This window comes from Bacillus sp. GW821-FHT11D08 (assembly GCF_058808515.1).
The window spans coordinates 250,635-305,986 of the sequence record NZ_JBXARS010000002.1 but is presented as its reverse complement, the minus strand read 5'-3'; the positions used below and the strand labels follow the sequence as shown (position 1 = coordinate 305,986).

Genomic DNA, 55,352 nt, shown 5'->3' with positions numbered 1-55,352 from the left:
GGAGTTTATTTCTGCTTTTGTCGTCATATTCAAGAAACAGCGCATCATCCTGCAGAATTTCCGCAAGTGATTTAATTTCCACAGACACGGGCGTAATGTCTTCGCCTCCGTGAAGGTCTTTTTCCTTCGCAATGCCTTCCGCCTCAATCAGCAGAAACTTGTGGGCGTTTTCCACCCCTTCCAGGTCATTCATATAATCCTGGAGCTCTTTGTACGATGCTTCTGACAGCATGCCGTTTTCAACCGTAATGGCGGCCGGCACGTGACGGCCCTGCTTGAAATACATAAAATTCAGTTCTTCCGCTTTCCGGGCGCCGTACAGATTGACGATATTGCCGACCCAGCGCGGAATTCCGTAAGTGCCGCTGCCGATTTTTAAGTGAATGGCTTCATTTGCCCGGTATTCTTCAGACAGGGTCTTTACGTATTCGCCGGTTCTCATGTCCATCATGCGGGGGTCGCCGTATTCCTTAAAAAACACTTTCCTACCGTTCAGCATCTGAACATATTTACGAAACCGTTTTTGCCTTTTAATCGTTTTGGATGCGCCGTTTTCTTCATAAGAAAATATAACTTCAACGGGATCAGTCACACCGCACACGCGCATATGTTTCACATCCAGATATTCAATCCCCGCTGGTTTTCCCGCCCCGTCCCGAAGCACTTCGAGAAAACCGTTGCCCGTTTTTTCACGGTCTTCTATCGCATATCCGAGGATCGTCTCGGCCGATTCATCAAAATGAAGACATTTGTAAAAGCTCTCCAGCTTCATCCAGTTTTTTTCGGCCCGGGCCTTTTTTGACGGGGAGCAATCCGGGCTATTTACATCAAAGGTATATTCCACATCAAACCCAAAACCCGTAATATTGACCCGATACGCGTCAATGCACTGCTGAAGAATCGTCGAGTATTCGGCGATTGTTTTCAGTTCAATGAGATTATAGGGCGGTGAAATGATGTCTTCGCCGTACAGATCGGCAAATTGATCTTCGTTCATCTGCCTTGCCTGCGGCGCGGCCATTTTTGATTTAAAGACGGTGGCTCTAACGTTTTGATAGTTCGGCAACACCTACCTCCTCCTTTCCCGATTCGGACGTCTCCGTTTTTGTGATGCATCTTTCAGATCCGCCGCGTCATAGTCATCCAGCGCATACCAAATGGCTGAAAGTGTGTGGGGATCAATTGAAAACTCATCTTCCGACAGAACGCCGTTTTTGTTTTTTGCGTACGTTAAGTTCTGCAATTCGCGGATCGTATGTTGACAGCTGTCTGAGCAATAGATGTGTTTGAACCGTTTCAGTTTTTTTGTATACTGAAGTCTTGAGCCCGGAAACTTTTTGGCCGCAACCATGCAAAAGCCCTGCCTGCGAAAATATTGGATGCTTTTCGGCTCAGCCGAATCCGCTTTGATCAGCTCTTTTTGATCCGCCAATTCCTGAAGCTCCTCAGCTGTCTGATCATCGGTCATTTTGTTTTTGTAATACTCCCAGAAAATATAAAGCTCTTTTTGATCCGGATCGACGGCAAGCCGGATGACCGCATTGTATGACTCTTCAAAACCGAAATCCATGCCGGTCCGAAACAGGGGGCGCCTGATGGAAGCAATCCGCTCCGTTACTTCGTTGTGCTCCATGACCTGAAACTGCGGAAACACGCGGATGCCATTGACGCCGAACTGTCCTTTGCGGGCGATCCGGTACAAATCAGGATCGTAATGCCGTAAGCTGTCCAGCTGCTTAATATAGCTTTTCGGCAAAAACAGATTATCGCACGCTGTGGAATGGTGGTAATACGTATCTCCCTTAACGACGGTGCCTTTTTCATACAGCGTCTGATCATCCAATACAAGCCGTTTTTTTTGGTCATCACGAAAAAAATGCCGATACGTCCAATTGGAGGTGCCCACTGGATTTGTGGTGCATATCATATGAAGCGAAAGCTCAGGATGGCGCAGACGCCCGATCAGCTCCTTAAAGCCTTCATACTTCACTTCAGAGCATTCTTCAATCCATATCAGTGAAATATGATGAATGGATTTCAATTTGGCCGGGTTGTCCATCCCTTTAAACATAATCCGGCTTCCGTTTGAAAATCTCAGCTGCATCGGTGAAGACACGGCCTTTACGGCATGTCCCAGCTCAAGCTCCCCGATAATGTCTTCAAACAAGGCGAAAGTAGAATCTCTGTGCGTATCGAAAACCTCCCGCACGACAAGCGCCGTCCGCTTTTCACGAAGCAGCTTGAGGATGATTTTCAGCGCGGTATGATAGCTTTTTGACGAGCCGTAGCCTCCGACGAGAAGTTGGTACGTTTCATTCCAATTGAACAAATAATCTTCAAAGCGCGGGTTGACCGCTTTTTCAATCATGACCGTTCCTCTTTCCGCGTAATGACAATGTCAATCGGCTTTTGGCTGTCTTCTGTTTTTTCCATCTTCTGCTGTGCCAGCTTTAATTTTTCATTTTCGATTTTTTGTTTAAATTGATCGGGGAAAAGGTCAAAGTACAAGGAAAGCTTTTCAAGAGCCTTCATCTTGTCGGCAAGCTTTATTGCAATGCCCTCTTTTCCGAGTTTTGCTTCTGTGACGATGGTTCCGTCCAGAAGGTGCGAATCTTTAACGTCAACGTAGCTGATTTCCTGCATAATCGGCTTATCATTTTCGTCAAAGAGCGGCCCTGATTTTCCGAAGGCCTGAACCTCTTTTTTTCCGAAGGTTACATAATCGGTAATGTCGGCGAAAGCGATTTTCACATAGACTTGAAGAACGTCCATCGCTTCGACAAACACTTTATTGACCATTTCCTTTTTCATGCGGCTGATTTCTTTGGCGACTTTTTCGTTTTTTAACAGCCTGCTTCCCGTCACATGCGCGCTTTCCGGTGAATAGCCGGCTTTTATCGCAGATTGAGTGGCGTTAAAGCTTTTCACATAATAAAGACAAAACAGCCGCTGGCGTTCGTTTAACTCATCACCTTCGCCCGGGTTGTTTTTTCCGCCGCTTTCCGCGTTCTTATGAAGCGCCTCGTCCCAGCGCCCTTCTTTTTTCCATCTGCCGATCGTTCTTGCGGATACGCCTGATTTGCCGGCAAGGGCGCGATTTGTGATGCGGCCTTTATGAGACTGATAGATTGTAAATGCCTGTTTTCTTTTTGCGTTTTTCATGCTACGGCATCACCGCCACCTCCGACATGATTGTCTATAATAAAAAGCGGCTTCTAATCGGGCCGCTTTTTGTGATCGTCTGTTCACTTCTAGGTGGCAAACGTATGACAACTTATGAAGCAGGCGATTGATTTCTTTGTTCCTGCTGTTTTTGAATTTTCAGAAGCGCCCGTTTGACCGTCGTCTGTACGGTTGATTTCTTTACATTCAGCAAGGCGGCGATCCGTTCATATGAAAAGCATTCCGCTTTGTGGAGCAGCAGCATTTCTTTTTCTCTATCCGTTAAAACGGCTAATGCGTCCTGCAGTCTGATTCTGTCTTCTTCAGTCACATTTGCGGAAGGTTCAAACATCAGCGCCTGCGAATAGGTTTCTATGATTCTCGGATCTTTAATCAGCATTCTCTGATAAGCGTCTCTGCGGTCTATCGCTCTTCTTATGCCGGGCTGCCGGCCTTTTTCAAGCCATTCGATGACATACTCCACATCTGTAATGATCGTTCTGATGATTTTTTTATCTTTCAGTTCTTCTGAAGTAAGCACCGTTTCATCGGCTTCCTCCAGCTGCTTGTACCACTTTTTCGTCTCTTTCAGCGTGCGTTTATATTCAAATAGTAAGTCTTCCATGCAGATCCTCCTCTTTTTCGGAACAAAAAAGGACACCAACCAATGCGCAGCATGTACGCGATTGATCAGTGTCCGCAGGCTTTCCGTCTTGGACGTATTCTGTTTTTTTCGATTAATTCAATTTAAAGCCGATTTCATATTCGACCCGGGCCAGATCCCCTTTTCGCGTTTCGACAAGCGTTTTGCCGTGCTCCGGCGCTTCGGCGAGCCATGCTTCCTTCTTCAGTCCGTCTACAATAATCACCCGAACCTTGCCTTCTTCCAGCTGGCTTTGTAATGTTGTATGTTCAATGTCAGTCAGTTTTTTAGGATTCATGTTTTACGTCCTCCGTTTTTTTCAGGATGTTTACTTCATGTATGAGGCTTCCGAGCTCATTTATGAACGCTTCTTTTTCTTCAGAACTTTCTCCCCGGAGCAGGCGGAGAGCCGTTTCGGCCGCCTCAAAAAGTTCCGGAGCCTTTGCCATCAATGCCGCGTTGATCTGCTGAGAGTATGAACTTAAGTTGAAAACGGCCGCGATGAGCCTTCCGTTTGAATAAGGGAACTTCTCTTTATCCGCTTCGCTGTAAGCGGAATAAATGTAAATGGGTTTTTCTTTTCCGCTGTGTACGGCCCGCCATGGAGCGGGGCTGTGTTTTTCTTGCAATGGTTATCCTCACTTTCCATCAGCCTCATGCCATGCTTCAATTTGCTTTTCTATCCGTTTCGCCCTGAACAGCAGGCAAAAAAGCCATTTAATATATTTATACACGTGCATCAAGCCTCGCTTTTGCGTCTTGAACCATTCGCTCAAGACGTTTAATGACCGGCGTTAAATCAGTGCCTGTTTTGCAGTTCGGGCAAGGGTGAAAGACAGCGCCGAAACCCGTTTCCGTCACAATGACCTTCTTCGGCCCGCACAGCTTACACATTATCTCGCCCCCTCTAATCTGTGGTTTACGTCAAATGAATTGCCATTAATGATGACTAAATAATCGCTGCACATCTCATAAATTCTTGTGCCCAAGGCTTCATCAACCTGCACCAGTCTGTCACAGGCCAGCTCGCTCGAGATAAGAACCGGCTTATGATTTAAATAGCGGTAATTCACGACGGCGTACATTTGTTCAATCTGCCAATCGGTCGCCCGGGGTTTTCCGTTCAGCGGTTTGAACAGATCGTCAATAAAAAGCACATCCGCCTGTTTCATACGGCCAAGCTTTGCATCAAGCAGATCAAAATCATTTTTTAAATCCGTAAAGCCCTCCACAAAAGGAAAATACAGCACGGGTGTCTGCATCTGTCTCATGACATAATTGCTGAGAGCGGTCAAAAGATGGGTTTTTCCCGACCCCGGACGCCCTAAAAGGGCAATGCTGTTTTTCCGGCAGTTTTTAATCTTGTCGAAGTTTTCAACATATTCAAGGGCGCACTCATATGCGTCGACGACTGCCTGAGGCTTGCCCCGCGTGATAAATCCTTTGAAGTCCAGCTTCCGAAAGGCGCCTGTAATCTCACTTGCGCTGAGGATGCGCTCTGCTTTTCGTTCGGCGGCGCAGCGGCACTTAACCCACACATCCATTCCCAGCTGGTTTTTGAGATAACCGCCCTGATCTTTACAGAGCGGACAGTCAAAGCGGCTTTCGTCTGATTCTTCCGGTCTGTCCGCCAGTAATGGACGTTTTCCGTTTTTCAGGTCGGCCAGTATCTGCTCGATCGTTCGTTTTGTCATGTATCGTATTCCTCTCTTTTTTTGTTGTGATTGTCCTTCCCGCAATTCGTGCATTCAAGCGGTCTTCCATATACTTGGCGCAATAGCTGAAAGCCTTGATCGTTTCAGCTGAAGAGGTGCGCCGCTGTTCAAAAGCGGTAAAGCATTCGCCGAGCCATTTGATTGCTTCTTGTGCTGACGCACCGAGGGAAACAATACGGGCGATGGCCTGATAATCCCGGGGCGACGGGTATACGCTCCGCCCCTCCTGTGCAGACCTTAATCTGATAAAATGGGCGGCAATGTCGTTAATCGCTTCTTCAGCAGTATGATTTTTTGTTATATCTATTTCTCTCCGGACATTTTTGTCCCGGTGATCCGCCGATATTGTCCGGTCAGTTGCTTCCGGGCGGGTCAATGTCTTTTTCGGCGTGAATCTTTTCGAGTGCTTTACGGAGACGATGAGTCCGTAAGGGGCGCGGACGGTTTTGATATATTCATGCTGTTCCAAAACCTCAAGCCACCGTCTGACGGTTTTTTCGCTGACGGCAAATACATCGGCCATCTCTCTTGCTTTTACGGGCTTATGACCAAGGACGATCCCCCACTTTACACCGTCTTTTACGTGTTCCTTTGTCGTTGAGCTGATGAACCATAAAAACAGCCAAATGGCGGACCCTATTTTGTCATAATGTTCTGAATTCAATAATCCGGAATAGATGAAAAACGGGTAGCTTTTACGACTCATAAGGAACGTCTCCGTTTGTCTTCAGACCTATATAGCGTTCATACTGCAATCGGTTATCAAATCGGAATACCGGTAGTCCGCAAGCGGTAAAAGATATCGAACCGCCTGCTTTTCCTAAACATCTCTGGTCAGCCGGATTGCTGCTGAAACGGATGATTATCGGCTTCATCTCTCACCCTCCTGATCAATTTCTTATCGTATTTTGATACATTTCGTATCCCTATGATGTTGATTATATACGATACCTTTCGTATCATCAAGACCTTTTTGATACTTTTTTTATCATCTCTTTATTTTGATACATTTTGTATCTATAATCATAAGTAACTTAGGGTGTTGAAAAAAGAGAGGTCATTCGGATGATAGGCGGAAGATTAAAGAATCTCAGAGGAAAGAAAACACAGGAAGAAGTCGCAAATCATATCGGTGTCTCGCGCGCCAGATATTCTCATTATGAAAACGGCCGATCTGAACCCGATTACGACACGCTGCAAAAGCTTGCGGATTATTTCAAAGTGTCGACTGATTATTTGTTAACCGGAAAAGAACCTTCAGATGAAGACATGTTTGCCGATCCCGACCTGCAGATCGCATATCGGGACATGCAGGACTTTTCTCCGGAAAGCAAGCAGCAGGCCATTGAATTCATTAATTATTTAAAAGAAAAAGAGAAAAACCGCAGGCCGAAACATAAATAATCCGCTCTTTTCCTTTAAACTGCTTAACGTTCAGCCGATATAAAAGCTGAATGTTTATTTTTAAAAGAAAAGGGAATTGATTCAAAGTCCGATCAGGGCTTTTCTTTCTCGCTTAAAAAAGAACATATGTTCGAAAGGGTGTATTCAATTGGGCGATTTTTTAACACATCTTGAGGAATACGTCAAAAACTTATATTGCCGCATGGGAATGACCGCCCCTCTCCATATTGATATGCAGATGATTGCCAAGGAGCTTGACATTTGGATTCATTTTGAAGATACGCACAGTATGATGCTGAAGCGGGACGGCATGTACAGCATCGTCCTGAATCAAAGAAAGTCACCCGAAGAGCAATGGCAGGATTTTGCGCACGAACTGTGCCATGTGCTGAAGCATACCGGCAACCATTTTCATATGAACAAGCTGTTCAGAGAACTGCAGGAATTTCAGGCCAACCATTTTATGTACCACTTCTGTGTGCCGACCTTTATGCTGTTAAACATGGAGCTTCCCCAGCGAAGGAGCCACGCCGTTATTTTAATCGCAGCCGCTTTCCGGGTGACGGCATCATTTGCGGAAAAAAGGCTGGAGCTGTTTGAACGGCGTAAAGCAGGTATTCAATTTCAGAAGCGGCTCGCTTGTCTGTTATCCGACAAGCGGCCGAATGTGTATTATGAAAGCGGACAGACACACTTACATGCCGCTGAAGAAAAAACGCCGTATTTTATTGAAAATTAGCGATACTCCGCTGGCAGAATGTCATCATTTTCACATCGGAGGAAAGGTTTTTGCATCATGACGCTGTTCTCACCGTGCTGCCCGCCAAGCACTTCTTGCGCCGCATAGCAGCTCCAGTAAATGTAAGAACGGGCCCCCTGTTCATTTATCATAAAAACCGGCCTTCACGGCTTCTACATACCGAAAAAACAGATCGGTTGGCGTATATTTTTCTCCCCGGCAGCCAAAATTGCTGAACAGCGCGTGTCTCTGCGCCGTGCTCACTTCCAATTGCAGCCCCATTTTCCTTTTTGTCCGATTGACAATGTTGCCGGGATTTACACCTGCCAGCCGATCATTCTTCTCTGTCAGCTCGGCATCAAATCCCGCTTCACACAGCAGATCACAAATCAGTCTTGCTTTTTCCAGATCCGCGCCCCCGACGAGTGTATTTGCCTTTTTCAGATCATGATACCCATGAAAAGCCAATCCGTAATGATGGGCGGTCACTTTTTCTAAAGCCAGGGGTTCGTCAAAGCGTGTGCTTGTCAAATGGAGAGAACGGTTATCGCACCGCTTCGTTCCTTCAAATAAATAAATTGAGCTTTGGTCAGAAAATGCCCGCACCAGCTCACTGACACCCGGCTCAATCCTGCCGCCGTGGGGAGCGAGGACGATACATTTACTTCCCTCTTTTTCTTCATAAATAATTCTGTATTCCGATTCAGCAGCAGAAAGGGCTGCGAAATTATCATATCTATCTTTCATGTGTAACATGCTCTCCTTTTCCAGTCAGCACCAGTTTACTCTACTCATCTGGGAATTGGAAACCTTTTTATAGTATGATTTGATAGAATACGTATCAGGGGGGATATATCATGGGGTTCATCAATGGATTGCTGGGCAATGCGTCGACAATATCGACGGCTGAAGCAAAAGCAGAACTGGCTCGTATTCTGCTGGAAGGTGAGAATGTCAACGCCGCATTTAAGCTTGTCCGAGATATCATTGTCTTTACGGATAAGCGTCTTATTCTTGTTGATAAACAGGGACTCACAGGGAAGAAAACGGAGATTCAATCCATTCCGTACAAGAGCATTTCCAGATTCAGCGTAGAAACCGCCGGCCGCTTTGACCTTGATTCAGAGCTGAAAATTTGGATTTCAGGCGCGGAACTTCCCGCTGTCTCAAAGCAGTTTAAAAAAGATGAAAGCATTTATGATATTCAAAAGGCCCTTGCCGCAGTTTGTATGTAAGAAGAAACGGAAGCCCGGAGAGCTTCCGTTTTATTGATTACAGTTTTTCTTCAATTTTCGCCTTCGTTTTCGGGCCGTAAATTCCGTCTGCCGTTAACCCGCTGACGGATTGAAAACGTTTTACGGCATTTGCCGTTTTCGGACCGTAAACGCCGTCCGCCCCATGATTTTTTGCTCCTTTATCAGGATAAAAATAAAGAGCGGATAAAGCGTTTTGCACTTGTTTTACGTTTGTCCCTTTCGTCAGCGGTTTCGTCACTTTGATCACACCTGATGGAAGCGGATAGGAAGACACAGCCTGACTTTTTGAAGAAGAACCCGTCTGAGCGAGCTTGATCACTTGTCCGACTGTAATGTGATTCGGATCTGTGATATGGTTGATGCTTTGCAGCGATTTTACGCTGACACCGTGCGATGCTGCGATTTCCGATAAGGTGTCGCCTTTTTTCACATGGTATTCAGACGCGGAAGAAGCAATAGAGGCTTTTTTCGCCGGCATACTCCCGCTTAATTTCTTTTCAATCTTCGCCTTCACTTCATCCCAGCGGCCTTCAGACAAAATGCGGTGCGGGCAGTACTTTCCGTTCCAGTCCTGATGCTTTCTGATTCTGTCAATCCCCCAGCCCCGTTCTTTCAAAAGCTGCGCCGCGAACGCAATCGCCAGTTCTTCTGCGGCTCTGTACCGTTCGCCGCCTGACTTGCTGTAACAGATTTCTATAGCAATCGACTTTCGGTTTCCGGTACCATTCGTGCCGTCTCCCGAATGCCAGGCATTCCGGTCCAACGGAATTCCCTGGATCACTTCTTTGTCATCAACCGCAAAATGATAGCTCGTTGATTCGCTGTTTCCCGTCATATAGCTGATTTCATTAGCGGCGGATGCGTCGTTTGCCGTGTTATGAATGGTAATATACTCCGGCGTCATCGGATTCGGACATTTTAACGCATATTTATCAGCCGATACGAGCCGTTTTTTCACTTCAATCCCCACTCTTCATCTCTCCTTATGCCTTTTTCATCAATAGGTGGCATTCGTAGGACAGATAACTTGAGCATATAGACCCTGCATTCGGATAAAAATGGAATGGATACGCATGCAAAAAATAAGACCCTTCCACAGAAGGGTCTTTATGTTATGTTTGGTTGCGCGCGGCAATATGGAATGTGCCGTCCGCTTGGTTTTCCAAATGGCTTTCATGGCCGATTACCTGTGTAAAGCTGAACCCGACAGCAACAAGCAGCAATCCTGACAACAGTTTAGATTTCATATAGACAATCTCCTCTCTGGATTTGTTTTTGGGCGTGCACCATTTTTTCATAAAACGTGAGCGCTTTTTCAGGCTGTCCGTGTTTCATGTAAAATTTGGCAGCGTCATGCGCCAATTCTTCCACATACGGATACAGCATGTGTTCTTCCAGAAAATCAAACGTGTGCCTGACGGATGCGTTATCCATTTCCTTGCCGTATAACGCATGTAAAAATTGGAACAGATTCACAAACAATTCATCATTGTATTCGCGGGCGATACTGAGCCCGAGACGGTACTGCTTCTCTGCTTCGGCTGTAGTGTTCTGTTTATAAAGAACCTGTGTTAATGAGTAAATAGAATGCGGAAGATTATCGAACTTTTCTGACCTGCAAATGGAAACGGATGTCTCAAAATATTCGGCTGCTTTAGAGAGGTCTCCCATTTTTTCGTAACAGTTTCCGAGATTATATAAGGCTGAACTGATAAGACGGGGATTGCCTTCTTGTTTTGCAAGATCTAAAGCAAGTTCTAAGTGGGGCAATGCTCTTTCTGGATACTGCATGTCATCATAATTCCCTGCAATAACGAATTCACATTGGATTCTGCGGACGTTGTACGTCTCATACGATTGGTACGTTTCAAGGGCTTGAACGGCATAACTCATGGAGACGTAGGTTTGTTTCAGGTTGTAAAAAATCTCGGCCATTTTAAAAGCAAACTCAGCTTTCTCGATGTCATCAGAAACGAGTGCAAGGTTTTTTTCAGCCCGTTTGTAATACATCATGGCGTTTAGGAACATTTTCTGTTTAAATTCGTACATTCCTCGAAAAAAATTAAAGTAGTAATCAAGCAGTCCTGTCAGTTTATACTGGTTGCCTTCAATGTCTTCCAATAATTCTGAAAACTCAGGCTGAGAAGGGTCCTCTTTTAAGGGCTTGATGTAATCCAGCATGACACGGTGTCTGAATTCCATTAATGAATAATACAGCAGCAGATCCTGATCTTCTTCCATATCCTCGATCTCTCTCTCTACTTCACGTTTGACGCGCTCCGCCTCAAGGACGTGAAACTGCCGGATATGGGTATACCATTCATTAATTTTGAGCCCGACAAAAGAGGACGGAATAGTCTGCTTCATCCTCAATAAATCCCCCCTTTTGGAATGACCGAGATATGTCATATTTTATCATATTTGCTAGAAAAAGAAGAACGCAAAAAGACCGCAATTGTCGAATTTCGGATATCCGCAACGATTTATCTCCGTCACAAGCTTATTGCTTGTTTCTTCCGTGCCGTTGATATAGCATATCCTTGCAGCTTTTTATTCTGTATTAAATGGGGGTTTTCACATGACAGCACAAAATCAATTGGTCAGCCACTTTCTGTCACATCGAAACGTGACGATTGAGCTGGCGGAAAAAATCAGCCGCGAACATTACGATTACAAGCCGGCAGAGACATCAATGTCCGCTCAGGAACTTGTAAAACACATGGTTTATTCTTTTCTTATGTTTGCAAACGTCATTAACGACGGAAACGGATCAGCCATCCAGAACAAACCGAAAGAAGAAGCAGAAACAGACCTCGTCAAACTGGCTGAAACGTGTACTGAAAAAACGACAAACATCCTGTCACAGCTGACAGAAGATCAGCTGAACCGCGAAATTGACCTGACCGCCTCTTTCGGCAGAAAAGTGACCGGCGCGGCTCTCCTTCAGCTTGCCATGGAGCATGAAATTCATCATAAAGGCAATCTTTTCGTGTATGTCAGAGAAATGGGCCACACGGAACTTCCGTTTTATCAGCAAAAATCATAATCCGGCCATCCGCCGGTCTGCGACATAACAGCAGGCTGGCGGATTTTTTGTTCTGTATAAAATTTTCCGAAAATTTAATTGATTACCGCCTCTTAATCATATATAATCTGATAAAAATAGTAGGATTATTCAGGAGGCACACAGATGACTGTAAGCATTGTGTTTATGGGTTTCTTTGTCGGAACGCTTGTCGGATTGACGGGTGTGGGAGGAGCAGCGCTTTTGACTCCTTTACTAATCGTTTTGGGGATCAACCCCTCAATCGCCGTCGGCACTGACCTTTTATATAACTCCATCACCAAACTGTTCGGTGTCGTTTCTCATTGGAAGCAGCGCACCGTTCAATTTAAACTTGTCGGCTACTTGGCGCTCGGAAGCATTCCCAGCGCAACAGCCGCCATCGGTGTTCTTCACTTGTTTCCCGCTTTTCACCAGCATCAGGAGCAGATTATCAAACAGGCGCTCGGCTACGTGCTGACCCTTGTAGCCATTTCCATTATCGCCCGCCTTTTTTTCGATAAAAAACTGCGGCCGAACCGCTGGCAGCAAAAAACGCTTGAAGAAAAGCGGACACTCATGATATTGATCGGCGTCATTTTCGGTTTCATCGTCGGCCTGACATCTATTGGATCCGGCTCATTATTTGCGATCGCCATGCTATACCTGTTCAGAATGAAAACGGCAGAAGTGGTGGGAACGGATATCGCACATGCCTTTCTGCTCGTAACTGTTGCCGGTCTGTTAAACGCAAGCTTCGGAAGCGTCGATTACCTGCTTGTATTGAATCTGTTGATCGGCTCTGTGCCGGGTGTGCTTCTCGGCAGCTTCTTTTCGCCGAAATTCTCACCGCGCCCGCTGCAGTTTGTGATGGCGGCGATTATTTTAATCAGCGGAATAAAATTAATATAAAAAAGGCGGTCTGTTGTCAGATCGCCTTTTCCCTTATAACGTCACACCGGACTTAAAGATTGCAAGCTCCCGAAAATCGTTTTTTTCGTTATTGACGAATTCTCCGCTTGCAACTTTAATAATGTATTGAATAAAATCTCTTACAATGTGATCTTCTGTTGTTTGGTCTTCCGCCAATCTGCCCGCGTTGTAATCAATCCAATGAGGCTTTGATTGAAATAAATCGGTATTTGTTGATACTTTCACAGTCGGGACAAATGTGCCGAACGGCGTGCCTCTTCCGGTTGTAAACAAAACGATGTGACAGCCCGCCGCGGCGAGCGCTGAAGAAGCGATTAAATCATTGCCGGGCGCACTGAGCAGTGTCAATCCCTTTGTTTTCAGTGTTTCACCGTATGTCAGCACATCAGAAACCGGTGCAAGACCGGCTTTTTGGGTGCAGCCGAGCGACTTGTCTTCGAGCGTTGAAATGCCGCCTTCCTTATTCCCAGGTGACGGGTTTTCATAAATCGGCTGCTCGTGCTTCATAAAATATTGCTTGAAATCATTGATCAATCGGACTGTTTTATGAAACACTTCTTCACTCGCCGCACGCTGCATGAGAATCGTCTCAGCGCCGAACATCTCAGGCACCTCCGTTAAGACCGTGCTCCCTCCCTGTGCAATCAAGTAATCTGAAAATCTCCCTAATAAAGGGTTTGCGGTGATGCCGGAAAAACCGTCCGACCCGCCGCATTTCAATCCGATGCTCAATTCTGACAGCGGAATCTCCTCACGTTTATCTCCCTTTGCCGCAAGGTGTATCTCTTTAAGAAGCGCAGTACCCGCTTCAATTTCATCTGTGACAGCTTGTGATTCGAGAAATTTCACCCGATCTCCATTCACTTCAGAAAGCGTTTCCCTAATCGCCGCCAGCTCATTATTTTCACAGCCGAGCCCTAAAACCAGCACACCGCCCGCATTTGGATGACGGATGGCGTTCATCAGCATTTGTTTCGTATTCTCATGATCATCGCCAAGCTGGGAGCAGCCGTATTGGTGCTTTAAAACCAGCACATTGTCAAAGGGCGCAATGTCTTTCGCCTCTTTTACGAAGCGCTGCAGGATTTTCTCAGCGACGCCGTTAACGCAGCCGACTGTAGGCACGATCCACAGTTCATTCCGGACGCCGGATGTACCGTTTTCTCTTCTGTAGCCTTTAAATGTCCGGTTCTCATTTGTAAAAGGATTGTCCTCGAAGCGCGGTGAATACGTGTATTCTTGCACATCGGATAAATTCGTTTGCAGATTATGGGTATGAATATGCTCGCCGGCCGAAATCCGCCTTGTCGCACGCCCGATTGAAAAACCGTATTTAATGATGCTGCCGTTTTCTTCAATGGTTTGCAGCGCGATTTTATGCCCCCGCTTTACAGGGTCCTTCACTTCAATCGTCAGTCCGTCTGTATGCAGCCGCTCCCCTTTGTTAAAATGGCGCATGGCGAGAAGCACGTTATCGTTTTTATGGATTTTTATGACCTCTTTCATTTCACTTCCCCCTTTTTGCCGCAGCATTCATGTATCGCCTGCTTCATACCCAGCTCATGAATGACAGACAGAAAAAAAGCCGTTCGTTCAGTCAGGCCCGGAAGATGGTTCAGATTCTTTCCCCACAACCGGTCTTCTCCTAATATGGCAGACGCCGCTTGAAACATATCATCTTTGCAACGGGACCGCGCCATTTGAAAACGGTTAAGAACCTCCTCGCAGTCAGCCGGTTTGTTCGGTCCGTTCCAGTATGAATAGATCATGGCGCTGAACGAAAATACCAGCTTCTCAGGTAGCCGGCCCTCCTGTTCGATATAAGCCTTCAGCGTCGGCAGGTTTCTTGTTTTGAATTTCGCGGCGGCGTTAAGGGTAATGCTTTGCAGATAATGGTGGATATAAGGGTTTTTAAACCGCTGTAACACATCTGCCGCGTATTGGGTGACATCCTCCATTTGCAGCACAGGGAGGATTTCTTCATTGATCAGCTCTTCAATGAATCTGCCCGTCACCTCGTGCTCAGCCGCTTCCCGGACGGTTTGCAGTCCGTATAGTAAAGCCACTGGCGCCAATGCCGTGTGAGCGCCGTTTAAGATTCTCACCTTTTTTGTCCTGTAAGACGTAAGGTCAGACGTGATCAGTGCGTTCAGCCCGGCCTCAGCAAAAGGAAGCTCATTCTGAAGCTGTTCCGGCCCTTCTATCACCCACAAATAATAATGCTCACCAACCACAAGCAGACGGTCTTCGTATCCGAGAAAATCGGTAAGTTCTTCCGCGGTATCAACAGGAAATCCGGGAACAATCCGATCCACGAGGGTATTGCAGAAGATGTTCGCGTCATGAATCCATTGAGTAAAACCAGGTTCCAGCTCCCACAGCCCGGCATATTGAAGCACGGCCGCCTTCAGTTTCCGTCCGTTTTCTTCGACCAGTTCACATGGAAGCACAATACACCCTTTCTCGGCGTCACCCGCAAATGCCTTATAGCGGAAATAAAGGAACGCCGCTAATTTCCCGGGGAATGTTTTTTGAGGTCTATCCTCAAGCCGGTCGCCTTTCTCAAACGTAATTCCCGCTTCCGTCGTATTGGAAATGATAAAACGAAGCTCCTCTTGTGCTGCCAGCCGTTTAAAGGAATCATAGTCAGAAAAAAGATCAATGCCGCGGCTGATGGATTTGACGATCATGTGTTCTTCAGCCGGTTTTCCGTCCTTTATCCCCTGCAAAAAAAGCGTAAATAAACCGTCCTGCTCGTTTAAACGTTTTATTTTCTCAGAGCCTCTCGGCTGTACGGCGACAACGCTTCCGTTAAAATCCGTCAATTGATTCAATTGATCGATCTGCCAGTCAGCGAAAGCCCGCAAAAAGTTGCCTTCACCGAACTGAAGGACTTTTTCAGGATATTGAATGTATTCGCCGCACATCTTTTTATTCAGCTGCTGCAAGCTGTCCGCCTCCTTCTGTATTTATGCACACGTTAACATTTCTCCGTGTGAAAACCCGGATATTCAGACGGGCCGTTATGTGAGTTTTTTAATGGAATCTCTTATCATCACCTCGGTGTTTTCATATATTTTTTCCGCCGCCGTATCCGGGTCGGCGATTAGCGCCAAAATCTTCTCTGCGCCGAGTATGCTGATGTTTTCAACCGGGCGTTTTACTGTCGAAAGCCTCGGCGTCATGTATTGGGAAATGCCGATGTCATCAAACCCGATAACAGATATATCTTCCGGAACGTTCAGGCCTTTGGCGAAAATGGCATTCATCGCCCCGATCGCCATATCATCGTTTGAACAAAAAACAGCCGTAGGCGGTGATTGAAGCGCCAAGAGTTTTTCCATCGCCTGACTGCCGCTTTCCATATCATAGCGGCCTTTTACACTGTATTCATGCTTAATCGGAATAGAATGATCAATTAAAGATGTCAAATAGCCTTCTTTCCGCTGAGAAGTTGACCTGAATCCTTCCTTTCCCTCAATGATCGCGATATCTCTGTGTCCGTTTGCGATCAGGCAGTCGACCGCCTGTCTGGAGCCTTCTTTATCGTTTGACAGGATATTCGTGATGCTCCGGTCATCAATGTCCCGGTTCAGCACGACAAGCGGGATGTTTTTCTCGCGGATATGATAAATAAATGAATTATCACTGTCGCTTTGGCTCATTAAAATGATTCCGTCATATCTCATGGGCGTAATGGTTTCAAAGCTTTTCAGGTCGTCAATCGCGCGGACGAACAAATTGTATTCCTCACTGATTGTGCGGTTTACACCTTTGATGGTATCGGAAAAAAAGCTGTGTGAGGTTCCGTTTGTGATGCTTGTAAAAAACAGCCCGATCGTATGGGACTTTTGCATGGCAAGGCTTTTTGCATTTACATTCGGTGTGTAATTCAGCTGTGAAGCGAGCTCTAATATTTTCTGTTTTGTATGCTCTTTAATGTAGGGGCTGCCGTTAAGTGCCCGGGATACGGTTGTGTGGGATACGTTGGCGAGTTTTGCGATATCTTTTATGGTTACCATCGTTTTTCCTTTCTTTCTGTATGCTGTCATTTATTTCTATTGTACCATTAACGGACAGTCCATAAAATCACTAAAGTTAAGGTTTTGCATGATGTAAGTCCTGAACGAGCTCGGCATGCTGCCGGTCCGTCAGCTTATACATCAAACCGATAATCAGCATGGCGCACGCTAAAGCGAAAGCCGGGTACAGCAGCAGAAGCCCTTTAATCCCGATCAGCGTGCCTTTTGTCTGAGATGCATTCGGGATATAGCCGATAACGCTCAGCCCGATGCCTGAAAGAAAACCTGATAAAGATTGGGCGAGTTTTCTGGAGAAGTTGAAAAGCGAATATGTCGTCGCCTCCTTCCGTTCACCCGTCTTCCATTCCCCGTAATCAATAATGTCCGACACAAGCGCCCACGTAATGCCGTTTGGTATGCTGATCCCGATAAAAGCAATGCTCGCTAACGCCGTAAAGATATATACATTTGACGGCAGACAGAAATTCAGCGCATCAGCCGCGGCGCTGACGGCAAAACCGATCATCACCGTTTGCTTTTTTCCGAAACGTTTGACGAGTTTCGGCATAAACAAAACACCTAAAAATGAAGAACCGATGATGATAAAACTCATGTAGGACATCAGCTCCGCATTGTTGAGATTGTACTGGGCGAAGTAAACAAGCATAGCGGATTTAATGTTATATGCCGATATTGAGAAAATCGTCATGAAAACGACGGTCAGAAGCGGTTTGTTGCCGATAAAGCATTTGAAAACCGACATGACGGACAGCTTTTCTTTCGGCGCTTCACGGACGATAATTCTTTCTTTGCAGTTTCGGTAGCAGATCATAAATCCCGCGATTCCGATTACGGCCATCATTCCCATGACTGCCGGGTAGCCGATGTGAACGTTATCAAAATGAACAAGAATCGGGATGACGATGACACTTGTAATGAGCAGCGCGCCGAGGGAGCCTATCTGGCGGAATGCGGAAAGCGCCGTTCTGTCGTCCGCATCCTGTGTAATGGCCGCGCCGAGAGAGCCGTACGGAATATTGACGAAAGAATAAGCGACCCCCCACAGCATGTAAGAAGCATAGGCGTACACAAGCTTCCAGGTGACGCTCACGTCCGGTGACACAAAAATCAATACGGTCATGACCGCAAGAATAATACTTCCGAATAATAAGTACGGCCTGAATTTCCCCCGGGGTCCGATCTTTTTTCTGTAGTCAATGGCCGAGCCGACAATCGGATCAGTCACAGCCGCAAACAGCTTGCTGACCAAAAAAATACTGCCGGCGAACGCTGCCGGAATGCCTGCAACATCTGTGAAAAACTTCAGCAAATAGATCTGCCCGAGATCAAACATAAATCCGTTCCCAAAATCTCCAAAACCATAGGATACTTTTTCTTTCAGACTCAGCTTATGCTCCTTCACTTTTGCGGCAGGTGCTGTCACGACAGGCACATTACTCATAGGCCACCTCTTTCATTCCATTTTTTAAAAGCGGAAATATTCCTCAGCATTCCGGTAACAAATCCCCTCGACAATCTTTCCTAAAAGCTCCATATCGTAAGGCGCTTCGCCTTGTTCCGCCCAGCCGCCGATCAGCGTGCAGACAAGCCGCCTGAAGTATTCATGGCGGGGATAGGACAGGAAACTTCTTGAATCCGTCAGCATCCCGATAAAACGGCTGAACAGGCCTGTGTTTGATAACGCTTTCATTTGCTGGAGCATTCCATCTTTCGTGTCATTGAACCACCAGGCTGTGCCGAATTGAATTTTCCCCGGTGTTTTCCCATCCTGAAAGCTGTTGATCATGCTGGCGATAATATAGTTGTCATTCGGATTTAAAGAATACAAAATCGTTTTAGGCAATTGCCGCTTTTTTTCGGCGGAATCTAACAGCCGGGCAAGCGGTTTTGCGATACGTTCATCATTAATTGAGTCATATCCCGTATCAGGACCGAGGCTGCTGAACTTATTTGTATTGGTATTTCTTAACGCGTTAATATGGAACTGCATCGCCCAGTCCAGTTCGGCGTAAAGACCGCAAAGATATTGCAGCGTCCGTGTTCTGAATTTCTTTTCATCTTCAAAAGACACATGCTCTCCGCTTAATCCGGCTGCAAAAATCCGGGCCGCTTCCTCTTCGGTCGTCTCGGCATAAACCATTTGATCTAACGCATGATCCGACACTCTTCCCCCGGCATTGTGAAAAAAGCGGACGCGGGATTCTAACGCATCTAAATACGATTGGTAGGTGGTGACAGCCATTCCGGAAGCGCTCTCCAGCGAACGGACCCAATCGGCAAAACCCGGGCTGCTGATGTCCAGTCCTTTGTCAGGCCGAAATCCGGGCAGCACTTGAACCGGAAAATCACTTTCTTTCAACAGTTCGTGGTATGTCAGCGCATCGGCAGGATCGTCGGTTGTGCAAATGACTTTGACATTTGATTTCAGAATGAGATCCCTTGCGCCAAACCCGTCTCCCTGCAGGAGCTCATTCGTTTTTTTCCAAATTGCCGCGGCCGTTTTTTCATTCAATACGTCATAAATGCCGAACCAGCGCTGCAGCTCTAAATGCGTCCAGCTGTACAGCGGATTGCCTATCGCCATCGGCACCGTTTTTGCCCAGGCGAAAAACTTCTCTTCATCTGAAGCGTTTCCGGTAATGCAGCGCTCTTCAATGCCGTTGGCCCTCATGATCCGCCACTTGTAGTGGTCACCGTAAAGCCATGCCTCCGTAATCGTTGCGAAGGTTTTATTTTCATAGATTTCCTTTGGGCTTAAGTGACAGTGATAATCAATGATCGGCATGTTTTCGGCGTATTCCCTGTACAGCTTTACGGCCGTTGTACTATCCAGTAAAAAATCATCACCCATAAAAGCTTTCACACTTTCATCCTCCCTCTTAAAAAAATGTTAACGTTAACAAAATGGTTCTTTTTTATTTTAGCTTCCTCTTTCTCACATATCAATCATTTTTATTTTATTTTTCAGAAAATTGTATCCGTTAAAAAAAAGACACTGCCGAGAAAGTCCGGCAATGTCTTCTGTGTGATCTTAAGGATTAATTAGTAAGCGAGGCTGAATAATCCTTTGATATGTGTTAAATAACGTACGTTACTTGCTTCTTTCATTAAAGATGCCGGAAGACCTTTCAGCGGAGTAGAGTTCGCTCCGATGATGGCAACCGCGTCTTTACGTCCGAGGCTTGCAAGCGTACCAGAGTTTACAGGCTTGAATGTTTCAAGCGTTTTTCCTTCTAAGTAAGCGAACAGGTTGTAACCCACAAGTTCACCCATCTGCCAAGCGATTTGCGCTGTCGGCGGGTACGGACGGCCGTCCGGCGCAAAGTATACAGCGCTGTCTCCGACAACGAATACATCTTCATGAGAAGTAGATTGTAAGAAATCGTTAACCGTCGCACGGCCGCGGTTCACTTCAAGGCCGGATTCGCCGACTAACGGGTTGCCTTGTACGCCGCCTGTCCATACAAATGTGTTGGCAACGACTTTTGAACCGTCTTTCAGATCAATAACGTTTCCTTCAACATTTGTAACAGGAAGACCTGTTAAGAACTCAACGCCGCGTTTTTCAAGACTTTTTGTCGCGCGTTCGATAAGGTCATCAGGAAGAACAGGAAGAATTTTCGGACCTGCTTCTACTAATTTCAGTTTGATTGCTTTCGGATCTACGCCGTATTTTTTCGTAAGGTTCGGCATGATGTCAGCAAGCTCACCGACAAGCTCGACGCCTGTTAAGCCGCCGCCGCCGATAAGGATCGTTGCATCAGCTTCGTTTTTCGTTTTAGCGTATTCACGCACACGGTCTTCCACGTGTTTGTATACTTTGTTGGCATCAGCAGCAGATTTCAGCACCATGCTGTTTTCTTCGAGTCCAGGAATGCCGAAATAAGCCGTAACAGAACCAAGTCCGACAACAAGCGCGTCATAAGTCAGCTTAGAACCGTCAGAAAGGGCAACTTCTTTCTTATCAACTGAGAAAGAATTGACTTCTGCGATTTTAATGTCGACGTCTTTTCCTTTCAGAAGTTTTTCAAGCGGCATAGCAACAGCCTGTTCAGACACGTTGCCCGCTGCAAGGCGGTGCAGTTCCGTAATGATTTGGTGAGTCGGGTATTTGTTCACAACGGTTACGCGTGCTTCATCTTTACTGTAATGTTTGCGAACGGTTAAAGCAGAAAGAACTCCGCCGTAACCAGCGCCTAAAATGACAATATGTTTTGACATCGTATATCCTCCGTCCTTTATATCAATTTGAATCTGAGATTATTTTTGTTTTTCGTTCATGATTTCAAGATAGCTGTTAGCAAAACGGAACAGCTTTTGAGCTTGAGGATCTTTCAGCATGCGCAGCAGGCCGAAAAGTCCGATCGTTTCATTGCTTGCATCCGCGCGGTCTTTTGCTTCGATCGCAGTAGCCGCCACTTCTTTCGCTGTTTCTTTCACCGGCTCAAGAATTTCTGTAAGCGCACCCACTGTATCGCTCTTCAATACTTCGTCTGTCGCTACAGACTGTGCAAAATCATAAGACTTCGTTAAAACATTTACTAACTCAGTCAGTTTTGGAAGCTGATCCACTAAAACAGTCAGTGATTCTTGAACTTCAGGTTTTAGCAGCTGATCAATAAGATCGCGTTGGCCTTGGCTGACAGATGCATTTGTTTGATCGATTGTTTCTGGCATATCCGATTCTCCTTTACTATAAGCAGTATGCTGATTTTTTTGGAAAGGGTAGCCTTTCCCCCTTCATGCAGAAAAGCATGAAAAAGCAAGATTGTGAATTCATGCACAATCATTTACAAAAATAAATGTTTACTACCCAGTTTTTCACTTTGCCATATCCAGTATTATTTTTATATCAACAAAAACAATTGAATAAGTCAAAATTTCTTTTTCCTCTCTGAAAATAGCAAACATAAAAAACCCCAATTTGATTTACTCTTATATAATAACACTTTTTGAACAAAATTTGAACGTGAATTGTTTCGTTTATGAAATTATTTATATGGCGGGGGTGTAATAACGTTTCTTTTAGGCTATTTTTTTACAGACCATCCGCTTTTCCCCTGTCATTTCTCCCACAATTTTAATAGCGGGCCCGTTTTTCCCGTAAAGGGGTCGCATTCCGGGAGCGGGACACGGCTGATTTCTTCTGAAGTTCTATCATTTTTCTCCGTTTTTGTATCGTACTGCCGGCCGCCCGGATAAGCCCCGATCACGGTAAAATCAGAACTGCCCGACAGTTTTTTATGTCCGGTGCCGGCCGGAATGACCGCTGCGTCTCCCATTTGAAGAACGGCGTCCGCTCCTTGTTCCCCGCCGAACCTCAAAACCGCGTTTCCTTTTACCGCGACAAGAACTTCGTGCGTGGTGCTGTGAAAATGGTGATACGGAAATACTCCGCCCGTCCAGCTGTTCGACCAATCGTGCCGGCGGAGGACGGACTCTGCTTTCTGCACCGTTTCTTCATTAAATACCGCTTTATAAATAACAAGCGGAAGATTCGGGTTATTCGGAATGCGGCCGTCATCTTCAAAATAAAGCACTTGAATATCCTCTTTCTGCATTGTTTTCACCTCCGTATATGTCTGTTTCCCATTCATCATTTGTTAAAACGCTATTTTCTCATATTCCATTGCGAAGCCTGCCGGTGAATAGTATAGTATAAAAAAATATGTGTCAAAATGAGGGATTTAATGAAAGCCATCGTGATCGGAATATTGGCATCTCTGTTTTTTGCAGTCACATTTATTTTAAACAGGGCGATGGAGCTTTCCGGCGGAAGCTGGATGTGGAGCTCTTCCCTGCGTTTTCTTTTTATGGTTCCGTTTTTATTTTTGATCGTTTATGTGAAAGGAAAATGGGCGCCGCTCTGGCATGAAATCCGAAAAAAACCGTTTTTTTGGCTGAAGTGGAGTTTTACCGGGTTCGTGCTTTTTTATGCCCCGATTACGTTTGCGGCGGCATATGGGCCGGGCTGGCTGATCGCCGGCACGTGGCAGATTACAATTGTCGCGGGTGTGCTTCTGTCGCCGTTTTTTTACGAAACAAAAAATTCACCGGCGGGCCCGGTTTCCGCCAGACAAAAGATCCCGCTCATTTCGCTGGTTACTTCCGTCATCATCCTGATCGGAGCCGGTCTGATTCAGCTTCAGCATGCGGGTTCTCTGTCCGGCCGCACGATACTATTCAGCGTGGTGCCGGTCGTCATCGCCGCATTTGCCTATCCGCTCGGCAACCGCAAAATGCTGGAACAATACGGCGGAAAACTCGATACGTTTCAGCGGGTGCTCGGCATGACTCTCGCAAGCCTTCCGTTTTGGCTTTTGATCGCCGCTTTCGGCTGGCATAGAGACGGGCTTCCGTCAATGGGACAGACATTCCAATCCTTTATCGTCGCACTCAGCTCTGGCGTTATCGCAACAGTATTATTTTTCCGCGCCACCGATATGGTGAGGAATGAGCCGCAGAAGCTCGCTGCTGTTGAAGCGACGCAGTCCGGAGAGGTTCTTTTTGCACTGATCGGCGAAATCGTCTTTTTATCCGCGGCGTTTCCGTCACTTCTTTCATTTGCCGGACTGTTCATTATTATTGCGGGAATGGTCATGCATACATTCGCTTCCCGGCAGACAGACCAGAAAACGGCTGAGCAAACGTCAGCCAATCTCACCGGTTCCTGATTTTTTTACGAAAGGTGTCCTCCTGTATGAAAGAAGAAATTCCGGCAATATCTTTTCTGTCAGCCGGCAAACGCTTTGAACAAAACAATACGTCCTTTGATGTCCTAAGCCGTGTAACCGGACATATTCAAAAAGGTTCTATCACGGCGTTGATAGGCCCTTCCGGCGCGGGAAAAAGCACATTGCTGTCACTGTGCAATCTGATGAATACACCTGATGAAGGGGAAGTGCTTGTATTCGGAAAAGAAATAAGGCGCTGGGATATCAGGGAGCTCAGAAAAACCGCGGGCCTTGCATTTCAATCAGCTCCCGCCCTCGAGGGAACGGTGCGGGACAACCTTCTGCTCGCAGAAAAACTCCACGGAGCACAGCACTATACGCCTGAAGAGCTCGCAGATTTTACAGACCTTCCGCGCGGGCTTCTGGATCGAAATGCAAAAGAATTATCCGGAGGGCAGCGGCAGAAGCTCTCATTAGCGCGAACTCTCGCCGGACTGCCGTCCATCCTGCTGCTGGATGAAATCACCTCGGCGCTGGACCCGTCATCTGTTCTCATCATTGAGAAACTGATTACGAAACTCCATCGGCAAAAACAGCTGACGGTCCTGTGGATCACCCATAACCTTGAACAAGCGGAACGATTATCCGATACGGTATGGTTTATGGCTGAGGGTCGGCTTTTAGAGACCGCGGAAACGAAAACGTTCTTTAAGGAACCGAAACACGAAAAGGCCCGGGCGCTTTTACAAGGGAGCGGGTGCTGATATGAATGATCTTTCTCTGTTATTGACAAGTATATTTGTCATTATTGCTTTATTCCTGTCTAAATCTTTTAAAGCCGGCGTCGAAAAGGATATGATCGTCGCAACCGTCAGGGCCGTCATTCAGCTTCTCATCATCGGCTATGTGCTGTCGCTGATTTTTCGCGGTGATCACCCGATATTTATCATATTAATGGTGCTTCTCATGCTCACGGCCGCTTCGCACAATGTCGCCAAACGGAAAAAAATGCGGATCGGCTCATTTTGGCGCGTTTTTCTGACACTGGCGATCGTGGAAGTTGTGACGCAGGGACTTTTACTGACCCTTCACATCATTCCGGTCACTTCAAGATATGTCATTCCGATAAGCGGCATGGTCATCGGAAACTCCATGGTGCTCTCAAGCCTGTTTTTAAACAAGCTCAGTTCGGAAGCGGATCTGCGGAAAGAAGAGATCCAACTGATTCTCTCTCTCGGAGGAACGCCTAAGCAGGCCGTCCGGCAGATATTGACGTCCAGCATGAAGCTCAGTATGATCCCGACGCTTGAAAGCCAGAAAACATTGGGTCTCGTTCAGCTTCCCGGCATGATGACGGGGCAGATTTTAGCGGGGGCTGATCCGATACAGGCGGTGCGCTTTCAGCTGCTGATCGTTTTTACAACGATGGCCTCCGCTCTTCTTACATGTATCATACTCAGCGCCTTGACATATCCTTCCCTTTTCACGGAACATTGGCAATTAAAAAAATTCAGCAGGGAAGCGTAGGCTTTTTTCCCTGCTGAATGATGGTTTATGACAAGGTCAGAGATTCATAGTAACGGGATAATTCAATAATCATCGCTCCCATCCGCTCAATGTCCGGAGCAAGGACTCTCTTTACCCCTTCATCCCGGATCGCTTCAGCCGTCACTTTGCCGACTGCGGCGGCAAGCACTTGTTTTTCGAATGCCTGCTGCAATTCTTTTGTGAACCCTTTTTCTTTTGCATAATCAAAGAGAGAGCGCACTTGAATGGCTGTTGTAAAACATACGGCATCGACCTCTCCGTTTAACAGCTCTGCCAGCAGTTTATCGACCGTCTCCCTTTCAGGCGGAATATGCTGATACGGCAGAACAGGGAATACCTCCGCTCCGTTTTTCTCAAGGAACTCCGTTAAGACCGGCGCTTTTTCGCCATGAAGCTGTATCATGACTTTTTTATCTTTAAAGTCAAATCGTTCCAAGGAGCGGATCAGCCCTCTTGTTGTACCGTCTTCATCTGAGGCATGCGGCGTGATGCCGAGCTTTTTTAAGGCCGCATATGTTTTATAGCCTCTGCAGCCGATTTTCGCTTCATGAACGGCCGCTAAAAATTCTTCTTTCAGACCGATTTTTTCCGATACCGACAATAACGTTTCCGTACCGATGCCTGTGGTGAATATCACCCAGTCGGCTTTTTGCCCGGCAAATGTTCTTACGTCGGGTTCAATTTGATCCTCCGCCAGGTATACGGTTCCTTGGAGGGAACGGACGACCGCCGTTCCGCCCTGCTTTTCTATTAATCTTGTGATCTCTTCTGTTTTCCGCGAACCGCCGATGGCAATCCGTTTCCCGTTCAATCCTTTTCCCATCGCTGTTTTCTTCTTCCCTTCAGATGCCGGGCGCCCTATGGCAGGCCGTCATTTATTTCTATTATTGTTACGCAATCAGCCGGGAAAATCAAGCTATGCTCCCGTTGAATCCCCCGTGCAGTTGCTGTATCATTAACCGGGCAGAATGATTTGATTCGCGGAGGGACTTTCAATTATGGAAACAAAAAAAGAGTTCGAGACAAAAGGATACGATACTTCGGTCATTTATGAGTTCAATGAATATCCTGATGTTCACAGCGGTCGATGTGACAATTGCGACTACACGCTGTTTAAAAGCTCAGTGAAGGGCGGAAAATTTTTGAGGGAATGCCGGAGATGCGGCATGAAGAAAAACATATAACAAAACAGGCAGCCGTCTTCCGGTGCGCTGCCTGTTTCTCAATCAATTTTCGACGGCCGCCGTTTTCAAAAATTCTTCAATGGCGCAAACAGCCTGTTTTGGACCGCCGGTTTCTTCTATTTTCTGCTGCATGCTTTTCACGCGGCTGAGGATGTTTTTATCGCCGTATACGTTCTGAACGTCTTTTTGCAAACGGGCCACAGTGACTTCTTTCGGCGGCAGATGCACGCCAAGCCCCAATTCATCCACACGCTTTGCGGTAACCTCTTGTTCGTGCATTTGCGGAACGACAACGAGCGGGACACCCGCATTCATCGCTTCCATTGTACTGTTCATCCCGCCGTGAGATACGAACAGCTTTGCTTTCTCCAGCACATCAAGCTGAGGAACGTGCTGGCGGATGATAAAGTGATCGGGGACATCCGAAAAACTTTCCGGATCAATTGTTGTGCCGACTGACATAATAACCCGCCAGTCCGAGTCCCGAAACGCGTCAATACACATCTGGTAAAATTCAGGCCAGGCGTTAAACGCCGTTCCCAGTGAGATGAGCATAAGCGGACGGTCATCGGCTGCATCAATTTCCAGACTTCCCGTATTTGTGCGTTCTCCAAGAGACGGACCCACAAAACAGAAACGTTCATCAAAGGTTTCCTGTTTCGGCTGAAAGGCCCTTGGCATAAAGACAATATTCAGTTTTTCAGGCATAAAAAATTCTTCCATTGTCATCCGTTTCAATTGTTCATTTTCAATCTGCTCCTGGTATTCTTCTATCGCCTGTTTGGCCGCTTCCAGTGTTTCTTCGTCTCTTCCTAATTGAAAATACTCATTCATTGCATAGCTCGGGCAGAACTTTACGGCCGGGATGCCGCCATTATCCGCAAACAATTTTCCGGCAAGAGCTAAAAAATCAAACAGGACGATGTCAGGAAGGTCGTCTTTGTACAGCTCTTCCAGCTGCGGAAGCACTTCAACCGCTTCTTCCAGAAACATCACAAACGCATCATTTTTATTTACCCGTTCTTTTATCGTCTCCGGGTCCGCCTTTATGCTTGTGCGGTATAAAACGGGAATGGCGCCCGTTTTGGCAACGGAAGCTTCGAATTCCTCAGTCGTAGCGAATGTCACTTTATACCCGCGATTGACAAGTTCCTCGGCTACGGGCAGCGTGGGATTGACATGACCGTGAGCGGCCACATTAATAATGGCGATGTGTGTTTTTCTCATCATTTTTCTTCTCCCTCATTTTCGTTTATCTCCGCTTCTAAAGACTCCAGCCCGTACATGACACTGTTTCGGATCGGCTCAATCCGGACCGGCTCAAGGTGTGAAAAGGCTTTTACAATTCCTTTCAGCGCGACTTCCGCTTCAAGTCTGGCAAGCGGAGCGCCTAAGCAGAAGTGTACGCCGAATCCGAAGGAAAGGTGCGGATTCGATTGGCGATGAATATCAAATACGCCCGCCTTCTCAAATTTGTTTTCATCACGGTTGGCAGATGCAACGTAGCAGAGAACGATCTCCCCGCTTTTCAAGCGGCGTCCGCGCAGTTCAATGTCGTGCCGGACCGTCCTTCTGACAAACGGAGCGGGAGCGCGAAAACGCAGCGTTTCTTCCACCGTTTGCGCGATGAGAGAAGGGTCCTGTCTCAGTTCGTCATAAAGGCCGGGCGTCTCTAATATGCTGTAAACCGCATTTGAAATGAGATTAGTCGTTGTTTCATTTCCCGCCACTAAAAGCAGGTTGCAAAACGGAATCAGATCTTCTGCCGTGAGCTTCTCTCCCTCTTCTTCCTCTTTTATCAAAATAGAAATAATGTCTTGGCCGGGCTGTTTTCGTTTGCTTTCTATTATTTCCGCAAAAAACGCCGCCAGCTCCGCCTCACATTGGTCACGTTCCTGCTGATTTTTCTCCGCCGCTTCAGGACTCGCATCTTTCGGCATGCTGACGAGAATGTCCGACCATTTTTTAAACTGATCCATACGTTCGGACGGAACGCCTAATAATTCTGAAATCACCATGACCGGCAAAGGGTAAGAGAGATCTTTAACGATATCAATCCGCCCTTTGTTCTTTGCCTGTTTCAGGAGATGATCGGTAATGTCTTTAATTCTCGGCTCCCATTCCTTCAAGACGCGGGGAGTGAAAGCGCGATTGACGGCGGATCTGATTTGGGTATGCTTCGGCGGGTCCATATTCAGCATGGACTTTGCAATCGAGCTTTTCACATCAGTCATGAGGCTTGAGAACGTCTCTTTATCACTGATGACTTTTTTGACATCATCGTATAAAAACACACTCCAAACCTTCGTTTCTTCATCAAAGTGTATAGGGCTTTCCCGTCTCATTTTTTCATACCAAGGAAAAGGGTTGTATACGTCCAGGCCGTTTTTTCCTTTCATCAGGGTTCTTTGGATGGCTTGTCTCGTGCTCCTCAGCTTACTCATGTTTCATCACTCCTGATTGTTTCATATTTGAATAGTTGACGTACCTTGAATTTTATCCTAGCACATATTTTCAATTTTTTTCTATTCATAACCTTAACTATTAACATAACACAACAAAAGTCATGAATCCGGAGGTGAAATTTCTCCCAAGAAAACAGCATAAGCACGCAAAAAACCCGAGCCTTCGGCCAGGCTCGGGAGATATGTTCACTCATTCGTCTGCGGTTTCTGGTGCTGCTTTTGGTCTTCAGGAGGCTGCGTATTTCTTTCCATATCGTCCGTATCAGCGCCCATGCCTTTCAGGAAAGAAAACAGCAGAGTGACGGCCTTGTTGATTTCCGGGTCTTTTAAAGCGCGGACGATATCAAAATACCCGGTCTTCCTGCCGCTGTCTTTTTCCTCGACGGCCTTTGTGACCCCCGCATTGATTTTAACGATAAACGGCTCAAGCTGTTTTACATCGAGCATGCCGAGAACGCCGCTTAACAGCAGGAGATTTTTCAGCATATTGGCCGTTTCCGGAGTATTCGCCTTCTTCACGAGGATATCCATCACTTTGTCTCCCTGGCCGAAGAGCCCGCGCAGAAGCGCCAAAACGCCGCGCTCGTTCATGTGCTGAAGAATGTGCAGAGATTCCAAAATCGCGTCTTTATTTCGTAAAAGAGCCGTCTCGATCTCTTCTAAGTCCTTTTTTCGTTTGTCTTCTTCTGTGACGGTCTGTTTTCGGATGCCGCTGATTGCTTTAGCCATTTTGCTGCTTCCCCCTTTTTACGGCGTCTCCCGGAAATACATAATCTTTACGCGCCCATTTCCGATCAACCCGGACACCGATCTGCGGCTGCGGGTTTCCGTAACGGAAATTGATTTTCGGAAGCGGATTAACGCCTTCTTTTTTCAAAATCTCCATCTTCGCTGATGTTTCTTTATAAGCCGGTGTATCGGTATCCTTATCCGCATAGCTGCTTGTCAAAAGGTTAATGGCGGCGTCTTTTGAATCGTTCATCGGAAGATAGACTTGTTTACCTTTTACCCTGTCTGTGATGACGCATTTGACTTTCACATTTCCGTACGGTGAAGTCAGACGGACAAGCGTTCCGTCTTCCAGCCCTCTTTCTTCGGCGAGTTCGGGCGAGACCTCAAGGAACACACTCGGTGTTTTTTCGGATATTCCTTTTGATCGGTAAGTCAGATTCCCTTCGTGAAAATGCTCGAGCAGCCTCCCGTTATTCACATGGATATCATATTCTTCATCAAATTCTTTCGGCTCGGTCCACTGAACGGGATATAGAATCGCTTTGCCGTCTGAAAACGGGAACTTGTCCGTAAATAAAAGCGGTGAATCGGTTCCGTCCGCTGCAACCGGCCATTGCAGTGAATTGTAGCCTTCGAGACGTTCGTAAGTGACGCCTGCGTAGAGCGGCGAAAGCATTGCCGCTTCTTCCATAATGTCTGCCGGATGTTCATAGTGCCAATCAGCGCCCAGACGGTTGGCGATGTCCGTAATGATCTGCCAATCAGGCTTTGAATCGCCCAGCGGTTCAAACACTTCGTAAAGACGCTGCACCCTCCGTTCCGTATTCGTAAACGTCCCTTCTTTTTCAAGGCTCGGGCTTGCCGGAAGCACGACATCGGCGAACTCGGCCGTACGCGAAAGAAAGATATCCTGCACAACGAAGAAATCAAGCTTTTCAAATGCGGCATGAACATGGTTAATATTGGAGTCGACAAGCCCCATTTCTTCTCCTTTTAAGTACATGGACTTCAGTTTTCCTGAGTGGATGCCTTCGATCATTTCATGATTTGTCATTCCGATTTCTTTCGGCAGGTCTGTTCCCCAGCCCTGCTCATACTTTTTGCGGGCTTTTTCATCCGTTACTTTTTCATAGCCGGGGAAGCTGTCAGGCATACTGCCGAAATCACTGGCTCCCTGCACGTTATTATGGCCCCGAAGCGGATATGAGCCTGCGCCGGGCTTGCCGTAATTTCCGGTCACAAGAAGCATGTTGGAAATGGCCGTGCTCGTATCACTTCCTCCGATATGCTGGGTGACACCCATCGCCCACAGTGCGCACACGCTGCCGGCTTCATGAATCATCCGGGCCACTTTGATTAGGGTATCCTTGTCCACACCGGTATGTTTTTCCGCATATTCCATTGTATAAGGTTCAAGGCTTTTCACGAATTCATCTAATCCGTTCACTCTCTCCTTCAGAAATGCAGTATCCGCCAAATCGTGATCCAGCAGATATTTCGATACGGCATTCAGCCAGACAATATCTGATCCGGCACGCGGCTGGAAAAACACATCGGAGCGCTCGGCCATTTCATGTTTTCGCAAGTCAGCGACGACGAGCTTCTGTCCGTGCAGTTTATGAGAACGTTTAATGCGTGTGGACAGGACGGGGTGAGACTCAGACGTATTTGAGCCGATAATCAGCACGAGCTCAGCTTTTTCTATATCTGTAATCGACCCTGAATCACCGCCGTATCCGACCGTTCTGAACAATCCGGCCGTGGCGGGAGACTGGCAGTAGCGTGAGCAGTTGTCGACATTATTTGTGCCGATGACGGCTCTTGCAAGCTTCTGCATCACGTATGATTCTTCATTCGTGCATTTGGAAGATGTGATAAAGGCAAGTGCGTCCGGGCCGAAATGTTCTTTTATATCGGTAAATTTATCAGCGATCAGCTGCAGCGCTTCATCCCATTCCGCCTCCCGAAACGAGTCTCCTTCCCGGATAAGCGGTTTGGTAAGGCGCTTTTCACTATTGACGAAATCCCAGCCGAATTTCCCTTTCACACACGTCGAAATGCCATTTGCGGGCGCCTCGGCCTGAGGTTCTACCTTTAAAATGTCTCTTCCTTTCGTCCATATATCAAAACTGCAGCCGACACCGCAGTAAGTGCATACGGTTTTCGTTTTCTTGATTCTTTCATCCCGCATGGCCGATTCCATGTCCGATATGGCCAAAATCGATCCGTATCCGGTTTCGACGCCTTTTGTGATGTCAATCATCGGACGAAGCGTCTCTTGGTTAATGCCTGTTAAATACCCCGCTTCGCCTTCCATGCCTTTTTCCATCATGGCATTACACGGACATACCGTCGAACAATGTCCGCAGGAAACACATGATGATTCATTGATCGGCACATCCTGATCCCAAATGACCCGCGGGCGTTTCCGCTCCCAATCAATGCTTAAGGTTTCGGTTACCTGTACGTCCTGACAGGCTTCGACGCAGCGTCCGCACAAAATGCACTGGTCGGGATCATATCGGTAAAACGGATTTGATTCATCTTTAGGATACGGTTTTTGATCGAACGGAATGCTTTGATGATTGATTTTCATTTCCTTTACGGTATTATGTACTTCGCAGCTCCCATTGTTGTAATCACAGACCGTGCAGTACAATTCATGGTTGTGCAAAATGTTGTCCATGCCGATAATCTGCGCTTTTTTCACATCGGACGAAAGCGTATCGATGACATCTCCGTCCTTTATTTGCGCGGAACACGAACGCACCAGTTCCCCGTTAACATTGACGATACAGGTATCGCACGTTTCAATCGGCCCGAGACTCGGGTGATAACACACATGCGGCACGTCAATTGAACTATTGTTCAAAAGCTGCAAAACGGTTTGACCGTCCGGCGCTTCCATTTCAACCCCATTGATTGTAACCTTCTTTGTATCAGCCATTTTCTTTTCCCCTTTCTGTACCCCTCTATACATCCTCTATGATTCCCAGCCGGCCTTTCACTAAAACATCTCGTTTATCTCAGGAAACATACGGGTATGAGCGGTAAAAAGGAGGCGTTCACATATGTTGAAGAAAAAAACACTCGCCACGGGATTATCGGCAGTGATGCTCACGGGATGCGCATTCGGCGCAGAAGCATTTTCGGTTATACAGCCCGTCCATGCCGCAGCCGCTTCAAAAACAGAAAACCAACGTGCACAAGAACTGGTGAACAGCCTTTACCAATCGGCATTTAAAGGGGAAATGCCGCAAAATGTGAAAGGCCTGAAAATCAACCAAAGCACAAGACAGGACGTTTACGATAAAATCGGCGAGCCGGAACAAAAAGCAGACAGCCGCAATCCATTTGATTTATACAGCTGGAACATGGGAAACCCCGGTTATGGATTTTCCTATCATAAAAACGGAAAAATCTCGGAAATACGCTATTTCGGAACGGGGGTCGAGCGGCGCTTAAACCTCGGAAGCGTCACACCTGACGTCTTAAGCAAACAAATCGGCAGCGCTGACAAAATCCTGACAGTGCCAAAAACGGGCGAAACAGATTACGTCTACCATACGGGGCAGTATGAGCTCCGCTTCGTCATCGGCAGTGACCAAAAAGCAGACCACGTCAACCTAAAAGCCAGATAACGCAAAAAAAGCGGCCTCCCGGGCCGTTTTTTTCATAGACAGCTTCTCCGTCGTTCCTTACAATACATGGGAGTACAAAAAAAAGGGGAACAGTGTGAAGTGAATAGACATCCATTGACATACGGAATATGTACCGTTTTTATCATCGCATTCGGTTTGCTGTCCAGAACCGCATACATCACCGCCCTATTGCCCGGCATCATAAACGCTTATTTAGGAGATGCCTTGTGGTCGGCAATGATTTTCACAGGATTCGGGCTTTTGTTTCGGCACATACGGACGGAAACAGCCGCATTTTTGAGCCTCTCGTTTTGCTGTCTGATTGAATGCAGCCAGCTGTATCACGCGCCTTGGATTGACGCAATCAGAAGCAGCACGCTCGGCGGGCTGATCCTCGGCTGGCAATTTGTCTGGAGTGACATTTTCGCCTATACCCTCGGGGTATGCGCTGCCGCATTTTTAGAATGGGCCGTAAAAAGAAACCGCCAGTCTCCTTCATAATCAGAGCATGCCGCCGATATGAAGGGATAAGGAGGTGGAGCTATGGATATCCCTGCGTTATCAATCGCTATGCACCAAGCATCTCTGGCGCAGAATGTAAATATCGCTTTAACAAAAACGGTCATGCAGCAAGCACAGGCTGCGGCGGAAGAAACAGTGAAAATGCTGCCGTCCCAGCACCCGACTGCCGGACATTCAATTGATGTGAAAGTGTAAAAAAAGATGCCGGATGATAACCGGCGTCTTTTTTTTGCCCGTTGTACGTACACCATACCGGGCATACAGGAATAAGGTAAACGGAACCAAACATTTGAAAAGGAGGTTTTCCTCTTGTACGATCCTTTCTATCATGAATACACAGCCGAGAGCCACGAACGGGTGCCATATCATTATCCGCGGCCGCCTTATTATTTCCCCAGACCATATCCATACTATCCGCGGCCGCCTTATTATTATCCTAGACCATATCCATACTATCCGCGGCCGTATATCCCGTTCTATCCTTGGTATTAATGTTTGAAAAGAAATGACTGCAGACAGGAGGCTTCCCCTGTCTGCTATTCAACTTTGACCGACAGGATATACGGGAGGGCTTGAACTTTCTCCATTACCGCCGCTTTCCCGCTTTTGCTTTTCACCCTTCCCTTCACTTCAAGCACCGCCTTATTCAATTCATAGGACGTAATAAGAATTCCTTTTTCCTCAAGAGAAGTTAAAATATCATGCATGACGGCTTTCTCCTCAATCCTGAAACTGACAGACAAAGAATGCGCCGCCGGTTTAAACAGAAAATTTAACAGTTCAAGCCCGATTAACGCCAAAATCGTGCCGCTGATGCCGATGACATACATACCTGCCCCGATCGTCAGCCCGATGCCCGACGTAGCCCAAATCCCCGCGGCCGTCGTAAGCCCCCGCACGACATGCCGCTGCAAAATAATCGTGCCGGCTCCTAAAAATCCGACGCCGCTGACGACCTGCGCCGCCACCCGGCTCGGATCAAAGGACGTATGGCTGTTGGATAACAAATCAAAAAAGCCGTATTTGGAAACGATCATCATCAAAGCGCTGCCGACGGCCACTAAAAAATGCGTCCTCAAACCGGCTTCCTTCGCCCTGAATTCTCTCTCCAATCCAATAAGAGCCCCGAGCAGACCCGCTACCGCCAGACGAATCACAAAATCAAGTTCCATCCGTCTCTCTCCTTTCCTTATCTTCTTACCCGCTTTTACACCCCAATCATGCGGTGTATCTTTTTTTTAAAATACACCGACTAATTGACATAAGGAGGTTTTATGAAATATATTCTGTGGTTTTTTATATTATTGTTATTTAGCTTATTTATTTTGGGAGGATATAAAGCATCTGTTTCTCACCCGGATTTCCCGGTTCCATTATTTGCTGTGCACAGCAAAACAAAGGAATATGAAAAAGGAAAATACGTTTCAAACTATACATACCGTTTCGCAAAAGAAGAAGAAGGTCCGAGCGGTTTATACCAATTGGAAATAGCCGAAAAAGGCTGGAAACTTATAGGGCAGGAAGGACTTATCAAAACCTATGAAAAGCGAGGAGAACGTGTTTCACTTTTTTTCGGTACGGGGGAAATAAGCGTCATTGAAGAATGATCCTTCTCAAAAGACAGGCTGAAATCCGCAAACGGCATATCTTTTACGACTTCCTTTATCTCTGCGAATCTATAAATTCAGCCAATATCTCAATTAAGGCGAACACCTTTCTGATCCAAAAAATGCCGCCTTCAATGAGAAAATCATTATACAAAAACAAAAGCGCAACTGAAAAAGAATAAGCACCTCATAAAAAAAGCCCTCTTTTTAAAAAGAGGGCTGCAGAAGGAAACAGGTAATTATTTATTTATCTAAAGTGTATTCATTCACATTAAAAGTAAGAATGTTCCCAAAAACAATATGGTCCCTTCTATTTTGAAAAGGCCCTATATTATTATAGTGCTTCTCGATAACATATCTAGATAAGCCTATTCCAGAACTTTTTTGATCATACCATCTGATAAAATCTTTAATCTCTTCCATTGAAAGATCAAATTCTTTCTCAAGACCTGTGGTCATTGTAACAAGAAGAATTGCCCGATTACTGGCGGGCTGTTTATTTGGTGGTTCCTCCCAACTGCATCTCTCAAACAGAATGTCCGGCAACCTCAAAAAACGAGGTGAAATCTGTCAGTATCCCGTCATCCGCCAGCTGTTTTTCTTCAAATAGCGCGCGGTTTTTTCCGAGCGGGTCAATGGCCATAATCTTGCCTGCACCTGCTTTTTTCGCCGCTGTGAGCCCCGAAAAGGCATCTTCAATGACTAAGCAATCTTCAGGTCTGAGGCCTAACTTTTCCGATGCGATGAGAAAAATATCCGGCGCCGGTTTTCCGGGGAAGCTCCCGTCATCAAACGTGACTTTGTCAAAATTAAACCACCGATCCAACTGAAAGACGTCAAAGTAAAACTCGACATTTTCCTTTACCGTAGCCGTGGCAATGGTCATCGGCGTTTCTGATTTTTTCAGATGGTTCAATACGCCGGTCAGTCCCTTCGTCAGCTTTAACTCATCTTTGTTTTCAAGGCATAATTCTCTGTAGTAGGCTTCTTTTTCAAAAGACAGCTTCTTGATTTCTTCATTTGTTAAATCGCCGGAAATAAAATACGTCAGGATTTCACTGTTTGTTCTCCCGTGAATGTTAACGAAAATGTCTTCATCAGAAATGGTTTTCGGCGCGTATTTTTTCACCATGAAAAACCATGCTTTTTCGTGCAGATGCGAATCTTGAAACATCGTGCCGTTGAAATCAAAAATAACCCCTTTCATCGAACCGCCCGCCTTTTTTATTTTTTTGCGATTTTGACATCTACATATTGCTCGTAATGAATTTGAACATCTTTCATCACTTTATCATCCGTAATCAGATAATCCATATCGTGCAAGTTATAGAATACGTAAAAATCTTCCCGGTTGAATTTTTTATTATCCGCCAGCAAAAATTTCGTCCGCGAATTATTCAGCGCGATTTGATGAGCTTCCCCTTCTTCAATGCTGTAAGAAGAAATCTCATCATTATGTATGCCGTTGGCGCTGATGAAGGCTTTCGTAAAATTGAATTTCTGCAGATTGCCGTTCACGATGGGCCCGACGAAGGCACCGGTATTTTTTCGGAAATCGCCGCCAATCAGGATGGTATCCGCAGTGTCACCATGTTTTAAAATATCAAATACGGGATAGTTGTTTGTGATAATCCTGATTCGCTTATGCAGCAGGTGTTTGGCTAAAAGTTCAATCGTCGTGCCGGGCCCTAAAAAAACGGTATCGCCGTCATTTACATATGAAGCTGCGAGTTCCGCGATCTTCCCCTTCTCATCCATTTGAACACCCAGTTTTTCATTATGCGATAATTCGTGATCAATGGAATAAGATATGCTCTGTGCGCCTCCGTGAATACGTACGATTTTTCCGGCCTTATCCAGTTCGTCCAGATCTCTTCTCACTGTCATATCAGAAACTGCCAATTCATCGATAATATCACTCACCGTAATAAACCCCCGCGAGTTTACGATATCGATGATTTTTAAAAGACGCTCTTTTTTTAACATGTTCAATCATCCCCTCAACTTTACACACAATCTAACACACCGCGGCACTCCGGTCAACAAAAACAAACACTAACAAACAACATAATCAACATATAAAACAACGAAAAACTTATATAATCCCTATGAACACAGATGTTATTTCTTTATGAAGCTATTGACAACAAAAATGTATGCGTTTACCATTAAACAAAAGATAACAATTACAAACATTAACAAACTTCAATTCACACATTGGCGAAGGAGGATTCAGTAATGCTCAAATTACCTCATGACTTTATTTTCGGCGGGGCGACTGCGGCATATCAAGCGGAAGGCGCCACAAAAGAAGGCGGCAAAGGGCCTGTGGCCTGGGATGAATTTCTTGAAAAACAGGGAAGATTCAGCCCTGATCCGGCAAGTGATTTTTACCGCCAGTTTCCGGAAGATATTAAACTATGTGAAAAATTCGGAATAAACGGCATCCGCCTTTCTATAGCCTGGACGAGAATTTTCCCTGACGGCACGGGCAAAATCAATCAGGAAGGTGTTGATTACTATCATCGTATTTTCTCAGAATGCCATAAACGCAACGTCACCCCTTTTGTCACACTGCATCATTTCGATACACCGAAAAGATTATTTGATCAGGGAGATTTCCTCAACCGCGCTGCAATAGAAGCGTTCGTCAGCTATGCGGAGTTTTGCTTTAAAGAATTCAGCGAAATCAGATATTGGAGCACGTTTAACGAAATTTATCCCACAGCCACCAACCAGTATTTACTCGGGGTTTTCCCGCCATCTGTTAAAAGTGATATCACAAAAGTCATTCAATGCCTCCATCACATGATGGTAGCGCATGCGATGACCGTCAATCTTTTTAAAGACGGCGGCTATCCGGGAGAAATCGGTGTCGTCCACTCATTGGAAACAAAATATCCCGCCAGCGACTCAGAAGAAGACCGTCACGCCTGTTTTCTGGATGACGCGTTATCAGTGAGACTCCTCCTCGACGCCACCTACCTCGGCTATTATTCTGAGGAAACCATGCGGGCTCTGGATGAAATCTGTGAGGCAAACGGCGCTTCATACGAGTTTTCAGACAGTGACTTTGACGTGATGAAAAAAGCTTCAACGCGCAATGATTATCTCGGCATCAATCATTATCAATGCCATTTCGTCAAAGCGTACGACGGAGAAACCGTTATTCATCATAACGGAACGGGCGATAAGGGCACTTCGGTCTATAAAGTAAAAGGAATCGGCGAAAGAATTTACAAAGAAGGCCTGAAGCGGACTGATTGGGACTGGCTCATTTATCCTGAAGGCATGTATGACATGCTGATGCGCATCAAACGGGACTATCCGCAATATAACAAAATGTACATTACCGAAAACGGCATGGGCTATAAAGATGAGTTTGAAGACGGCATCATTATGGATAAGGCAAGAATCGACTATTTAAAAGTCTATTTAGAAGCCGTCAGTAAAGCGATTACCGACGGAGTCAATGTAAAGGGGTACTTCTTATGGTCCTTAATGGATTTATTTTCATGGACCAACGGCTACAACAAACGTTACGGTCTTTTTTACGTCGACTTTGACACCCAAAAACGGTATCCGAAAGAATCGGCCTACTGGTACAAACTTGTAAGTGAAACAAAAACAATCATTTAACGATCATACATGGTGAAAAGAGTCTCTTTTCATCATGTGTGCCGTCTTTAGGAGGTTTTTTTCATGACAAAGGAAGAATTGCAGATGCTCGGTTTTGAAATCGTCGCCTATGCCGGCGACGCCAGAAGCACTTTATTGAAAGTCCTGAAAGAAGTCCGTGCCGGAAACTTCGAAAACACGGAAGCAGCATTGAAAAGCGCCGATGAAAATTTAACCCTCGCCCACAATGCGCAAACGAAAATGTTAGCTGAAGAAGCTGAAGGCAAGGACATGGAATTAGGATTTATTTTCGTTCACGGTCAGGACCACTTGATGACAACCCTTTTGCTCCGTGATCTTATTCAGGATTTTATAGAACTCTACCGAAGCCGCCGATAAGGAGTGGAAAAATGAATGGTATCATCAAGCAAATCGAAAAGGGAAAACCGTTTTTCGAAAAAATCTCAAGAAACATTTATTTAGGCGCGATCCGCGACGGCTTCTTAACGGCCATGCCTGTTATTTTATTCGCCAGCATTTTCATCCTCACCGCCGCTGTGCCGGAAGTGTTGGGTTTCACTTGGCCTAAAAGTGTTTCTGAATGGCTTTGGAAAGTTTATAACTATTCAATGGGCGCCCTCGGTCTGATCGTTGCGGCAACAAGTGCGAAATGCCTGAGTGAATCAATGAACCGAAAAATGCCGAAAAACAAAGGGATCAACCCCGTTTCAGCGATGCTTGCTTCAGTCGTCGGGTTTCTCATTTTAAGCGTCACTCAAATTGATGGCGGATTCTCCACGGAATACCTCGGCACAAAAGGTCTTTTAGCTGCTTTTGTATCCGCTTTCATAACAGTGAACGTTTACAGATTCTGCGTGCTCAAAAATATTACGATTAAAATGCCTAAAGAAGTACCGGGTACCATTTCACAAACATTTAAAGATGTTTTTCCGTTCGCTTTTTCCGTTTTGGCCATGGTGATCGTTGATTTATTGATCAGGAACACGCTGAACGTATCGTTTGCGGAGGCTCTCTCCTCTCTCTTATCGCCGTTTTTTACCGCCGCAGACGGTTATTTCGGGATTTGTGTCATTTGGGGAATGATGGCGCTGTTCTGGTTTGTCGGCGTTCACGGTCCTTCTATTGTGGAACCGGCCATCGCAGTTATTATTTACGCAAATGTGGAGGCGAACCTGCAGCTTCATAATGCAGGTGAGCAGGCGTCCAACGTGCTGACCGTCGGACTCGGGAACTTCGTCGGCACAATGGGAGGGACCGGAGCAACCCTTGTGGTTCCGTTTATCTTTCTTCTTTTCGCGAAATCCAAGCAATTGAAAGCAGTCGGAAAAGCATCCGCGGTTCCGGTGTCTTTCGCAGTAAACGAACCTCTGCTCTTTGCTGCGCCGATCATTTTAAATCCTTATTTTTTCATTCCGTTTGTTGTAACGCCGATGGTGAATGTCTGTCTGTTTAAATTTTTCGTGGATGTCATCGGAATGAACAGTTTTATGTATGTTCTTCCGTGGGCCACCCCGGCGCCCGCCGGCTTGATTCTCGGAACCGGCATGGGGCTCTCGGCTTTTGTGCTGACGGCTGTATTAATCATTGTCGATTTCCTGATATACCTGCCATTCTGTAAAGCTTATGACAAAGTATTAGCGGCGAAAGAAGCCCAACACACCGAGCCTGAAACCGCGCCGCAAACATTACAGCCCGCCATGGCCGGCGCCTCCGAAGACGCGTCCTCCGTCATCAGCACAAATCTTCAGGAATCCTCATCCGCCTTGGAACACAGCACCAATGTGTTAGTGCTGTGCGCCGGAGCGGGAACGAGCGCCATGCTTGCGAACGCACTGACAGAAGGAGCCGAAGAATATAACGTGCCGATTACCGCCTCAGCAGGCGCCTACGGTTCCCATTACGACATCATGAAAGACTTCGATATGATCATTTTGGCTCCGCAGGTCGGCTCTTATTATGATGACATTAAAGAAGATGCGGACCGCCTGCAAGTGAAACTCATCGCAACGAAAGGAGCGGAATATATCAGCCTCACCAGAAATTCACAAAAAGCCATTCAGTTCATACTGGAGCATACCTCAAAATAGAATCGGAGGTTTATCATGGATGCCAAACTTTTGAAATCAAGATTCGAAGACATTTTCAAGAGAAGTAACGGAGAACTGTTTTTCGCACCCGGCCGGATCAACCTGATCGGGGAACATACGGATTATATAGGCGGCCACGTTCTTCCATGCGCGATCACGATCGGAACTTATGCCGTATGCGCAAAACGCGGAGATCACCAGATCCGGTTATACTCAGAAAACTTTCCTGACAGCGGCATTGTCTGCCTTGATCTTTCCGCCACAGCATACAAAAAAGAAGACGGCTGGGCCAATTATCCGAAGGGGATGATCCATTACCTTCTTAAAGTCGGCGGCCAAATAGACAGCGGAATGGATATTCTTTTTCACGGTACGATTCCAAACGGAGCCGGTTTAAGCTCCTCCGCTTCTATTGAAATGTTAACAGGTTCCATTTTAAGAAAGTTATTCAGCCTGGATGTTTCCGATACTGAACTGGCGCTTATCGGAAAAAGAGTCGAAAATGAATTTATCGGCGTGAATTCAGGCATTATGGATCAATTCGCAGTGCAAAAAGGCAAAAAGAACATGGCCATTCTGTTAAACTGCGATAAGCTTGAGCACGAAATGATTCCGGCTGCTTTTAACGGATATAAAATCGTCATTATGAATACGAACAAGCGCCGGGAGCTGGCGGCTTCAAAATATAATGAACGCCGCAGCGAATGTGACGAGGCTCTTTCAGAACTGCGGCAATATCGGAATATCGCATCACTTGCGGAATTGACAGGAGAAGAATTCAACGAACTCGAATCCCTTCTCTCCTGTGAAACTTTGCGTAAAAGAGCCCGGCACGCGGTCAATGAAAACGAGCGGACCCTCTCAGCCGCGGAGGCTCTCAAATCGAATGATTTGAAAACGTTCGGCGAGCTGATGAATGCGTCCCACCGTTCGTTACGCGATGATTATGAAGTGACCGGTGACGAATTAGACGCGCTCGCTGAAGCAGCCTGGAAAGAAGGAGCACTCGGAGCGCGGATGACGGGCGCGGGGTTCGGCGGCTGCGCCATAGCCATTGTGGAAAATGAAGAAACCGCCGGCTTTATCCGGGCCGTTTCATCTCACTACCGCAGCAGGACAGGTCTTGAAGCTTCTTTCTACATCGCGGATATAAGCGATGGCGCGGCTGAATGGAGGGAAAAATAAATCATGGCGATTCTCGTTCTCGGCGGAGCCGGCTATATCGGTTCTCATGCGGTTGATCAATTATTAAACAAAGGATTTAAAACGATAGCTGTGGATCATCTGCAGACAGGCCACCGGAAAGCCGTTCATGAAAAAGCAGTTTTTTACCATGGAGATATCCGTGACAAACCGTTTCTTCGCTCTGTGTTTGCGAAGGAGAACGTAACAGGCGTTCTCCATTTTGCCGCTCAATCCCTTGTCGGCGAATCAATGAAAGACCCTCTTTCATATTTCAATAATAATGTGTACGGTACGCAAATTACGCTGGAGGTCATGCAGGAATTCGGAGTGAAACACATTGTGTTTTCTTCATCCGCCGCTGTATACGGCGAACCTGAAAAAGTGCCCATCACAGAAGACATGCCCGAAAAGCCGGAAAGCGCATACGGCGAATCAAAACTCATGGCAGAAAAAATGCTGAAGTGGTGTGAAACCGCCTGCGGCATAAAATATGTCTCGCTTCGGTATTTTAACGTTGCCGGCGCGAAAACGGACGGTTCCATCGGAGAAGATCATCATCCGGAAACCCACCTTATCCCTATCCTTTTACAAACCGCGCTCGGTCAGCGCGAGGAGGTTTTGATATTCGGCACTGACTATGATACAAAAGACGGCACGTGCATCCGCGATTATGTCCATGTTTCCGATTTAATCGATGCCCATATTCTCGCTCTGGAATATTTGCAAAACGGCGGAGACAGCGGCATTTTCAATTTAGGATCAAGCAGCGGGTTTTCCGTATCAGAAATGGCGGAAGCGGCCCGGCAAGTGACCGAAAGAGACATAAAAGTAAGAGCGGCCGCAAGAAGACCCGGTGATCCAAGCACCCTCATCGCTTCCAGCGATAAAGCGCGGAACATTCTGGGCTGGAATCCGAAACAAACGGACATATCGGAAATCATTGCGTCAGCATGGAATTGGCATCGGCAACATCCAAACGGATACAAGGACAAATGAAATGGAGGCGGCGGTCATTGAAGTTTTTGAATCAGTGACAGGGTTTCTGAAAGAAAGCACTGTCTTAGGCGACATAAATGAAACAGATGTGATTTATACAAGAAACAGACTTCTCGATCTGCTCGGACTGACGGATTATGCAGAACCGAAACATATCAAGAAACAAAACAGGCTCCACTATTTGGACGAAATGGTGAAAGACGCGGTAAAACGGTCAATCATAAACGATACACCGGCTGAAAGAGACATGCTGGGAAGCAGAATCATGGACGTGATCACACCGGCCCCTTCTCTGATCAATGCCGCATTCAGCAAATTGTTATCAGATTGCCCGAAAAAAGCAACAGATTACTTTTACCGACTGAGCCAAAACAACGACTATATTAAGACGCGGGCCATTCGAAAAAATATCGTGTACCGCTCACCAACACCTTTTGGGGAATTGGACATCACCATTAATTTATCAAAGCCCGAAAAAGACCCTAAAGACATCGCCGCGGTAAAAAACAGTCCGGAAAACCGGTATCCGAAATGCCTGCTTTGTATGGAAAACGAGGGGTATGCCGGAACACCGCATCACCCCGCCCGTTCAAATCACCGCATCATCAGGCTTGACTTAGCGGGAGAACAGTGGGGGTTTCAATACTCCCCTTATGCGTATTACAGCGAGCATGCCATCTTTCTATCAAGCGTGCACAAGCCGATGAACATCAGCCGCGACAGCTTCAGAAGGCTTCTGGCCATAACGGAAATCTTCCCCCACTATTTCGCGGGATCAAACGCAGACTTGCCGATCGTAGGAGGTTCCATTCTTTCTCACGATCATTATCAAGGCGGCGCCCATGAGTTTCCGATGGCAAAAGCGGGTTCCCTCTACCCTTTTCATATGCGTCATTTTCCAGACGTTCAGGCCGAAGCCGTGAAGTGGCCGGTATCAGTGATCCGCCTTCGCGCAAAAGATCCGGATTTGCTGACAGATGCCGCTGCGTATGTTTTTGAAAAGTGGCGGGAATATTCAGACGAAACCGTCAGCATCATCGCAAAGACAAATGAACCCCATAATACCGTCACTCCAATTGCCAGACGCAGGGGAACGGATTTTGAAATCGATCTCGCTCTCAGAAACAACCGCACCTCCGAAGATTATCCGGATGGCATTTTTCACCCGCATCAAGATGTGCATCACATCAAAAGAGAAAATATCGGTCTGATTGAAGTGATGGGACTCGCCGTTTTACCTCCCCGCCTGAAAGATGAGCTGGCAGAAGTGAAAAAGTATTTACTGAATGAACCTCATGACATCAAAGATATTCATCTTCCGTGGGCTGAAAACATCAAAGCGGATAAAGACGTGACATCGGAGAATGCAGCCGCTGTTTTACAAAAAGAAACCGCGAATGTATTTTTACGCGCACTGACCGATGCAGGCGTTTTTAAAATGACACCCGAAGGAATTCAGGCGTTTCAGCGTTTCACGACGTTATTGGAGAATGGCAGCTGAAACATTCAGAGTGAAATCAATCAACAATCTTTTTTATCAGGAGGTATTGCGATGTTCAAAAACCGATTGAAACGTGTATTTGTAAACGCAATCTGTCTTTCTCTCATTTTCACTGCTTTTACATTCTTTGAGAAGTCTCCTAAAGCAAAAGCGGATGCCCCGTTTGCCTATGGCGCTGATATAGGTTGGCTGAAACAAATGGAGGACGAAGGTGTGCGCTGGCTGGATGACGGCGGAAAACAGAAAGATGCCTTGCAGATTCTTAAAGATCACGGAATAAATGCCGTGAGACTGAGAGTGTTTGTGAATCCGCCAAGCAGCTATTATTGGCTGAAAGACGGCACAACATGGACCATGCTCGGCTATAGTGACAAAGCGGGCGTACTTGCAGCGGCCAAAAGGGCAAAAGCGTTAGGAATGAAGGTAATGGTTGACTTCCATTACAGTGATGTGTTCGCTGATCCCGGCCACCAGATCAAGCCGAACAAATGGACCGGCTATTCAAACAGCCAGCTGCAGGCAGCCGTGTATAACCATACGTACGATGTCATGAAAGAACTTAAAAATCACGGCATCTCCCCTGATTGGGTGCAAGTAGGAAATGAAATGAATTCAGGAATTTTACTGCCCGACGGCAGCACGAACGATTTCAGCAAATTGACCGGCTTACTGAACAAAGGCTATGACGCCGTGAAATCCGTCAGCCCGGCCACCAAGGTCATCAGCCATTTGGCACACGGCACGGACAACAGCCTATTCAGATGGTGGTTTGATCAATTCTTTAAAAACGGCGGAAAAACCGACATCATCGGCGTTTCATTCTATCCCTATTGGGAAGGTAAGCCGTACTGGGAGCTCACCAGCCATTTATCATCTAATTTGAATGACATCGCCTCACGCTACAACAAGGAAGTCATGGTGGTTGAACTGGGCGGAGATGAAAACAATCCGAAAGATTCCTACTGGACCATAAAAGACACCATAAAACTGGTGAAAGCCGTTCCGAACGGCAAAGGAACCGGCGTATTTTACTGGGAACCCGAAGCTCACTCCAGCGTTCTGTCAGACGCGTATCCATTAGGCGCAACCGCCAAAGTGTCTAAAAACGTCTTGAAATACACAACCGCAATCGACGCTTTTCATGATGCCGCAACAGGAAAATGATTGATGCGAATCTCAAGCAGGCTCATTGCGCAGCCTGCTTTTTTATAAGGCTGTAGTGTTGGCCTGTTATGAAACAGAGCAAGTAAAGAATACGGAAAGAAAAATACTCAAAAACCCACGTTTCGGTTAAAAAGCCGCTTTTTAAATAGAATACTTCTTCTGTTCCCCCTCCTTCTTATTTCTGCGCACTATCTCTCAGTTCCTAAATCATAACTTTACGATTGTTGAAAAAGAAACAAAAATTTTATAATATTGTGTAAGCACCACCGAGCAGGAGGACGGGCCATGGACAAAAAAGAACAGCTCCTCACGGATTTCAGGGACTTTTTTAACAAGATGGTGTGGCTGAATAGGCTGAAGATGGAAGAAAGCCTTAAGGGGCATAAACCTTCTGAAGTGCATTGCATCGAATTCATCGAAAAAATTGAAGACGCCAATGTGACTAAACTTGCGGAGTCCCTTTATATGACAAGAGGCGCCATAAGTAAATTAACGAAGAAGCTTATCAATAAAGGCCTTATTGAAAGCTATCAGAAGCCGCTTAACAAGAAAGAAATCTATTTCAGGCTTACTGAGCAAGGAAAAGTCATTTATAAAATTCACGAGGAATTGCACAAAGAGTTTCAAGAACGGGACAAAATCGTGTTTGAACAAGTAACCGATGAACAATTTGACACGATGCTGAACTTCGTGGAAACATACAGCAGGCATTTGGATTCAGAAATAAAGAAACTTGGTGCAGACATGAAATCGGAATAAATATGAATAAAACCATAGGCAGCCCTTCTCCATGAAAACGGGCTGCCTTTTTATATCCCTCTTATTGTTGACAAAGAAACAAAATCACTCTATTATTTTGTTGACAAGGAAACAAAGACAGCAATTTTGAGAGGAGAGTAATATGTCAACACATAAAAGAAAGGAACTTCGGGTGCCAAAAGAAGTTCTCACAGCCGCCTGGGCTATTGCACTGGGAGCAATCGCTCCAATGCTTGACTCTACGATGGTAAACATCGCCATCGACAAACTGACCAAAGACTTCAACACGACATTGGATACCATTCAGTGGTCCGTTACAGGCTATGTCTTAGCACTTGCGATTGCAGTACCCGTATCCGGCTGGCTTATGAATAAATATAACGGTAAGAAAATCTTCATCGGCTCAGTCATCGCCTTTGGTGTCATTTCTGTTTTTGCGGGGATGAGCCGTGACGTTTCCAGCTTCATCTTCTTCCGTTTGCTTCAAGGATTCAGCGCCGGTATTATGACTCCGCTTATGTCAACACTCTTGGTTAAAACGGCAGGTCCGGAAAACCTGGGAAAAGTGATGGCAATCGTCAGCACCCCTATGATCTTCGGCCCGATCTTAGGACCTGTCATCGGAGGCTTCATCGTCCAAGGCGCTTCATGGCATTGGATTTTTTACATCAACGTGTTCATCGTTTTGATTGCTGCACCGCTTATGATGAAAACCATTCCAGAATTTGAACCATTCAACAAAGATCGTAAACTCGATATTTTCGGGATTATCAATTTGTCATTAATGAGCGCGGCATTGATGTACGGTATTACAAAAGCGGCGGATCATGCATCATTTAACAATAGCGACACCATTTTATGGGTGGGCATCGGTCTTGTTTCAGCAGTCATTTATCTTGTATATAATCTGATCCAGAAAAACCAAACCGTGCTGCCTATGAATTTGTTTGCAAACAAGAGCTTCTTATCATCTTCGATCGGGTTGTTCTTAGCGAATGTTGCCATCATGGGGCCGATGTTAATACTTCCGCTGTTTTTTCAAAACATTCGTCATTTCACGGCAGCCGGAGCAGCACTCGCTTTAATCCCTCAAGGAGTCGGAATGCTCGTGACTCGTCCGCTGATCGGAAAAATGATTGATAAGATCGGTGCGAAATACGTGGTTACGGTCAGTCTTGTTCTTTCGCTGATCGGATCTATCCCGCTTATTTTTATCACCGATAACACAAGTATGATTTGGATTTCCGTCGTATTATTTATCCGCGGCACCAGTTTTGGAGGAATTATGCTCCCATTGATGAGTGACGCTTATACAGGTCTTGACAGCAAACAGCTTCCGGAAGCGGGTGTCGGTATTCATATGATTGAAAACCTCGGTTCCAGCTTTGGGTCAGCTGTGATCGCAACCGTTACCGCAACTGTCATACAAGGATTGCAGCCGACGATTTCGAACAGTTTAAAAGGCTACCATGCCGGATTCTTAGTATCCGTCATCATCCTTGCGGCCATCTTCATTCCAAGTCTGTTCCTTACCCATAAAAAGACTGCCATATAAAGAACTTTTTAAAGTAAAAAACCCTTGCACAGCAAGGGTTTTAGTGAATGAAACTGATGATTGTTGCCGGCAAAGTCAGCCAACAACAGACAAAGCCTTTTACTCATTCACATTGCTTTTCATTAACCATTCTACTTCCGTTAATTCTTGTTTTTGAACGTCTTTTGTATGTTTTTTCGTAAAATGGACTTTAACAGCTTCTTCGTTTTCCCAAATCTCCCAAAGCATGATTTTGCGTTCTGATGGTTCGAGCGGATAAGCATGGAACTGAATACAGCCTTCTTCTTTGTTCGTTTCTTCCTCAAGTTTTTTGAACTCTTTCATTATTTCATTAAGGTCTTTATCACTGATGATTTTTAAGCATGCCGTTATGTAATGCATCGAAATTCCCCCTCTTCCCATCTTTTTATGGCTTTACATTATAACATTTATCGAAAAACGAAACCGGCATACCGCATTCTCAACATATAAAAATCGTCCATAAAAAATGAACGGCAATGTTTATTTAAGAGCATTTAGAGCGACTTTTGCAGTCTCAGCGATAAGAGCATTATTATAATTGGCATCTTCCGTAAACCGGTTTGACAGGATTGCCAAAACAATTGGGGCTCTGTCAGGCGGCCAAACGATCGCAATGTCGTTTCGTGTGCCGTAGCTTCCGGCTCCGGATTTATCGCCGACTTCCCATCCTGCAGGAGCGCCTGCCCGAATCAGTTCGTCGCCGGTAGCGTTGCCCCGCATCCAATCTGTTAAAATCGTGCGCTTGTCAGCCGTGAGAGTGTTACCCAAAGCGAAAGTCTTAAGGTCAGTTGCCAGTGCTTTTGCGGTGCTTGTGTCACGACGATCCCCGGGAATCGCAGAGTTTAGATCCGTCTCGAATCGATCAGCTTTCGTTACATGATCCCCAATTTGTTTCAGTGATTTTTCAAAACCTTTGGGACCGCCAAGCTGCTGCAGCAATAGGTTCCCGGCGGTATTATCGCTGTAACGGACAGCGGCTTCTGAGATTTCTTTCAGGCTCATGCCTGTATCCAGGTGTTTTTCTGTGATTGGAGAATATGTAACTAAATCGTCTTTGCTGTAGCGGATGATGGCATTAAGTTTTTCATTTGAGCTTTTCTTCAGAACAGCAGCTGCAGCCAGAACTTTATAGGTTGATGCGTAAGCAAACCGTTCATTCGGCCGATAGGCGATTGTCTTGTTTGAACCTGTATCAATCGCATAAACCCCAAGCCTGGCATCAAATTTTTTCTCAAGCTGAACAAATTTTTGATTCAATATACAGCTTGTCATTTTTGTGTTTTCTATAGATTTCGCTTCAGCATGCGCTGAGCCGAATAAAGGATTGAAACCGGTAAAGCTTAAACATAAAAGTCCAATGCATATTCCAACTTGTATTCTCGCTTTATTTTTCACATCCAGACCTCCTCATTATAATGATTTTGTATACATCTTCTAATTAACATTACAAACAGGATGAAAGTCAATATAATTCCTGTGTGATGTTTTCCGTGACAGTTAGGAAATCAGCTGAAAATTTAATTGAAAACACCCCTGAATCTCTTCAATGGATAGTGTTTTTTCCGGCAGATATTTCGAGAAGAACCCGTGTGATACAGCGTTTGATTTCTTGCCGGAGCCGCCCCGCCGCTGTTTTTACGATTTAATGGTGTTCACTGACACCCCGTATTTCTCGGCAAGATCCTTGTATTTCATGCCTTTGACGTAATCCTTATACGCCTGTATGTGCTTTTCAGCCATCTACATCCACCGCCGCCCCCTTTTGAATTGAGTTGTTTTGGAAAAAGATATTCCCTCTAAACCGACGCCGCACTCAGACCGTTAACCGCCAATAGTTTTCCCGAGGCTTCCGGAATCGGTTTAAAGAGAACATAAAAAAGGCACCTATTTGGGTGCCCTCGCATCAGTTACTATAATTTCAAAACAACTGCCTTAACTTCTCTCTTTTGATTCTTTTAGTTTACATCTTAAAATAATCTGTAAATCAATATCTAAATTTGTCATGTACACAAACAATCTGTCTTCAACAGTATAAAAATGACCTTCGACCGAAATGATTTCACCAACTTGTGGGATTGGAGCACTAAAATTATCGTAAATCATTTCTTTATCTGTTAAAGAATCATCACTCATATTATGGATTCTTAATGCGACTTTCAATCTAACTCACCTCCCCCACCTTATTATCGGTTAAGGCGTAGGAGAAAGAAATCATTTGCAAAATTTGTCGAACGAAAGCGCCTTTCATAATAGGTGGTAACCGTAAGACGAATGCCCCTGCAGGATACTCTTGTTTATTTAATCCAATCCCTTATTTCTTTAATAGTTTTATAAGTCTTGGACCAAGCGCCATTCTCTTTTAAAAAGTTTTCACCCTTTTCAGTTAGTTCAGGACCTATTTTATATAAATGCGGACGATTATCTGAATAAAAAACACCGATTAAATATTCTTCTCGTTTTAAGAAGTTCACTGCTTCATCAAATTGATCTTCGGAAACTTCAAAGTCCATTTCTGTCAAAGGGGTGTTACCTTCATAGATCTCTTTAGCAATAGCATATCTCAATTTTTCTTTATCCAATATCTTCTCTCCCAACTATCCTTATATAAGGCTCATACTGATTGCCTTTTCATTATATATTTTTTCAATTTCTGATTCAGTTAATTCTCTACCTTTTTTTGTTTCTTCTTTAATTCTCTTCCATTCCGCTTTTAAAATAACTTGCTGAATTAATTCTATTCTAGAATAACAGCTTTGATAAAGCTCAACTTTATAAGCGTCTTGCTCAAGCAATATATCAAACATTTTTTTTATTTCATTTGATAATTCTTCTGAATAATTCTCATTCGGGTTTAACAAAAGACTTATATGATTTCCAACAGCTCTCAAATCATGGAATTTTGTTTTATAATCAAATGTTGTAACATACTTTTTTTCAACACTTTCATATATAGAATAAGAAAACTCATTAATCAATTTATTAAATTCAACAAACTTATCCCTTAAACGATTGACCCATTGTATTCTTTGAGCACTTATAGTTTCAATTAATGTTGTCCTTCTAGAACTACGATATGAAATATATGCTGAGATACCTGTTCCTAATAAGGCAATTATAGCAGCAACAATTGAGACTTTTAATGTTAGCTCAGTATTTTTTGATGCTGCTTCAGCTGCTATTTTTGCCGCTTCGATATATTGATTACTATTAGTCAAATTAATCATCTCCTTCCGCCTTATTATCGACGAAAGATAATGATAAAGTAACCATTTGCAAAATTTGTCGAACGAAAGCAACTTTCATAAAATAAGTACCCCCAAGGGATGCCATGGTGTTATTTAATCCAATCTCTTAATTCTTTAATTGTATTGTATGTTATAGCCCAATCATTATTTTGTTCAAGATATTCCATACCCTCAAAAGTAACTTTCACATGATTTAGTAGTGTCGTTTTTACAGGATTACCCATCTCTAATGACAGTTGCATTTTCAATTAAATTTTTGCTTTGCATCATTTCTACAACTTCACCAAAAAACTGAAGATCAACATTAGCGTATCTTGGTTCATTGCCTTTGTCTATTTCCTTTAAAATACTATAAACTAGTTTTCTGCGATCCATTTCCTCACCCCCTCCTTATTATCAGTTACAGTTTAAGTTAATGGGACCATTCGCAGAATTTGTTGGACGAAGACAAATGAGTATCACTTTTTGTTTCTTTTTTTTCGGTTCTTTTTTGTTTGTTTTTCTTTTTTTATATCTTCTGTTTGTCCGTTTTTCTTTTCTTCAGTTTCTGATTTCTCTTCGATTATTTCTTCCAATAGCATCTTATAACAACGTAATTTTGATGAAAATTCGGTTCTTTTTTTAGTGATCCGATGCCAAATTTCCATTATTATGAAATACAGAATAACAGCACAAAAAACAGCCACAGAACTTAAGTATAATCCCCCATCTATAATCATTTGAAGCAGTTCTGAAGGCTTGATTGTTTTCTTTTCATCTATGTCTAATGCTATCTTTGAAAATGAATTAGCTGTTGCAGCGTAAAAAGCAATTAAACTTGTAATAATACTAACCGTACTTGTCATTACCGCTGTATTTATAGCGAAAGGAATTGGAGTTAAGTTGGAAGTATCGTTAGAAACTTCTAGACTACCATCTAATTTTTTAATTAGTTTATTTAGCTGATTTTCTTTAAGCTTTTCTTGCTTAAGCTTTTTTTGAAATCTTCTTCATGCTTGATTGTAGATCCTTTTTTATATGGTGTACCAAAGTACTCAAGATATTTTGTTACTTCTGTAATCTCATCAAAGGGTATCTTCTCAACTTCATTTTTCTTTCGTTTGTATACCCTTCTCCAGAAACCCACAAAAAAACCCTTCATTTTTCACACCTCTTTTTTATACCAGTGGCTTATAATTTAGTTCTCTTTAATTAAAAAGCTCTTTAAGGTATCGTAGAACATAAAACGTACCCTTTTATCTACGAGAGCTCATTTGTTACTATTTTTTAAAAATTCTGAACACCTTCTTTTATAAAAAGCCTGTCCCTTGGCATTTCTTTCATCGGCTCTAATTCCCCTCTTTTAACTAACTGGTTTAGGTATTGACGAGTGAAGCCCAATAATTCAATTGCTTCGCTTGTATTAACGGTTTCCTCATTTAAGAACCGTTTAATTGCATCGCGTTCTTTAAGATTGTACATTAACATCATCCTCTTTGAATTCCCTGAATTGCAACAATAAACAATACCATTATACCTATAAAAATAACAGTATTTAAAGATTTTTTTGAAAACTCTTCTTATATTTCAATAAATAAACAACCTATTCATGCTAAACAGAATAGGCTGTGATCTGCTCTATTTTTCATTTTCAGGCGGGAACGTTCAATGTTCTTCTGCACAGTTCCTTTTTTAATCCCCAATAACTGCGCGATCTCTTCTGCAGACGGCGCAACGGCCTCCGCTATAATACAACGGATAAATGATTGACTTGAGTAGTTTTTTTCATTGTCATTGCTTCCCCTGCTTTTTAAATTCTGCGATTTCCTTAGGGGTAGCCTTCCGGACTCCGTCTGCGTCTGTCCTGTTTGCCACTTGAGCGCCTTCCATGTTTTTTATCTCGCTGACGACTCCCAAATGCTCTAAATACACATGATCACCAATCTTGAAACGATTCAGTTTGGCCCGCTCCTCTGTCATGCTCCTGTATTCAGTCGCGGCTTTCATTTTTAATTCAGCCAGACACATTTGACAAAGGGTTACTGTTACAGAATTGCCGTTAAAATCAGTAAACGAAACCGATCTGACAGATTCCTTTTCCGGGTGCATCGTGCATGTTTTCTTCATAGGCGATGGCCGTGTAAATTCAATCATTCCGCTTCCTCCTCAAAAAAGTCGCTTCGTCCCTCTGACGTAACAGCAGATGAATGGGAAGTTCCATACCCCCGCATTCAAACCGTCACAATTACATGGAGATTGCCTTTCCTTCGCCGTCTGACGGATTTTCATACATCCTTCATAGCTGTAAGCCTATATTCCTTTATATTCCCAATGCTTGCCGCACTTCCCTGTTAGGATGAAATTTCTAAAGGCTGTTGACCAGTTACCGCATGTTGGTTCCATGCGAAAAGCCGTTTGGGTCGCCGTATCCAATCCATACGGGTGAATTTCAGCCCTCTAATATGTGTGTATGCTTTGTAAAGGAGGTGCGTCACATGATGTTCTAACAACCGATTCAACCTAAAGCTAACTCTTCCCCAATTCCCGATCATAAAATAAGTAAATTTACCCAGAACAAATTAATCATTTTGCACTTTCAAAATACTTATTTGTCTTTTTCTTCATTCCTCCATGATAAAAACTTGTTGAAACATTTCGAATGAAAGGATATGGTCATGAAAGTTTTCGAAGCAAACAGCCTGCTGGCCGCTGCCAAACAGCGTGCGAGTGAATACAAAAAACTGCGCGGCCAGATGGTCAATCTAAAAAAAGCGTTTCAAGGCATGGCTGATCTTGGTGACGGCGATTTCTCAGGCCGGGGCGCTGACAACATCAAAGCTTTTTTCAAAGACCACGCCGGCGTCACAGACAGCTGGCTTGATCTGATCGACATGAAAATCGCATTTCTCACAAGCCTTCCCGGTAAGGTCGAAGATGCCGGACTTTCCAATTCGCATGTAGAGGAATCATTTCTAGAGCACGAGCTCACCCATGCCCTCAGTAAATCAAAGGCGATTATGGAAGAGCAGAAAAAGGACATGCGCTCCATCCTCGGAGAGATCGAAGACATTATCTCGCTCGATCTGTTTTCAACCGAAAGCACAGATCAGGAGCTTTCTTCAGCTGACAAAAAAAGAAGCGAAACGATACATAAACTCGGCAAGCTCGATCACGATCTAATGAAAGAATACGCAGAAACCGAAGCGAACGAACAGTTCATCCAAGCTGACTTCCAGCAGCTTCAAAACGCCACGGGCAAAGGTAAAAGCGCCACGCCGCTTCACTACAACGCCAAAGCGTATCGTGAAAGCGACATCCATAAGAAAAAAGGCGATATCGCAAGACTTTCAGATGCTTATTTGACGATTAAAAAGGAAGAAGCGAAAGAGCGTGAAATCAAGGATCTGAAGAAAAAGCTGGCCGATGGTGTCACCGATCCGGATGAGTATTTGGAAATCGCGAAAAAGATCGGCTATGAAAACCTTGAACCCGCTCAGGTGCAATATGTGATGCAGCTTGAACAAGCAAAACAGCTCGAAGAAGTCGGAGAAACGGCTTGGGATATCGTCAAAGGAATAGGCGTCGGCCTTTATGATGTCGGGAAAGACACCATAACAGGCGTCAAAGATCTGGCTGTCGGCGCATGGGATTTTTACCTTCTCTCTGATGAACAAAAAGTCGCTAAAACCATATCAGCTGTATTGAACACACCCTCCTACGCAAAAATCATATGGACAAACCTGGCGGATTCGTGGAATGATAAAATGGTTAACGGGGATGCGTATTCAAGATCACATTACATCACCTACGCCATCGGGAGCATTGTCGGGCTCAAAGGTTCCGGCTCAGCTGTAAAAGTATCAAGCAAGCTCGCCAAAACAGGTGCCGCCAAAGTGGATAACGTCTTGGA

65 protein-coding genes and 3 pseudogenes (1 of these 68 only partly in view) are annotated in these 55,352 nt (G+C 45.2%); 24 read left to right on the top strand and 44 right to left on the bottom strand.

Going from position 1 to position 55,352, the window contains the following annotated elements:
• From AC1RRX_RS05250 to AC1RRX_RS05205, 10 genes are all read right to left on the bottom strand, one after another.
• Window positions 1–1,021: the 5' portion of a phage portal protein gene (locus tag AC1RRX_RS05250; RefSeq protein ID WP_108725297.1), read on the bottom strand. Its footprint begins 371 nt before the window's first position; only the first 1,021 of its 1,392 coding nucleotides appear in the window; its start codon is at window positions 1,019–1,021; its stop codon lies off the left edge, out of view.
• 48 nt (window positions 1,022–1,069) lie between these two features.
• Complete coding sequence (locus AC1RRX_RS05245; RefSeq protein ID WP_144464014.1) at window positions 1,070–2,368, bottom strand: PBSX family phage terminase large subunit; 1,299 nt, start codon at window positions 2,366–2,368, stop codon at window positions 1,070–1,072.
• Window positions 2,365–3,162, bottom strand: coding sequence for a terminase small subunit (locus AC1RRX_RS05240; RefSeq protein WP_007407278.1), 798 nt, complete (start codon window positions 3,160–3,162; stop codon window positions 2,365–2,367). Before AC1RRX_RS05240 ends, AC1RRX_RS05245 begins: the two co-directional genes overlap by 4 nt.
• Before the next feature lie 112 nt (window positions 3,163–3,274).
• Window positions 3,275–3,787, bottom strand: a complete 513-nt coding sequence (locus tag AC1RRX_RS05235) for a sigma-70 family RNA polymerase sigma factor (protein ID WP_144464015.1) — start codon at window positions 3,785–3,787, stop codon at window positions 3,275–3,277.
• A gap of 112 nt (window positions 3,788–3,899) precedes the next feature.
• Entirely contained in the window at window positions 3,900–4,103 is a 204-nt protein-coding gene (locus AC1RRX_RS05230; RefSeq protein ID WP_007407280.1) for an XtrA/YqaO family protein, read from the bottom strand.
• Window positions 4,093–4,434 (bottom strand): XkdD/Y8K6 family phage-associated protein, encoded by a 342-nt coding sequence (locus AC1RRX_RS05225; protein ID WP_007407281.1) that lies wholly within the window; start codon window positions 4,432–4,434, stop codon window positions 4,093–4,095. Before AC1RRX_RS05225 ends, AC1RRX_RS05230 begins: the two co-directional genes overlap by 11 nt.
• Window positions 4,435–4,531: 97 nt before the next feature.
• Complete coding sequence (locus AC1RRX_RS05220; RefSeq protein ID WP_003154863.1) at window positions 4,532–4,699, bottom strand: hypothetical protein; 168 nt, start codon at window positions 4,697–4,699, stop codon at window positions 4,532–4,534.
• The gene (locus AC1RRX_RS05215; RefSeq protein ID WP_007407283.1) at window positions 4,699–5,499 is read right to left on the bottom strand and encodes an ATP-binding protein; all 801 of its coding nucleotides are present in this window, start codon (window positions 5,497–5,499) and stop codon (window positions 4,699–4,701) included. Before AC1RRX_RS05215 ends, AC1RRX_RS05220 begins: the two co-directional genes overlap by 1 nt.
• The gene (locus tag AC1RRX_RS05210) at window positions 5,399–6,226 is read right to left on the bottom strand and encodes a hypothetical protein (RefSeq protein WP_020955681.1); all 828 of its coding nucleotides are present in this window, start codon (window positions 6,224–6,226) and stop codon (window positions 5,399–5,401) included. Before AC1RRX_RS05210 ends, AC1RRX_RS05215 begins: the two co-directional genes overlap by 101 nt.
• Window positions 6,216–6,395: a YjzJ family protein gene (locus AC1RRX_RS05205; RefSeq protein WP_032866121.1), complete on the bottom strand. Its 180-nt coding sequence runs from the start codon at window positions 6,393–6,395 to the stop codon at window positions 6,216–6,218. Before AC1RRX_RS05205 ends, AC1RRX_RS05210 begins: the two co-directional genes overlap by 11 nt.
• A 190-nt stretch (window positions 6,396–6,585) precedes the next feature.
• Here AC1RRX_RS05205 and xre point away from each other — a divergent pair, with 190 nt between their 5' ends.
• A complete protein-coding gene (gene xre / locus AC1RRX_RS05200) occupies window positions 6,586–6,924 on the top strand; it encodes an HTH-type transcriptional regulator Xre (RefSeq protein WP_015239672.1) in 339 nt (112 codons plus the stop codon).
• Between the two features lie 148 nt (window positions 6,925–7,072).
• Window positions 7,073–7,663, top strand: coding sequence for an ImmA/IrrE family metallo-endopeptidase (locus tag AC1RRX_RS05195; protein WP_007407286.1), 591 nt, complete (start codon window positions 7,073–7,075; stop codon window positions 7,661–7,663).
• Here AC1RRX_RS05195 and AC1RRX_RS05190 read toward each other — a convergent pair.
• Both AC1RRX_RS05190 and AC1RRX_RS05185 read right to left on the bottom strand, forming a co-directional pair.
• On the bottom strand, window positions 7,660–7,815 hold the full coding sequence (locus AC1RRX_RS05190; protein WP_186302951.1) for a hypothetical protein: 156 nt from the start codon (window positions 7,813–7,815) through the stop codon (window positions 7,660–7,662). The two genes, AC1RRX_RS05195 and AC1RRX_RS05190, sit on opposite strands and share 4 nt — an antisense overlap.
• Window positions 7,805–8,410, bottom strand: coding sequence for a poly-gamma-glutamate hydrolase family protein (locus tag AC1RRX_RS05185; RefSeq protein ID WP_144464016.1), 606 nt, complete (start codon window positions 8,408–8,410; stop codon window positions 7,805–7,807). The genes AC1RRX_RS05190 and AC1RRX_RS05185 overlap by 11 nt, the downstream gene beginning before the upstream one ends.
• A gap of 110 nt (window positions 8,411–8,520) precedes the next feature.
• On the opposite strand from AC1RRX_RS05185, the gene AC1RRX_RS05180 reads away from it, so the two are divergent.
• Window positions 8,521–8,898 carry a PH domain-containing protein gene (locus tag AC1RRX_RS05180; RefSeq protein WP_007610770.1) on the top strand — a complete coding sequence of 126 codons (378 nt, stop codon included), beginning with the start codon at window positions 8,521–8,523 and terminating at the stop codon, window positions 8,896–8,898.
• A 37-nt stretch (window positions 8,899–8,935) separates the two neighbouring features.
• On the opposite strand, the gene AC1RRX_RS05175 is transcribed toward AC1RRX_RS05180, so the two are convergent.
• From AC1RRX_RS05175 to AC1RRX_RS05165, 3 genes are all read right to left on the bottom strand, one after another.
• Window positions 8,936–9,889, bottom strand: a complete 954-nt coding sequence (locus tag AC1RRX_RS05175) for an N-acetylmuramoyl-L-alanine amidase (RefSeq protein WP_015417280.1) — start codon at window positions 9,887–9,889, stop codon at window positions 8,936–8,938.
• Window positions 9,890–10,031: 142 nt separating this feature from the next.
• Complete coding sequence (locus AC1RRX_RS05170; protein ID WP_003154881.1) at window positions 10,032–10,166, bottom strand: PhrA family phosphatase inhibitor; 135 nt, start codon at window positions 10,164–10,166, stop codon at window positions 10,032–10,034.
• Window positions 10,156–11,292 carry a Rap family tetratricopeptide repeat protein gene (locus AC1RRX_RS05165; RefSeq protein ID WP_087920760.1) on the bottom strand — a complete coding sequence of 379 codons (1,137 nt, stop codon included), beginning with the start codon at window positions 11,290–11,292 and terminating at the stop codon, window positions 10,156–10,158. The genes AC1RRX_RS05170 and AC1RRX_RS05165 overlap by 11 nt, the downstream gene beginning before the upstream one ends.
• A 205-nt stretch (window positions 11,293–11,497) precedes the next feature.
• On the opposite strand from AC1RRX_RS05165, the gene AC1RRX_RS05160 reads away from it, so the two are divergent.
• Window positions 11,498–11,965 carry a DinB family protein gene (locus tag AC1RRX_RS05160; RefSeq protein ID WP_144464017.1) on the top strand — a complete coding sequence of 156 codons (468 nt, stop codon included), beginning with the start codon at window positions 11,498–11,500 and terminating at the stop codon, window positions 11,963–11,965.
• 144 nt (window positions 11,966–12,109) lie between these two features.
• Window positions 12,110–12,874, top strand: coding sequence for a sulfite exporter TauE/SafE family protein (locus AC1RRX_RS05155; RefSeq protein WP_003154887.1), 765 nt, complete (start codon window positions 12,110–12,112; stop codon window positions 12,872–12,874).
• A gap of 33 nt (window positions 12,875–12,907) precedes the next feature.
• On the opposite strand, the gene AC1RRX_RS05150 is transcribed toward AC1RRX_RS05155, so the two are convergent.
• The 8 genes from AC1RRX_RS05150 to AC1RRX_RS05115 all read right to left on the bottom strand — a co-directional run bounded on the left by AC1RRX_RS05150 (window position 12,908) and on the right by AC1RRX_RS05115 (window position 22,499).
• A complete protein-coding gene (locus tag AC1RRX_RS05150; protein ID WP_039062935.1) occupies window positions 12,908–14,401 on the bottom strand; it encodes a UxaA family hydrolase in 1,494 nt (497 codons plus the stop codon).
• A complete protein-coding gene (locus AC1RRX_RS05145) occupies window positions 14,398–15,843 on the bottom strand; it encodes a tagaturonate reductase (protein WP_144464018.1) in 1,446 nt (481 codons plus the stop codon). Before AC1RRX_RS05145 ends, AC1RRX_RS05150 begins: the two co-directional genes overlap by 4 nt.
• A 75-nt stretch (window positions 15,844–15,918) precedes the next feature.
• Window positions 15,919–16,917, bottom strand: a complete 999-nt coding sequence (locus AC1RRX_RS05140; protein WP_007407297.1) for a LacI family DNA-binding transcriptional regulator — start codon at window positions 16,915–16,917, stop codon at window positions 15,919–15,921.
• A 76-nt stretch (window positions 16,918–16,993) separates the two neighbouring features.
• On the bottom strand, window positions 16,994–18,379 hold the full coding sequence (locus tag AC1RRX_RS05135) for an MFS transporter (protein WP_144464019.1): 1,386 nt from the start codon (window positions 18,377–18,379) through the stop codon (window positions 16,994–16,996).
• A gap of 24 nt (window positions 18,380–18,403) precedes the next feature.
• Window positions 18,404–19,801 carry a glucuronate isomerase gene (gene uxaC / locus AC1RRX_RS05130; RefSeq protein ID WP_129004086.1) on the bottom strand — a complete coding sequence of 466 codons (1,398 nt, stop codon included), beginning with the start codon at window positions 19,799–19,801 and terminating at the stop codon, window positions 18,404–18,406.
• A gap of 179 nt (window positions 19,802–19,980) precedes the next feature.
• Window positions 19,981–21,159, bottom strand: a complete 1,179-nt coding sequence (locus AC1RRX_RS05125; protein ID WP_012117352.1) for an NAD(P)/FAD-dependent oxidoreductase — start codon at window positions 21,157–21,159, stop codon at window positions 19,981–19,983.
• A 39-nt stretch (window positions 21,160–21,198) separates the two neighbouring features.
• Entirely contained in the window at window positions 21,199–21,615 is a 417-nt protein-coding gene (locus tag AC1RRX_RS05120) for a DUF1641 domain-containing protein (RefSeq protein WP_144464020.1), read from the bottom strand.
• Window positions 21,616–22,001: 386 nt separating this feature from the next.
• Window positions 22,002–22,499: a cupin domain-containing protein gene (locus tag AC1RRX_RS05115; protein ID WP_061862095.1), complete on the bottom strand. Its 498-nt coding sequence runs from the start codon at window positions 22,497–22,499 to the stop codon at window positions 22,002–22,004.
• Window positions 22,500–22,628: 129 nt separating this feature from the next.
• Here AC1RRX_RS05115 and AC1RRX_RS05110 point away from each other — a divergent pair, with 129 nt between their 5' ends.
• From AC1RRX_RS05110 to AC1RRX_RS05100, 3 genes are read left to right on the top strand one after another with little or no spacing between them, the layout of a single operon-like run.
• On the top strand, window positions 22,629–23,612 hold the full coding sequence (locus AC1RRX_RS05110) for a DMT family transporter (RefSeq protein WP_015417269.1): 984 nt from the start codon (window positions 22,629–22,631) through the stop codon (window positions 23,610–23,612).
• A 26-nt stretch (window positions 23,613–23,638) separates the two neighbouring features.
• Entirely contained in the window at window positions 23,639–24,376 is a 738-nt protein-coding gene (locus tag AC1RRX_RS05105; RefSeq protein WP_061862094.1) for an ABC transporter ATP-binding protein, read from the top strand.
• Window position 24,377: 1 nt separating this feature from the next.
• Window positions 24,378–25,139: an ABC transporter permease gene (locus tag AC1RRX_RS05100; protein ID WP_144464021.1), complete on the top strand. Its 762-nt coding sequence runs from the start codon at window positions 24,378–24,380 to the stop codon at window positions 25,137–25,139.
• Window positions 25,140–25,164: 25 nt separating this feature from the next.
• Here AC1RRX_RS05100 and AC1RRX_RS05095 read toward each other — a convergent pair whose 3' ends face one another.
• Complete coding sequence (locus AC1RRX_RS05095; RefSeq protein WP_144464022.1) at window positions 25,165–25,983, bottom strand: uroporphyrinogen-III synthase; 819 nt, start codon at window positions 25,981–25,983, stop codon at window positions 25,165–25,167.
• A 175-nt stretch (window positions 25,984–26,158) separates the two neighbouring features.
• Here AC1RRX_RS05095 and AC1RRX_RS05090 point away from each other — a divergent pair, with 175 nt between their 5' ends.
• Entirely contained in the window at window positions 26,159–26,344 is a 186-nt protein-coding gene (locus AC1RRX_RS05090; protein WP_003154919.1) for a DUF8096 family protein, read from the top strand.
• Window positions 26,345–26,386: 42 nt separating this feature from the next.
• Here AC1RRX_RS05090 and AC1RRX_RS05085 read toward each other — a convergent pair whose 3' ends face one another.
• The 4 genes from AC1RRX_RS05085 to fdhF form a co-directional block, all read right to left on the bottom strand.
• A complete protein-coding gene (locus AC1RRX_RS05085; protein ID WP_031378841.1) occupies window positions 26,387–27,571 on the bottom strand; it encodes a macrolide family glycosyltransferase in 1,185 nt (394 codons plus the stop codon).
• The gene (locus tag AC1RRX_RS05080) at window positions 27,571–28,788 is read right to left on the bottom strand and encodes a cytochrome P450 (protein WP_144464023.1); all 1,218 of its coding nucleotides are present in this window, start codon (window positions 28,786–28,788) and stop codon (window positions 27,571–27,573) included. Before AC1RRX_RS05080 ends, AC1RRX_RS05085 begins: the two co-directional genes overlap by 1 nt.
• Before the next feature lie 207 nt (window positions 28,789–28,995).
• Window positions 28,996–29,538, bottom strand: coding sequence for a helical membrane plugin domain-containing protein (locus AC1RRX_RS05075; RefSeq protein ID WP_012117344.1), 543 nt, complete (start codon window positions 29,536–29,538; stop codon window positions 28,996–28,998).
• Window positions 29,531–32,488, bottom strand: coding sequence for a formate dehydrogenase subunit alpha (gene fdhF, locus AC1RRX_RS05070; RefSeq protein WP_007407311.1), 2,958 nt, complete (start codon window positions 32,486–32,488; stop codon window positions 29,531–29,533). The genes AC1RRX_RS05075 and fdhF overlap by 8 nt, the downstream gene beginning before the upstream one ends.
• A gap of 124 nt (window positions 32,489–32,612) precedes the next feature.
• Between fdhF and AC1RRX_RS05065 the strand changes: the two genes are divergently transcribed.
• The 4 genes from AC1RRX_RS05065 to AC1RRX_RS05050 all read left to right on the top strand — a co-directional run bounded on the left by AC1RRX_RS05065 (window position 32,613) and on the right by AC1RRX_RS05050 (window position 34,196).
• A complete protein-coding gene (locus AC1RRX_RS05065) occupies window positions 32,613–33,182 on the top strand; it encodes a YjgB family protein (RefSeq protein ID WP_007407312.1) in 570 nt (189 codons plus the stop codon).
• Between the two features lie 99 nt (window positions 33,183–33,281).
• A complete protein-coding gene (locus tag AC1RRX_RS05060) occupies window positions 33,282–33,683 on the top strand; it encodes a ribosomal maturation YjgA family protein (RefSeq protein ID WP_108725032.1) in 402 nt (133 codons plus the stop codon).
• A 42-nt stretch (window positions 33,684–33,725) separates the two neighbouring features.
• Window positions 33,726–33,899, top strand: a complete 174-nt coding sequence (locus tag AC1RRX_RS05055) for a YjfB family protein (protein ID WP_007407314.1) — start codon at window positions 33,726–33,728, stop codon at window positions 33,897–33,899.
• A 114-nt stretch (window positions 33,900–34,013) separates the two neighbouring features.
• Window positions 34,014–34,196 (top strand): hypothetical protein, encoded by a 183-nt coding sequence (locus tag AC1RRX_RS05050; RefSeq protein ID WP_076851211.1) that lies wholly within the window; start codon window positions 34,014–34,016, stop codon window positions 34,194–34,196.
• Between the two features lie 283 nt (window positions 34,197–34,479).
• Here AC1RRX_RS05050 and AC1RRX_RS05045 read toward each other — a convergent pair.
• Window positions 34,480–34,876, bottom strand: a pseudogene (locus tag AC1RRX_RS05045) (MgtC/SapB family protein); the annotation flags it as partial.
• A gap of 102 nt (window positions 34,877–34,978) precedes the next feature.
• On the opposite strand from AC1RRX_RS05045, the gene AC1RRX_RS05040 reads away from it, so the two are divergent.
• Window positions 34,979–35,311, top strand: a complete 333-nt coding sequence (locus tag AC1RRX_RS05040) for a hypothetical protein (RefSeq protein ID WP_061581951.1) — start codon at window positions 34,979–34,981, stop codon at window positions 35,309–35,311.
• A 526-nt stretch (window positions 35,312–35,837) separates the two neighbouring features.
• Here AC1RRX_RS05040 and AC1RRX_RS05035 read toward each other — a convergent pair.
• Window positions 35,838–36,518: an HAD family hydrolase gene (locus AC1RRX_RS05035; RefSeq protein WP_144464024.1), complete on the bottom strand. Its 681-nt coding sequence runs from the start codon at window positions 36,516–36,518 to the stop codon at window positions 35,838–35,840.
• Between the two features lie 17 nt (window positions 36,519–36,535).
• A complete protein-coding gene (locus tag AC1RRX_RS05030; protein WP_069007188.1) occupies window positions 36,536–37,297 on the bottom strand; it encodes a DeoR/GlpR family DNA-binding transcription regulator in 762 nt (253 codons plus the stop codon).
• Between the two features lie 252 nt (window positions 37,298–37,549).
• Here AC1RRX_RS05030 and lacG point away from each other — a divergent pair, with 252 nt between their 5' ends.
• The 9 genes from lacG to AC1RRX_RS04985 all read left to right on the top strand — a co-directional run bounded on the left by lacG (window position 37,550) and on the right by AC1RRX_RS04985 (window position 48,197).
• Window positions 37,550–38,950: a 6-phospho-beta-galactosidase gene (gene lacG / locus AC1RRX_RS05025; protein ID WP_053573471.1), complete on the top strand. Its 1,401-nt coding sequence runs from the start codon at window positions 37,550–37,552 to the stop codon at window positions 38,948–38,950.
• 63 nt (window positions 38,951–39,013) lie between these two features.
• Window positions 39,014–39,328, top strand: a complete 315-nt coding sequence (locus tag AC1RRX_RS05020; RefSeq protein WP_144464025.1) for a PTS sugar transporter subunit IIA — start codon at window positions 39,014–39,016, stop codon at window positions 39,326–39,328.
• An 11-nt stretch (window positions 39,329–39,339) separates the two neighbouring features.
• Window positions 39,340–41,037: a PTS lactose transporter subunit IIBC gene (locus AC1RRX_RS05015; protein ID WP_144464026.1), complete on the top strand. Its 1,698-nt coding sequence runs from the start codon at window positions 39,340–39,342 to the stop codon at window positions 41,035–41,037.
• Between the two features lie 15 nt (window positions 41,038–41,052).
• The gene (locus tag AC1RRX_RS05010) at window positions 41,053–42,222 is read left to right on the top strand and encodes a galactokinase (RefSeq protein ID WP_144464027.1); all 1,170 of its coding nucleotides are present in this window, start codon (window positions 41,053–41,055) and stop codon (window positions 42,220–42,222) included.
• Between the two features lie 3 nt (window positions 42,223–42,225).
• The gene (gene galE / locus AC1RRX_RS05005; protein WP_012117333.1) at window positions 42,226–43,218 is read left to right on the top strand and encodes a UDP-glucose 4-epimerase GalE; all 993 of its coding nucleotides are present in this window, start codon (window positions 42,226–42,228) and stop codon (window positions 43,216–43,218) included.
• A 1-nt stretch (window position 43,219) separates the two neighbouring features.
• Window positions 43,220–44,719 carry a UDP-glucose--hexose-1-phosphate uridylyltransferase gene (gene galT / locus AC1RRX_RS05000; RefSeq protein WP_144464028.1) on the top strand — a complete coding sequence of 500 codons (1,500 nt, stop codon included), beginning with the start codon at window positions 43,220–43,222 and terminating at the stop codon, window positions 44,717–44,719.
• Window positions 44,720–44,770: 51 nt separating this feature from the next.
• Window positions 44,771–45,883, top strand: a complete 1,113-nt coding sequence (locus tag AC1RRX_RS04995) for a glycoside hydrolase family 53 protein (RefSeq protein ID WP_144464029.1) — start codon at window positions 44,771–44,773, stop codon at window positions 45,881–45,883.
• Between the two features lie 285 nt (window positions 45,884–46,168).
• Window positions 46,169–46,642, top strand: coding sequence for a MarR family transcriptional regulator (locus AC1RRX_RS04990; RefSeq protein WP_007407329.1), 474 nt, complete (start codon window positions 46,169–46,171; stop codon window positions 46,640–46,642).
• Window positions 46,643–46,784: 142 nt separating this feature from the next.
• A complete protein-coding gene (locus AC1RRX_RS04985) occupies window positions 46,785–48,197 on the top strand; it encodes an MDR family MFS transporter (protein ID WP_020955659.1) in 1,413 nt (470 codons plus the stop codon).
• 99 nt (window positions 48,198–48,296) lie between these two features.
• Here AC1RRX_RS04985 and AC1RRX_RS04980 read toward each other — a convergent pair whose 3' ends face one another.
• The 13 genes and pseudogenes from AC1RRX_RS04980 to AC1RRX_RS04920 form a co-directional block, all read right to left on the bottom strand.
• Window positions 48,297–48,578 carry a putative quinol monooxygenase gene (locus AC1RRX_RS04980; RefSeq protein ID WP_007407331.1) on the bottom strand — a complete coding sequence of 94 codons (282 nt, stop codon included), beginning with the start codon at window positions 48,576–48,578 and terminating at the stop codon, window positions 48,297–48,299.
• A 120-nt stretch (window positions 48,579–48,698) separates the two neighbouring features.
• Window positions 48,699–49,619: a class A beta-lactamase gene (bla, locus tag AC1RRX_RS04975; protein ID WP_124693399.1), complete on the bottom strand. Its 921-nt coding sequence runs from the start codon at window positions 49,617–49,619 to the stop codon at window positions 48,699–48,701.
• 138 nt (window positions 49,620–49,757) lie between these two features.
• Window positions 49,758–49,958: pseudogene (locus AC1RRX_RS04970) on the bottom strand (phage terminase small subunit); the annotation flags it as partial.
• A gap of 192 nt (window positions 49,959–50,150) precedes the next feature.
• Window positions 50,151–50,378, bottom strand: a complete 228-nt coding sequence (locus tag AC1RRX_RS04965) for a hypothetical protein (protein WP_042635110.1) — start codon at window positions 50,376–50,378, stop codon at window positions 50,151–50,153.
• Between the two features lie 134 nt (window positions 50,379–50,512).
• Window positions 50,513–50,797 (bottom strand): YjcQ family protein, encoded by a 285-nt coding sequence (locus tag AC1RRX_RS04960; protein WP_042635109.1) that lies wholly within the window; start codon window positions 50,795–50,797, stop codon window positions 50,513–50,515.
• 21 nt (window positions 50,798–50,818) lie between these two features.
• Window positions 50,819–51,433 carry a hypothetical protein gene (locus AC1RRX_RS04955; RefSeq protein WP_144464030.1) on the bottom strand — a complete coding sequence of 205 codons (615 nt, stop codon included), beginning with the start codon at window positions 51,431–51,433 and terminating at the stop codon, window positions 50,819–50,821.
• Window positions 51,434–51,552: 119 nt separating this feature from the next.
• The gene (locus AC1RRX_RS04950) at window positions 51,553–51,687 is read right to left on the bottom strand and encodes a YjcQ family protein (RefSeq protein WP_186302952.1); all 135 of its coding nucleotides are present in this window, start codon (window positions 51,685–51,687) and stop codon (window positions 51,553–51,555) included.
• Window positions 51,680–51,838 (bottom strand): hypothetical protein, encoded by a 159-nt coding sequence (locus AC1RRX_RS04945; protein WP_154105040.1) that lies wholly within the window; start codon window positions 51,836–51,838, stop codon window positions 51,680–51,682. Before AC1RRX_RS04945 ends, AC1RRX_RS04950 begins: the two co-directional genes overlap by 8 nt.
• An 83-nt stretch (window positions 51,839–51,921) precedes the next feature.
• The gene (locus tag AC1RRX_RS04940; RefSeq protein ID WP_144464032.1) at window positions 51,922–52,308 is read right to left on the bottom strand and encodes a hypothetical protein; all 387 of its coding nucleotides are present in this window, start codon (window positions 52,306–52,308) and stop codon (window positions 51,922–51,924) included.
• Between the two features lie 92 nt (window positions 52,309–52,400).
• Window positions 52,401–52,604: a hypothetical protein gene (locus AC1RRX_RS04935; protein ID WP_144464033.1), complete on the bottom strand. Its 204-nt coding sequence runs from the start codon at window positions 52,602–52,604 to the stop codon at window positions 52,401–52,403.
• A gap of 125 nt (window positions 52,605–52,729) precedes the next feature.
• The gene (locus tag AC1RRX_RS04930) at window positions 52,730–52,924 is read right to left on the bottom strand and encodes a transcriptional regulator (protein WP_042635106.1); all 195 of its coding nucleotides are present in this window, start codon (window positions 52,922–52,924) and stop codon (window positions 52,730–52,732) included.
• A gap of 125 nt (window positions 52,925–53,049) precedes the next feature.
• A pseudogene (locus AC1RRX_RS04925) lies at window positions 53,050–53,169 on the bottom strand (sigma factor-like helix-turn-helix DNA-binding protein); the annotation flags it as partial.
• Between the two features lie 64 nt (window positions 53,170–53,233).
• The gene (locus AC1RRX_RS04920) at window positions 53,234–53,596 is read right to left on the bottom strand and encodes a hypothetical protein (protein WP_144464034.1); all 363 of its coding nucleotides are present in this window, start codon (window positions 53,594–53,596) and stop codon (window positions 53,234–53,236) included.
• A gap of 521 nt (window positions 53,597–54,117) precedes the next feature.
• On the opposite strand from AC1RRX_RS04920, the gene AC1RRX_RS04915 reads away from it, so the two are divergent.
• Window positions 54,118–55,352, top strand: a 1,235-nt coding sequence (locus AC1RRX_RS04915) for a ribonuclease YeeF family protein (RefSeq protein WP_492870895.1), incomplete at its 3' end; no start/stop codon positions are given.

Bases quoted from the DNA above. Each gene is read 5' to 3' on its own strand.
- AC1RRX_RS05245 (WP_144464014.1), bottom strand. From the start codon at position 2,368: ATGATTGAAAAAGCGGTCAACCCGCGCTTTGAAGATTATTTGTTCAAT.
- AC1RRX_RS05240 (WP_007407278.1), bottom strand. From the start codon at position 3,162: ATGAAAAACGCAAAAAGAAAACAGGCATTTACAATCTATCAGTCTCAT.
- AC1RRX_RS05235 (WP_144464015.1), bottom strand. From the start codon at position 3,787: ATGGAAGACTTACTATTTGAATATAAACGCACGCTGAAAGAGACGAAA.
- AC1RRX_RS05230 (WP_007407280.1), bottom strand. From the start codon at position 4,103: ATGAATCCTAAAAAACTGACTGACATTGAACATACAACATTACAAAGC.
- AC1RRX_RS05220 (WP_003154863.1), bottom strand. From the start codon at position 4,699: ATGTGTAAGCTGTGCGGGCCGAAGAAGGTCATTGTGACGGAAACGGGT.
- AC1RRX_RS05215 (WP_007407283.1), bottom strand. From the start codon at position 5,499: ATGACAAAACGAACGATCGAGCAGATACTGGCCGACCTGAAAAACGGA.
- AC1RRX_RS05210 (WP_020955681.1), bottom strand. From the start codon at position 6,226: ATGAGTCGTAAAAGCTACCCGTTTTTCATCTATTCCGGATTATTGAAT.
- AC1RRX_RS05205 (WP_032866121.1), bottom strand. From the start codon at position 6,395: ATGAAGCCGATAATCATCCGTTTCAGCAGCAATCCGGCTGACCAGAGA.
- xre (WP_015239672.1), top strand. From the start codon at position 6,586: ATGATAGGCGGAAGATTAAAGAATCTCAGAGGAAAGAAAACACAGGAA.
- AC1RRX_RS05190 (WP_186302951.1), bottom strand. From the start codon at position 7,815: ATGATAAATGAACAGGGGGCCCGTTCTTACATTTACTGGAGCTGCTAT.
- AC1RRX_RS05185 (WP_144464016.1), bottom strand. From the start codon at position 8,410: ATGAAAGATAGATATGATAATTTCGCAGCCCTTTCTGCTGCTGAATCG.
- AC1RRX_RS05180 (WP_007610770.1), top strand. From the start codon at position 8,521: ATGGGGTTCATCAATGGATTGCTGGGCAATGCGTCGACAATATCGACG.
- AC1RRX_RS05170 (WP_003154881.1), bottom strand. From the start codon at position 10,166: ATGAAATCTAAACTGTTGTCAGGATTGCTGCTTGTTGCTGTCGGGTTC.
- AC1RRX_RS05160 (WP_144464017.1), top strand. From the start codon at position 11,498: ATGACAGCACAAAATCAATTGGTCAGCCACTTTCTGTCACATCGAAAC.
- AC1RRX_RS05155 (WP_003154887.1), top strand. From the start codon at position 12,110: ATGACTGTAAGCATTGTGTTTATGGGTTTCTTTGTCGGAACGCTTGTC.
- AC1RRX_RS05150 (WP_039062935.1), bottom strand. From the start codon at position 14,401: ATGAAAGAGGTCATAAAAATCCATAAAAACGATAACGTGCTTCTCGCC.
- AC1RRX_RS05140 (WP_007407297.1), bottom strand. From the start codon at position 16,917: ATGGTAACCATAAAAGATATCGCAAAACTCGCCAACGTATCCCACACA.
- AC1RRX_RS05135 (WP_144464019.1), bottom strand. From the start codon at position 18,379: ATGAGTAATGTGCCTGTCGTGACAGCACCTGCCGCAAAAGTGAAGGAG.
- AC1RRX_RS05125 (WP_012117352.1), bottom strand. From the start codon at position 21,159: ATGTCAAAACATATTGTCATTTTAGGCGCTGGTTACGGCGGAGTTCTT.
- AC1RRX_RS05120 (WP_144464020.1), bottom strand. From the start codon at position 21,615: ATGCCAGAAACAATCGATCAAACAAATGCATCTGTCAGCCAAGGCCAA.
- AC1RRX_RS05115 (WP_061862095.1), bottom strand. From the start codon at position 22,499: ATGCAGAAAGAGGATATTCAAGTGCTTTATTTTGAAGATGACGGCCGC.
- AC1RRX_RS05110 (WP_015417269.1), top strand. From the start codon at position 22,629: ATGAAAGCCATCGTGATCGGAATATTGGCATCTCTGTTTTTTGCAGTC.
- AC1RRX_RS05105 (WP_061862094.1), top strand. From the start codon at position 23,639: ATGAAAGAAGAAATTCCGGCAATATCTTTTCTGTCAGCCGGCAAACGC.
- AC1RRX_RS05100 (WP_144464021.1), top strand. From the start codon at position 24,378: ATGAATGATCTTTCTCTGTTATTGACAAGTATATTTGTCATTATTGCT.
- AC1RRX_RS05095 (WP_144464022.1), bottom strand. From the start codon at position 25,983: ATGGGAAAAGGATTGAACGGGAAACGGATTGCCATCGGCGGTTCGCGG.
- AC1RRX_RS05090 (WP_003154919.1), top strand. From the start codon at position 26,159: ATGGAAACAAAAAAAGAGTTCGAGACAAAAGGATACGATACTTCGGTC.
- AC1RRX_RS05085 (WP_031378841.1), bottom strand. From the start codon at position 27,571: ATGAGAAAAACACACATCGCCATTATTAATGTGGCCGCTCACGGTCAT.
- AC1RRX_RS05080 (WP_144464023.1), bottom strand. From the start codon at position 28,788: ATGAGTAAGCTGAGGAGCACGAGACAAGCCATCCAAAGAACCCTGATG.
- AC1RRX_RS05075 (WP_012117344.1), bottom strand. From the start codon at position 29,538: ATGGCTAAAGCAATCAGCGGCATCCGAAAACAGACCGTCACAGAAGAA.
- fdhF (WP_007407311.1), bottom strand. From the start codon at position 32,488: ATGGCTGATACAAAGAAGGTTACAATCAATGGGGTTGAAATGGAAGCG.
- AC1RRX_RS05065 (WP_007407312.1), top strand. From the start codon at position 32,613: ATGTTGAAGAAAAAAACACTCGCCACGGGATTATCGGCAGTGATGCTC.
- AC1RRX_RS05055 (WP_007407314.1), top strand. From the start codon at position 33,726: ATGGATATCCCTGCGTTATCAATCGCTATGCACCAAGCATCTCTGGCG.
- AC1RRX_RS05040 (WP_061581951.1), top strand. From the start codon at position 34,979: ATGAAATATATTCTGTGGTTTTTTATATTATTGTTATTTAGCTTATTT.
- AC1RRX_RS05035 (WP_144464024.1), bottom strand. From the start codon at position 36,518: ATGAAAGGGGTTATTTTTGATTTCAACGGCACGATGTTTCAAGATTCG.
- AC1RRX_RS05030 (WP_069007188.1), bottom strand. From the start codon at position 37,297: ATGTTAAAAAAAGAGCGTCTTTTAAAAATCATCGATATCGTAAACTCG.
- lacG (WP_053573471.1), top strand. From the start codon at position 37,550: ATGCTCAAATTACCTCATGACTTTATTTTCGGCGGGGCGACTGCGGCA.
- AC1RRX_RS05020 (WP_144464025.1), top strand. From the start codon at position 39,014: ATGACAAAGGAAGAATTGCAGATGCTCGGTTTTGAAATCGTCGCCTAT.
- AC1RRX_RS05015 (WP_144464026.1), top strand. From the start codon at position 39,340: ATGAATGGTATCATCAAGCAAATCGAAAAGGGAAAACCGTTTTTCGAA.
- AC1RRX_RS05010 (WP_144464027.1), top strand. From the start codon at position 41,053: ATGGATGCCAAACTTTTGAAATCAAGATTCGAAGACATTTTCAAGAGA.
- galE (WP_012117333.1), top strand. From the start codon at position 42,226: ATGGCGATTCTCGTTCTCGGCGGAGCCGGCTATATCGGTTCTCATGCG.
- galT (WP_144464028.1), top strand. From the start codon at position 43,220: ATGGAGGCGGCGGTCATTGAAGTTTTTGAATCAGTGACAGGGTTTCTG.
- AC1RRX_RS04995 (WP_144464029.1), top strand. From the start codon at position 44,771: ATGTTCAAAAACCGATTGAAACGTGTATTTGTAAACGCAATCTGTCTT.
- AC1RRX_RS04990 (WP_007407329.1), top strand. From the start codon at position 46,169: ATGGACAAAAAAGAACAGCTCCTCACGGATTTCAGGGACTTTTTTAAC.
- AC1RRX_RS04985 (WP_020955659.1), top strand. From the start codon at position 46,785: ATGTCAACACATAAAAGAAAGGAACTTCGGGTGCCAAAAGAAGTTCTC.
- AC1RRX_RS04980 (WP_007407331.1), bottom strand. From the start codon at position 48,578: ATGCATTACATAACGGCATGCTTAAAAATCATCAGTGATAAAGACCTT.
- AC1RRX_RS04950 (WP_186302952.1), bottom strand. From the start codon at position 51,687: ATGGGTAATCCTGTAAAAACGACACTACTAAATCATGTGAAAGTTACT.
- AC1RRX_RS04945 (WP_154105040.1), bottom strand. From the start codon at position 51,838: ATGGATCGCAGAAAACTAGTTTATAGTATTTTAAAGGAAATAGACAAA.
- AC1RRX_RS04940 (WP_144464032.1), bottom strand. From the start codon at position 52,308: ATGACAAGTACGGTTAGTATTATTACAAGTTTAATTGCTTTTTACGCT.
- AC1RRX_RS04935 (WP_144464033.1), bottom strand. From the start codon at position 52,604: ATGAAGGGTTTTTTTGTGGGTTTCTGGAGAAGGGTATACAAACGAAAG.
- AC1RRX_RS04930 (WP_042635106.1), bottom strand. From the start codon at position 52,924: ATGTACAATCTTAAAGAACGCGATGCAATTAAACGGTTCTTAAATGAG.
- AC1RRX_RS04920 (WP_144464034.1), bottom strand. From the start codon at position 53,596: ATGATTGAATTTACACGGCCATCGCCTATGAAGAAAACATGCACGATG.